Raw genomic sequence first — 57671 nt, forward strand, 5'->3', positions numbered from 1 at the left:
GTCTCAGCAATGGCTGAAACCTAAGCCTCACAATGGTTATAGCGTTTGCATTAATTCCTTAGCGTACAATTTTCCCGTTTTGGCACAGTCCTGCCCATTAGACATCTTTTTGGTTCGACATCATTACTGTATATTCATATACAGTTTAACTCTTCAAGAATAAAAGACCAAACAGAGAATTATGATTAATACCCTGTGATTAAAGTCACAGATCCCCGACAACTTTTATGAAGTCGGGGATCTTGTCTCTCACAAATGATTAATTAGGGTTATATTAAAGCTAATAATTTTGCGATCACTATTGACCAATTTTCAAAAAAGACCTTCAACGTTTATGTTTTCTGTTGAGACAAATCCATCAAATTTGCCAGCTTGTAAACTACCCGTGCCCCAACATTGCCATCCCATTCGCCATCACCGATTTCGCAGATATCAAAACCAATAATTTTTCTCCCACTATTAACCAATTCCCGGAACAGACAAAAACTTTGCTCTAATTCCAACCCACCTGGAACAGGAGTACCTGTACTCGGACAGAGTTTTGGATCTAGACCATCTGCGTCAAAGCTAATGTAAACATACTCAGGTAAATGACTGATAATTTCTCGGCATAAATCAATCCAAGTTGTTCCAGAGTAAAGCTTTTGCTTAATGGCAGGGTCATAATAAGCAATAATGCGACTATCAGATTGGTCAATCATCTCCACTTCATCATGACTAATATCACGCAAAGCCACTTGCACTAGCTTGGAAATTTGCGGTATTTTCATCGCATTAAACATAATAGACGCATGGGAAAACTCGAATCCCTCATAGGCATCGCGTAAATCTGCGTGGGCATCAATGTGCAAAATGCCATAGTTTGCGTAGTTAGCTGCTAATGCTTGGAAATAACCTAAAGGCGAACTGTGATCTCCACCAATGACTGCAACTCGCTTACCATTTTTAATTGCTTCTTGACAATTTTCAAACAGCCATTGATTAACCTGTTGACAAGCCTGATTAATTTCTGTCAGCACAGGAGTTAAATCTGGTGTATCTGAGAGTTGTTTACCTTGGACTAATCGCTCGATAATTTTTGCTGCCAAGGCGCGGTAGTATGTGTTCTTCTCTAAAATATCTTGGGGAATTTCCACCATGAAAATTCCCTGCTTCCAACCATTAGGGTTATCAAAATCGAACAAATCCAGTTGAGTCGAAGCATCTAGAATTCGCTGTGGGCCGTTAGCAGTGCCTGCGCCATAAGAAACAGTGACTTCCCACGGCACACCAAAGACAATCAAGTTTGCAGACTCATAATCGCAGGGCAAACCTAAGAGGTTGCCATTTATTTCACCTATGCCGCTAGGATTGTAGTCTTGTAGTTGATTACTCATCGATTATCTTCTGGATTTATGTGGATAGACAGCACGCCGCCTATTGGACATCTGCATTGTAATAAAAATTTTTCACAGACGGTAAACTACAGCGCCTCTATTACTTGAGCAAAATTGCGGCAATACACCTGTTGGGCGTATTCTTGCCACTTTTTGTTTGACAAGTAGAGTGAGCGTTTTAATGTTACGTGTTGGACGTACGCTATCAATGGGCGACGAAGACACTCATATTTCTCGAAGGCCTTGGCTATAGCTTGCGGATTATCCCAGTTATTCTCCTCGGCAATTTTAGCAATGAGTGTTGTAACTACTAGCGCATCTTCAAATCCTTGATTAGCTCCTTGACCCATGAAGGGAGGCATTCCATGTGCGGCATCGCCAACTAATACGATTCGCCCTACACTCCAGGCTGGTGGAATTTTGGTAGGATCAGGTTCAGTATTGAGGTTAGTTGGGTTAGAAACTTGTAGAGAATCCGAAATGGTAGCATGGTGAACATAGTATGGACGCTGCTGCATCTTGGCAGGAGGAGATATACGTACTAATTGCTTAAGTGGATCAGGAAAGCCTCCCTTCTCCAACTCCTGCAAAGCTAAGTCAATTAAAGAACTTTCAGACTTTCCTTGCAACGAGTCTAAAGGCAAAGCAAGATATATTACGTACCTTAGTTCACCAGTTAGTCTGCGAAATAAAATCATACTGATGTTATTTATACAAATAGAATTTCCAGATATTTCATCATTAGTGATTGTTACAATTGATGAGTTTTGAAAGAAATCTTCTTCTAATTTCGTCCACAGTTCCTTTGCTACCTCAGCTATTTCCCTACAGAGTATAGCTGTAAACCCAGAGTATTCAGGTCGGGCAAAATCATGGTATTGAGTATCTGTGTAAAGCAGCCTCCGAACTGTAGAATTAATCCCGTCTGCTGCAACAATTAGTTTAGCTCTAATCGATTTTGTTACTAATTCTTGGGGAGCAACATCTGAGTTTTGGGGCTGCGTGTCATTATGTTTCTGCCCATCTGTCCAATACGCATAGGGGTTGGCTTCTATTCCTGTGTCACCTACACAATCTATCCGGACACAACCTTTTTCCGGCTCATTCACAACATTAATACAACGGTGATTAGCTTTAACTCGGTCTTGTGGAAGTATCTGTCTAAGGGTTGTTTGCAAATTGTACCAAGAAATTGACACTCGACCCTCGCCATAATCTTTAAACCAGTCATCGAAACTAAGGGAGATTGACTGAATTATCTGCCCCTGTAAATCTTTATAAGTCCATTGAGGTAAAGTCTTTGTCGGTTGTTGCTCTTGAGTGGGTTCAATAGTTTTCTGGCCATTAGACTGCTTGGGATTTAATAAACCAAGTCCAGTTTTTTTGACTTCTTCGTAAGCGTTAGGATCTAAATGTTTGAGAGCTTGTAATCCATTGGGGAGAAGATCCAATACTTGTCCAACTTCACGAAAGGCACGAGTTTGATCGATGACAAGGACATTTTCAATACCACGTTCACGTAAGCCAATGGCAGTTGCTAACCCAATAGGGCCAGCGCCAACCACTACAACATCGTAGATTTCCTGAGAAGTAACAGATGCAGCTAAGGTATCAGCTTTGGTTGATGTATTTGTATGTGTATAAGGACTTGATTTAGTTTCAGGCATACTTATACATAGGAATATTGGATAGAAGCTGGGCAATGTGGAAAGCTATAGCCATCAAGTTACATAGGAACACAAAATAATATTAAAATCAAATACAACAAGTTAGATATTTTGCTGCAAGCAAACTTTTATCTAAAACACCAACTATGGTTAGCCGACAAAAATCCTGAGTACTTTTTTATGGTAATGGGTGGAAGCGATCGCAAACCAAATATAACAAACAAAGCGCAGATGCGTAGCCATTTGTCGTCAGTGATATCAAAGGCGGGCTCTGACGCTCGATGATATGATGTCCGGGCAATTAAGCATAATACCCGGAACCCCACCCCGCCAAAGCTGCGCTTTAGCTCCCCTCCCCGCCTGCGGGGAGAAGTTGGAGGTGGGGTTCTTTTTTTATGGGTAATTTGGCAGACATGATATGACTCGCTAACGCTTCTCTACGAGAGGCTGCGCGTAGCTTGCTCCCCCGTAGGGATACGCTATCGGTGACGCATGATTGGCTCAATCTTACGACTTAGGAGACAGTTCAAAAGCCATCTGTGAACGATAAAAACAGACATCAAATTCCAAGAAAAAATTCATGCGTCCTAAAAGTAACGGCACATCATCCGTGAGACTCCAAGCAAATACCAATCGCACTGGTGCAAAACTGGCTATTTGAGCAGATACAACTAACCCTTTTGCTTCAACTGGTGCTAGATTTCCAGCCAGTCGCACCGAGGTTGTTAGTTCTTGCCAAGCTGCCCCTAACTGAATACCTACACTGTAAGGTAAAACATTAATACTAGCTCCAGTATCTAATAAACCCAAAACGTTAACGACAGAATTTTTGTAGCTTAACGTCAGAGGATGTCTGAAAAGTTTTTTTGTATACACCTAACCCTTGGAGATCCCCCTAAATCCCCCTTTTTAAGGGGGACTTTGAGACTCTTATTCCCCCTTTTTTAAGGGGGGTTAGGGGGGATCAACAAATATTTGATACTTCTCAGACATCCTCTCAGAGGTAATATTGGTACTGTATCGATATCCCTGACACATCACGACTTTCAACGAAAGGGAATCTTTGTGAATTAAGCATTGTTTACCTGTCTGTCTTCTTCTAGCAGTGCAGCTAGTTTATTAGCAGCTTCATGGGAATTGTAGGGAGACCACACATGATAAGTGACTCCTGGCTGTAACGACAATGCTTCTTCTTCAGTCGCTAGTTCTTGAACTAAAAACTGCATGACCTTGAGTTTATCTGCACGAGATAGGTTGTGCAAGGTTGAGAATAAATCTGCTGCGCTCATATCAAGTTGAAGATAACGACTAAATACTTTTTATATTTTTATAACTAATATAAGGTGGTTGCAAAGTTTATGGCGATCGCTATTGGTCAATTCTCAAAAAAGACAAAGCGATGTCTCCGACGGGCTACGCCTACGCTCTTTTTGCTCGGCAGTTCGTGTTCAAAGGTGGAACGATCGCCCTTTTTGCTCGACAGTTGGTGTTCACAGGTAGAGCGATCGCCCTTTTTGCTCGACAGTTGATGTTTAAAGGTGGAACGATCGCCCTTTTTGCTCGGCAGTTCGTGTTCAAAGGTGGAGCGATCGCCCTTTTTGCTCGACAGTTGCTGTTCAAAGGTGGAATGGTGAGGTTTTGAGGTCGAGTCTAGAGGCGTAGGAGCCTGCGATCGCCACAATCTAATTCTTGATACAGGCTAGATTATTAATTAGCTCGATTTCTCTGCTGCGCGTCCAAGCAGCAAATCATTGTCAAGCATTGCCTCTGTAAAACCTGAAATGACTAACGAAAAACTGCTGCAAATTATTGAACAAGCTGCCAGAGAAAAGCTGACAAAATTAAACCTTTCTGGCAAAGGCTTAACAACCCTGCCACCGGAAATTGTCAAACTCACCAACCTGCAAACCCTCAACCTCAGCAGTAATCAACTGAGCAGTCTGCCACCGGAAATTGGCCAACTCACCAACCTGCAATCCCTCAACCTCAACAACAATCAACTGAGCAGTCTGCCACCGGAAATTGGCCAACTCACCAACCTGCAATCCCTCAACCTCAACAACAATCAACTGAGCAGTCTGCCACCGAAAATTGGCCAACTCACCAACCTGCAATCCCTCAACCTCAACAACAATCAACTGAGCAGTTTGCCACCGGAAATTGGCCAACTCACCAACCTGCAATTCCTCTACCTCAACAACAATCAACTGAGCAGTCTGCCACCGGAAATTGGCCAACTCACCAACCTGCAATCCCTCAACCTCTATAACAATCAACTGAGCAGTCTGCCACCGGAAATTGGCCAACTCACCAACCTGCAATCCCTCAACCTCAGCAGTAATCAACTGAGCAGTCTGCCACCGGAAATTGGCCAACTCACCAACCTGCAATCCCTCAACCTCTATAACAATCAACTGAGCAGTCTGCCACTGGAAATTGGTCAACTCACCAACCTGCAATCCCTCTACCTCAGCAGTAATCAACTGAGCAGTCTGCCACCGGAAATTGGCCAACTCACCAACCTGCAATCCCTCTACCTCGACAGTAATCAACTGAGCAGTCTGCCACCGGAAATTGGCCAACTCAGCAACCTGCAATCCCTCTACCTCGACAGTAATCCTTTAGAATCACCTCCACCAGAAATTATCACGAAAGGGTTTAAAGCAATTCTTGACTTTTGCAGACAACAACTAGAACAAGAAACTGACCGCCTCTACGAAGCCAAATTACTCATTGTAGGAGAAGGTGGTGCAGGTAAAACTACGCTAGCCAAAAAAATTCAAGATAATAAATATACGTTACAACAAGATGAAAATACTACCGAAGGCATTGATGTTATTCAATGGAAGTTCTTGCTTGACAATAACAGAGAATTCCAGGTCAATATTTGGGACTTTGGTGGTCAAGAAATTTACCATGCTACCCACCAATTTTTTCTTACAAAACGCTCTCTTTATGCCTTGGTTGCTGATACTCGCAAAGAAGATACAGATTTCTACTACTGGTTAAATGTAGTTGAATTACTGAGCGGTAATAGTCCTTTGTTAATTATCAAAAATGAAAAGCAGGAGCGCAAACGAGAAATAAACGAGCGGGAGTTACGGCGTGAATTCACTAATTTTAAGGAAACACTTACTACAAACTTGGCCACTGATCGCGGTCTGCTAGAAATCTTAAATAAAATTAAGCATTATATTACTAACCTACCTCATGTGGGAATAGAACTTCCTAAAACTTGGGTCAAAGTGCGAGAAGCTTTAGAAGGTAACTCTCACGAATATATTAGCTTGGAAGAATATCTAAACATCTGTCAGAAACATGGTTTTACTAAACAAAAGGATAAACTCCAACTCAGTGACTATCTGCATGATTTGGGTGTATGCCTTCACTTTCAAGATGATGATGTTTTAAGAAAAACCGTGATTCTCAAGCCTACTTGGGGTACAGATGCTGTTTACAAAGTGTTAGATAATCCTCAAGTTATTAAAAAACTGGGTCAATTTGATCGCAATGATTTAGCAAGCATTTGGCATGAAGACAAATATGCCAATATGCGACCAGAACTGTTGCGGCTAATGATGAAATTTAAACTGTGTTACGAAATACCTAGTCGTCCCGGCACTTATATCGCACCTCAATTACTCTCTGTCAACCAACCTGATTTCAATTGGAATGAATCTAATAACCTAATCCTGCGTTATAAATATGACTTCATGCCGAAAGGTATTCTCACCCGCTTTATAGTCGAAATGCACTCCGATATTGAACAACAAACCCTAGTTTGGAAAACAGGTGTTATTCTTGCTAAAGACCAAACCCGTGCTGAAGTGATTGAACACTACAATCAACGAGAAATTAAAGTCCGCGTAGCAGGAAAAAACAAGAAAGAACGGCTAGCAGTTATCATCCATGAACTAGAAAAAATTCATAACTCTTACGAACGTCTGCAATATCAAACACTTGTTCCCTGCAACTGTGAAAGCTGTAAGGATAGTCAAACGCCTCATTTTTACCGCCGAGACGTGTTGTACAATTTCCGGGAAAAGAATCTCTACCAAATCCAGTGCCAAGATAGCGGTAATATGGTAGATGTCCGCAGATTAATTGACGATGTTTTACCGACGTCACCAACTCTGCAAATACCTATGTCTGAACCCATAATCAGAAATCAAGTTTTCATCAGCTATAGTCATCAAGATCAGCAGTGGCTTACCAAACTCCAGAAACACCTCAAGCCAATGATTCGCAACCAAAATATAGTCGTGTGGGACGATACCAAAATTCAACCCGGTGCTGAGTGGCGCAAAGAAATTGAAAATGCTTTAGCAGCAGCAAAAGTGGCAGTATTGTTGGTTAGCCCCGATTTTTTAGCATCAGACTTTATTGCCGAGAATGAGTTACCGCCATTGTTAGATGCGGCTGGAGCCAAAGGACTGACGATTATTTGGATACCGTTGACTTATAGCAGCTATGACGAAACAGGAATTGAAAAGTATCAGTCAGCGTACCCTCCGAATCAACCTTTAGACAGTCTGAACTCAGCACAACAGAATCAAGCTTGGGTGGATATCTGTAAGAAGATTAAAACAGCAGTTACTCGCTAGAAGAACCTCTCCCTGCCTTGAACTAAAGTTCAAGTCTGTCCCTCTCCGAATCGGAGAGGGACGATTTTGCGTAGTAAAACCAGGGAGAGGTTTCTTTTGTAAAAGCGATCGCAGGTAATATAATGTCCGCGCAATTAAGCATAATACCCGGAACCCCACCCCGTTAAAGCTGCGCTTTAGCTCCCCTCCCCGCTTGCGGGGAGGGGTTGGGGGTGGGGTTCTTTTTTTATGGGTAATCAAGCGATCGCAGGTAAACTCTTAGCTATCGGTTAAAACTTCATCTAAGTCGAAGATAACCTCACTAATTTTTGAGTATGTATCTGCTAATGCGGGAACTTTGAGTTCTGTTTCAGCTTGTAAGTCGAAGTCATACCACTCGTTACGCCATTGCAGGCGAAACTTCAAACGCGTCCAGTTAGGTGGTAGGTTGGGACAGGCAACGGGGCCAAATTGAGTCATCCGAATCCCGCCAAACCCGAAAACTACCGCTTGCCATACTCCTCCAGCACTGGCGGCGTGAATTCCTTCGGCGGCGTTCAGCCTCACATCCTCCAAGTCTACCAAGGCTGATCGCAGAAAGTGCGTATAGGCTTCGGTTGGTTGATTGAGATCGCAAGCTAAGATGGCGTGAATGGCTGGGCCTAGTGAAGAACCATAACTGTGGTCAGTGCGCTGGTTGTAATAGTCCCAGTTGGTTACAAGGGTATTATAATCATAGCGATCGCGCATTAAGTACAGAAGCATCAATACATCTGGCTGCTTGAGAATCTGCTTTTGGCTTGTGGCTTCAATTCCCAACAAACCTTGCAGAGATTTACTGCGCGGTTCGTAATCAGCGAAGTTAATCTCTTCTAACTGGAAAAAGCCCTCAAACTGCTCAATTAAACCTGTTTGGGCATCTTCATTCACAAATAGACGCTGTTGAATTTCTACCCATCGGTGCAGACGCTCTGTGGTTAAGTTGAGTTTTTGCCCCAGTTGTGCTGAGGTTTCAGGATAGGCTTGTTTGAGCCAGTCCCACAGCGCCAAAGCTGACTGCAAATGCCACTGTACCATGAGATTGGTGAAGGCATTATTATCGACGCGATCGTGATTTTCATCAGGGCCAATCACATCTAGGATGTCGTAGCTGTGGCGCTCTTGATTCCACTGCACGCGACTCTCCCAGAAAACAGCCGTATCAAGGATAATTTCCGCGCCATAATCCCGCATCCAGTCATCATCGTTGGTAGTTTGCCAGTAGTGTAAAACTGCATAGGCGACATCAGCAGTGATATGCACTTCAATGTCACCGCACCAAATGCGGATTAATTCACCGTTGGGAGCTGGTACCCAGCGCGGAGTTACTTCATCACCAGTGGTAGCACTTTCCCAAGCAAACATCGCTCCTTGATAACCTGCTTCTTGAGCTTTGCGTCTAGCTCCTGGTAAGGTGTGGTAGCGATAGGTAAGCAAGTTACGCGCTAGGGCTGGTTGAGTTAAGGTGAGGAAGGGAAGGATGAATATTTCCGTATCCCAAAAGATGTGTCCGCTATAGGCAAAACCGGAGAGGGTTTTGGGAGCGATGCTGACTCGGCTGTCGTGACGCGGTGTCACAGCTAGTAATTGGAAGAGATTGTAACGGACGCTTAACTGAGCCAAGCGATCGCCTTCTATAATAATGTCACTGTCTTGCCACATTTGATCCCATGCAGCAATGTGAGCTGCCAATAGGGTAGTATATCTGGGTTCATGAGCAAGTCTTTGTAAGGCGGCTGCGATCGGGATTTCTGTCTCTCGTGAAGTAAACAGGGTAACAATCTTTTCGACAGTCGCCGTTTTTCCTGGATATAACTCAAAGGTGGTTGTCAAAGTGGGAGAACTAGAAGCATTTTCGATGCCCACAGGTCTAGTCTCGTCACCATCTACCACTAACTTAGCTGCCATCCCAAGTTGAATATCTGAGTGGAGAGTTTGACTATTTAGCCAGATAATCTGATCTATACCACCTTGGTTTAGGGTTCGCCAATGTTTAACGCCTTTGGTATCTGGTTCGCTGTCAAATCCTGCTTCAACGGTAATTTCACCCTCAAAGTCTACGGATGTAATTTGAGCGCGAATCGCTAAAACATGTTGATCTGCTAAACTGGTGAAACGCTCGAAGTGAAAATCTAGGGTATGACCACTAGGACTACGCCACCGTACATCACGGCTAATTAAGCCTAAGCGCAGGTCAAGCCGACGTTCATACTTGAGAATCTTACCACTGTCCATGCAAAAGCGTTCGCGTAGCGTCTTTGTAGGAGATTTGCCTGCTACTTTCACCACTAATGGCAGCCAGTTAGGACAGTTTACAAGTTCAGTATGAGTAATTGTCACATCATCATAAACACCGTGGATGAGTGTAGCTGGAAAATCCTGGGAATACCCTTCTTCAAACGTACCCCGCACTCCTAATAACCCATTACCAAGAGTGAAGACGGTTTCTTTATGATGTAACTGCGTCGGGTGAAACTCCGTTTCAATAACGTTCCAGTCAGTAGTGCCAATCAGTTGTTGATTTTGTTGAGAATTGTGAGTGGAGACGTTGAGCATGAGTAATAAAACCTATGTCTTGGATCTGGCTGTGAGCAGGATACAGTACAATTACGAGCAATCTTTAAGTAATTAATTTCTTTTCTCTAGTGCTTACACTTGAATGTAGCCTAAGCACCAAAAAAAGACATTCTTTTTAACAGTAACGTTTCCAATAACATCTGTCTATAGTTAGATTTATTTAAGAACGTCGGTTATAAGTCATAAATCTTAACTAGCTACGAATTGATTCAGTTTTTCATAAATTTCTTTCATATTTATCAGCCTCACAATCCAATTCATCGCGCTGATAACAGGCAATGTTCGCTAAAATTATTTTTGTTTTTTATTTTTAATTTAAATATTGATCAAAGGTAGGCAAACTTCCGGCAAGCTGTACTATAACGGTTCTCACTTCAGTGCAATACAGTCTGAACCTCACCCCTATTTGAAAGGGCTAGTGCGGTTAACTAACGTTTTGTTCTTTTACCAGAAGTGGTATATTGGCACTTGACCCGACCGAGTATAAACTATGCATGAGCCCACAGGAGTGCGAAGCCGAGGTATTGTACTCAGTACTACAGGAGAGTCAGGGACAGCGGGGGGGGTGGGCAAATGAACAAAAATACTGGGCAAGGTGGTGTTTTTTCCCTGTTTAAAGGCGTACTCCTAAATCGCATCCTGGTAGCATTGTTCCTGCTGCAAACCTTCCTAGCTGTGGGATTGACTGGATACTTATCAATCCGCAACGGGCAAAAAGCAGTCAATGAGATAGCTAGCGAATTGCGTCTTGAAGTTGCCAATCGAGTCGAGCAGAATTTACAAACTTATCTCTTTACCCCGCATCAGGTACTACGCAGTAACCAAAATATTATTGACATGGGGTTGCTGAAGATAGAGAATCTTGCAACCTGGGAGTCATACTTAATCGAGCAGTTAAAGATTTTTCCAGATACGTTGGGCTTAAGGGTAAGCAATGAACAGCAAGAATACTTAGCAGTCCAGAAGCTCAACGATCGCCAATTTTTGCTAAGATATGCCGGAAAATCAACTGGCTACGACCTCTACACCTACAAAATTGACTCTCAAGGTCAACGCACCCAACTACCAGAGGTGATCAAAAACTATGATGCGCGATCACGTCCTGATTATCAAACAGCAGTTACCGCCAAAAAATTCAGCTTTAGTCAGATTTTTACACCTCTGACTGAACCAACACTCCTGATTAGTGCTTCTCTTCCCATTTATAACTCCCAAGGTCAGTTACTCGGAGTTAACGGCACTCTAACTCACTTATCACAAATTGGAGATTTGCTGCAAAATATCAAAGTTGGCAAGTCTGGGCAAATTTTTATTATCGAGCGATCGGGGCTATTAGTAGCAAGTTCCACAACCGAAGAACCATTCCGCTTCCAAAATGGTAAACCGATTAGGTTAGCAGCTTCCCAGAGCGAGAATTTATTGACTCAAGCAAGCGCTAAATATTTAGCAACTAAATTTAGTAACTTTGACCAGATTCAAAGTTTACAGCAACTAGATTTCTCCTTAGAGGGCAAACGACAATTTTTAGAAGTTAGACCATTACAGAGCGAACCAAATGTCAACTGGTTAATTGTGGTGGCTGTCCCAGAAGCAGACTTTATGGGACAAATTGATCGCCACACTCAAACGATAATTTTTCTCTGTCTGGGAGCATTAGGACTAGCTACTTTATTAGGGATTCTCACCGCCCGTTGGATAACTCAACCAATTCTCTACCTCAACACGGCGACAAAAAATTTAGCCAATTTTAGCAATGGCGAAGATTCAATGCTGAAAGTACAGGGTATTAAAGAACTAGAAGTGTTAGGTGGATCTTTCAACGAGATGGCGCAGCAGTTACACAAAACCTTTACTGCACTGGCTAACAAAAATCAAGAGTTAGAATTGCAAGTTAAGCAGCGAACTCAAGAATTACAGCAACAGATTCAAGAACGCATCAACAGTGAACGAAAACTGCGCCAGCATAGTCAGGTAGTGGCAGAACTGGCAAATCACAAAGCGATTTTTGAAGGAAATCTGGAAAAAGCATTCAAAGTGATCACAGAAAAAGCAGCGAATGCTTTAGAAGTAGAGCGAGTGGGTGTGTGGTTATTCAATAGCGATGCCTACAGCGGGCTGCGCCAACGCACCAAACTACAATGTATAAATCTCTATGAACTTAGCAAACAGAGACATTCGGCAAGTCTAGAACGCAATCTTGCAGATTATCCGACCTACTTTAAAGCCTTGGCATCTGCCCGTACCATCGTCGTCAGCGACACTCGCACTGATCCACGGGTACAAGAATTATGGGATGAACTGCTAGAACCAAATAATATTGTATCCCTAATTGATACCTCCATTTGGGTTGGGGGCGAAGTGGTGGGAACAGTATTGTATGAGCAGGTTGATATTTCGCGAACATGGGAGCTGAGTGAGCAAAACTTTGTTAGCTCAATCGCGGAATTTGTCGCCCTGACTTTAGAAGTATGCGATCGCAAACGGACAGAATCCGCTCTGTGTGAGGCTAAAGAAGCTGCCGAAGTGGCAAATCGTGCCAAAAGCACCTTTTTAGGAAACATCAGCCATGACTTGAGGAATCCTTTAAACTCCATTCTTGGAATCACAGAAGCACTCCAAAATCAAGTGTACGGCCCTGTGAGCGAAGAACAGCGCCAGTCCCTAAATATCCTCGAATCCAGCGGTAAGAACCTACTAGAAATGATTAATCAGATCCTTGACCTTACCGACACCGAATCTAGCAAGATAGAACTGCAACTAGCTGCTACTTCAATTCGGGGATTATGTGACTCCAGCCTAAGTTTTGTCAAACATCTGGCGTTCCAGAAAAATATCCGCTTAAGGGCACAAATACCTGAAGAACTCGAACCGATCCAAGTCGATGAACACCGCATCCGTCAAGTATTTATCAACCTGTTGACTAACGCTATCAAGTTTACTAAAGAAGGAGGCGAAGTCTGGATTGAAGTCCAGCCAAATTCCACAAACGAATATATCTTCTTCAGCGTCGTAGATACCGGTATTGGTATGCTTTCCGATGACCTTTTCAAATTATTTCAACCTTTTGTGCAGGTTGAAAATTCCTCTACCCGTCGAACCACAGGCACTGGTTTAGGATTAGTGATGGTGCAAAAAATTGTAGAGTTGCACGGTGGGACTGTCCATGCCGAAAGTCAGTTAGGCAAAGGTAGTCGATTTACAGTCAAACTCCCGTGGAAAAAGGTTGGAGAGTGGGGAGTTATAATTAATTATTAATTCATCGTTCTGATATAGGGGTTCTCGTTTATGTGAGGTACACCCGTAGGGGGACGGCACCAATGAGCATTGCTGTGTCCCTACGACAGATGTGGTTTTTCAAATCATTCATATTTGGTTTTTCCTGTCAATGCGTAAGTTTTATAAATTAGCCCTTTCAAGGTGACTCATAAAATCTCTGCTTTTTTCTCTGCACTCTCTGCGCCTCTGCGGTTTAAAAGTAATTTATTTCACCGCTCCAGGCACAGAGAAGCCAGTGTACCCTTACGGTTAAGAGACTTGTACCCCTCCGGGGAAGCAAGCTACGCTCTTCGCGTTCCCGTAGGGTAGCAACTGGCGCAACACAGAGATAAAGAGGTTAAAGAAGAATTTATGGACTAAGATTTCCACCCACCTTGAAAGGGCTAGTGGGCTTGTACCCTTCGGCTACGCTCAAGGTAAACCTTTTTCTTTCTGGTCAAAATTCTTCTGCTTGAGGAAGCGGGAAGATTTCACCAGTCAAGTAAGCTTGAAAGTGCTTTTGGAAGTACAACCAGGAAGTCATATCTTCGCCATCTATCAATGCTTTTGGGGCTTGCTTATATAAAGGAATACGGTTATTAATTTCGTCTTGCAGCACTGGGGGAAGTTCTGTTAAACCATTGACTTTGCTGCCAACAGCACTATAGATCAGCTGACCGGGGCGATCGCCCATTTTCATCCAGGGAAGCCATTGACCAATCCTATCCCAACTCAGTTTTAGTTGAGAAACTGAGGAAAGGGTTGTGTTGAATAAATCTGCGGTTGGCACAGTTAATTTAAACAATTCTGCTGCCTGATAAATTGGATTTGGGCTGTATTCAGCAAATTTTGGATCATCTGCTAGGGGATTTGGGTAATAGGGAAATATATCAAAAACGAAAGTTGTGCTGTCACCATTTACTTGTGCAGGAAAATTTCCATCGAATTTACCCTGCACTGGATTATTGGCAACATGAATCACCGGAACTGTCTCGCCTGTCCAAGGATTTTCCCATTTGGGCAAAACCTCATCTGTTTTTGGGTTGAGGTAGTAAGTCAGTTCCCTAGAAGTAAAATCCCAGCTACCTTCTGCTGTAGGAATACATCGGCTAACGCTCAATCCCAGGATTTTAAACAGGAGTTGTCTTTTCTCACCAGGGATAAAGGCGTAAATTTTACCTTTCCAAATCAGGAAAGTGGATTCGCTAGGGTCGAGGGAAGAACGAGTTTTAACCCAGTGTTGGGCTTCAAGTTCTTGGATTTGGGCAACCATCTAAAGCATCCTTAGTATCTGGATAACAAAAGAATAAGCTAATCAGCATTCAAGTTGCATCTTTAAGAGTTGGGAGAGACGCGATTAATCGCGTCTATACAGGAGTTGGGAGTTTTATCTGCTTCCAGTCCAATACTTCTCTACCAGAGGCTGCGCCTTAAGCGTTGGCGCAGCCTCTGGTAGAAAAGCTATGCCGCAGGCTTTACGACATCGGCTCCATCGAGCGAACGCAAGAGCGTCTCGTAGAGAAGTCGAGATACTCAGTACAAGTGCCCAATGCACTATTTCAATTGTTGGAAGAATAGTTTGAGCTTTTCTTCATCTAATTTGCCATTGCTGCGAACGGCGCTACACAAATCAAGTCCGAAAGGAGTAACTTGCTGAACTGCGAGCGCAACATTCTCAGGTTTTAGTCCTCCAGCTAAAAAAACTGGCACGTTTACTTGCTCACGGATTTTGGCGCTCAAGTTCCAATCGTGTAAGCGTCCTGTGCCGCTTATGATCGTAATTAGCCGAAGTTGATATTACACCAACACTGGCGTATTCGCACGCTTAACTTGAGGTGTTGCAATCATCCGCATTCCTGCGGGTGCAGCTATAGTTAACCCACGGCGCACAGGACGCACAGAATGCTTGTTCACCAGCGATACTTGAAATTCCGACAAAACAGTTGCTAAGACGATTTTCATTTCATACTGGGCAAATGCCATCCCAATACAGCGACGATTACCGCCACCAAAAGGCAAATATTCATATAGTGAATATTGTCTTTCTAAAAAGCGTTCTGGTTTGAACTGCTTGGATTGTGGGTAAACTTCTTCCCGATGGTGCGCTAAATAAATACTGGGGACTATTGCCGTTCCCTCTCGCAGTTCGTAACCCATAATTTTAATTGGGATTTTCACAATCCGCACGAAAGCAGTCATGGCAATTGGGTAAATTCGCAAAGTTTCTTGGCACACTGCTGTCAAATAGGGCAATTTAGCTATATTACTCAAATCGGGGTTAACTCCAATGGTGTTGAGTTCTTGTAGCAACTTCTCACGCACCTCTGGTAAATAGTCAATCCAGTAAAAAGCCCATGTCAATGCGGAAGCGGTAGTTTCATGTCCTGCAACTAGCAGCGTCATTAACTCATCGTGTAATTCTTCATCTGACATCCCTTGACCATCGTCGTAACGAGCAGCCATCATCAAACTCAGGATATCTTGACGATTTTGATTAGATTCAGCCCGACGTTCCCGAAGCAAAGCATAAATAAGTTGATCAATTTTTTGCCGTTGTTGCAGAATCCAACCCCACGGACTCCATGCACCGAAATCTTTTTGGATGAAGCTGAAAAAGAAAGCGCTGGACATTACGGGCGAACTGATGAAGTCTAGTAAATCACTTAGCGATCGCCTCAGTTCCTCAAAAAGCTGTCCTTCACTTAAACCAAATACAACCCGCAAAATAACACGCAAGGTGATTTCTTGCATCGACTCACGGATATTAAAAGACTTGCCAATTTGCCATTCATGACTCACCTGTCGGGTTATTTTACAGATATCTTGACCATAAGCCCGCATCCTTTCGCCATGAAAAGCAGGAACTAATAATTGCCGTTGACGCTGGTGGCGATCGCCATCTGATAACATAAAGGAGCGATCGCCAAGTAAAAATTTTAGTCCTATGTTCCCCCGCCCAACTTCAAAATAGCTGGAATCAGCAGTAAAAATCTGCTCAAGTGCTTGGGGTTGACTAAAGTACACAAGATGGTTATCCCCGCGACTACTCCTGATCGTGAAAGTGTCACCATAGATTTTGGCAAAATCGTCCACATATTTCAGTGGCTGACTAATAAACTTGATCATCCTTAGCCAGCGCGGCATTTGAGGACCATCAGGCAAATTGTAAGTTGCTATCATAGAATTTTGTGGAGTTGATGGCTTCTGAATTTTATTGTTACGAGTTTTCATGTTATTTGGGGATACATAAAGCGGTATATTCTTGTAAGGCAGTCTCAATGAAAAAATTTCATCACCAGGGACTGAGAAGTAGGAACTAGGGACTAAAGACTAAGAACTAGGAACTAAGAACTAGGGACTAGAGACCAGGGGGACAATAAGGAGAATAGTAACTCCCAACTCCTGTACAGACGCGATTAATCGCGTTTCTACTCCTAACTACTGTACAGACGCGATTAATCGCGTTTCTACTCCTAACTCAGCACTCAGCACTCAAGAGGCAGAATCGGAAGCAAGCAGTGCCAAAAATCATCGCTATTCTCAACGGTAAAGGAGGAGTTGGTAAAACGACTACCGCAGTCAATCTGGCTGCAAACTTTGCGAAGAAAAAAAAGGTGTTGCTGATTGACGCAGATATTCAAGGTTCTGCCAGTTGGTGGTTTGGGCGCAGTCAGCAAGGAATGGGATTTGATTTATCTCAAGAAACCGATCCTACACTTTTAGGTGATTTAGGAAAGATAACAGGGTACGATTTAGTAGTGGTGGATACGCCTCCCGCGCTGCGCTCTGAAGCATTAGTAGCAGTAGTTGCGATCGCAGATTATCTAGTTTTGCCTACACCCCCAGCCGCAATGGATTTAGCCATCCTCGTGGAAACAGTCAAGGAAGCCGTCATCCCCTTGGGAACCCCCCATCGGGTATTGCTCACCAAAGTTGATACGCGCAGTATCGGGGAAGCACTAGAAGCGAAAAGCACTCTGACTCGGCTAGGTATTCCTGCTTTTAATACCTTCATCCGTGCCTATAAAGCTCATGAACGAGCGGCACTTGAAGGTGTAGCAATTACTCAATGGCGAGGAGGAAACGCACGGGAGGCGGAGTTAGACTATCGCCGCGCAGCTGATGAACTACAGCGTGATTGGAGAAAATAATGGTTAAGAAACAAAGTCTCTCTGACTTATTACAAGAAGAGGCACAAAAATTTACACCCCTAGAAGGTGAATCTGCGATCGAAGTTACAGCAGAAAAAATTGCTGAAGAACAGGCTTCGTCTGATGAGGAATCCTCAGCACAGACTGCTGAGTCAGCTTCTATTAAGCGCACAAGTCCCACTAAGGCTGATTTAGAATCAACTGTCAAAGAGTTGACAAGTAATTTGGAAAAAAGCCACGAAAATGAAGCATCTCTTGGGCAGGAAATTGCTGATTTGCAATCAAAATTATCTAAACAAAAAACATTAGCATCTGAACACAAATTATTAGTACAACAGGTAACAAAAGAACTTGACGAAACCAAAAAAACAGCACTGCAACTTGCAGAAGCAAATTCCCTTTTGATAGAAGAAATTAATGCTTTAAAACAAACAGCAGAAGATAATTCTAAACTTGTTGTCAAAGAAACTAGTGCGATAAAACCAGTAAAAGAACACTACAATCCATATAACTACAAAAAATCACATCGGCCATCGGAAAGACTAGCTCCAAATCAACCAGGTGAGTATGCTGATAGTGTTGTCAAAGAAACTAGTGCGATAAAACCAGTAAAAGACCACTACAATCCACTTACTTACAAAAAATCACATCGGTCATCGGAAACACTAGCTCAAAATCAACCTCAAAATCAACCAAATGAGTATCCTGATAGTTCTAATGAGATGTGGTTACTTGACTAGAGTCAGTTAATCTTTGCTCCCCCAACCCTACAAGGGTTGGGGAGTTAGGTTTTTGATTGCTGAATTGATGCTCTAGATAACAAACTGCTTTAAACGAGTTAACCTGAATAAATAAATTGATAAAACAGTAAAAAATACAACAAAAATCCTTCAATCATAAAGATTTTACTCAAAGAAATTCCAAAAATTCCTGTATTTATGGCTACTTGATAATGTTTAACTAGCTGGAAGAATAAGTATTGCCAGTATTTATGTTATGAAAATAAACCAAGAGAGTATTGAGATAATTCTTGTACTAAGAAATTTTCTTTCATTTTCTTTAAAGAATAAAAATAACAGAAAATAGTTATTGCTCCACAAATAATCGCAATTCTTCCATAGATACTTGAGTAATAGCCATATGTACGTAAATAAATGTCATGAAATGAAAAAAGTATAAATCCTATCAAGTAGTAAAATTTAAAATTTAATAATTTATTAGGAAAGTTAACTAAGTAAAAAGCTATGGGAATATAAATAACAAAATCTATTAGCCTAATGATCAGGAATACTGAAATTTAGTAAGCAACTGGCTTCAAAATAAAATAAACAAAATAATACTATAATACAAGATATAATTCTTCTGAAAGAATGTGATTTGATGATTTGATATAAAAAGGCCAAAATTGTCAAGCAAATTAGATTAAATAGAAAATAGAAAACTGAATCGCCAACAATTGGTAAGCTTGGTTCTAAGCCTGTAATGAGTTGCCATGAGAAATTAGGAATTTCTCTCGTAGCTATAATAAACGTAAAATCAATCGCCGTCGCCCCCCCCATCGAAGCGCCCACCAAAATTACAGGTTGGTTAATTAGGCTTTTCCAGAAATAATAAAGATGGGTTTTAATCGCAGTTGGGCTATAAGAAGCAATTCCTGAGAGTCTGTCTGTAAACCCAAAACCCAACAAATCCACTGCCCAAGTTTCATTATCTCCAGAGAGTAGTGGCAAAAGCCGGCGAAATTCTAATACGGAACTGTCAAAGCCGTGAATTAATAAAATAGGAGTTCCACCACTCCCTTGCTTGACATAGGTAGTGGCAACTGGTTGATTAGTTAAAGGAGTAGCGATGTCTGACGACAAGCCACTTCTCTACGAGAGGCTACGCCAACGCGTCTACGCAGTTGTTTGAATGCTCTGAGCTAGTGCGATCGAGGCAGATTCTGTCAGTTGCCCAACTGCTGTAGGAAGAAAATTCGGAAACATAAATTTCAGTTTATCGTACTAGCTTGCTTCCAGGCATCGCTGATTTTATTAAACAACAAAATTACACAAACTAACATGCTGAGGTATTACTTATAATATATAAAACATAGACCAGTGGCTATCAAAACATTCTAACTCCCAACTCCTAACCGGAGGCGGAGCGTCTTCGGCTTTGCTCCTAACTCCTCACTTCCCACTCCCGCAGAATTCTTGGTATCAAAGAAAGTTTTCTAAAATGTTAAAATTTGGACTAAAGCCACGTACAATTAAAATCGCCTATCCCTTAATCCAGGAGCTAATGCCATGCCAATGGCGGTTGGCGTAATTGAAACTTTAGGTTTTCCTAGTGTCTTAGCAGCGGCAGACGCAATGGTTAAAGCTGGCGAAGTCACAATTGTGTACTATGGTCAAGCTGAAAGCGCTCGTTTGTTAGTCGCCATCCGGGGACACGTTGCTGAGGTAAAAAGAGCTATAGAAGCCGGAATCGCAGCTGGAGAGCAAGTCAAGGTTGGTGCAGTAATTACCCACTACATCGTTCCTAATCCTCCGAAAAATGTCGAAACCATATTACCAATCCATTTTACTGAAGAATCAGAACCTTTCCGCATGTTCTAAGCAATTTTGCTATCAAAATCTGTAGCGAAGCTTCGGACAATTAACTTGTAGCCCCCATATCGTTTATTCATACAGGAGATTAATAATGTCATTACAGGCAGTTGGAGCACTTGAAACTAAAGGTTTTCCTGCGGTGCTAGCAGCAGCAGATGCTATGCTAAAAGCTGGTCGAGTCACCCTCGTTGGTTATATCAGAGTAGGTAGTGCTCGCTTTACAGTTAATATTCGTGGCGATGTTTCTGAAGTAAAGACAGCTATGGCTGCTGGTATTGAAGCTGCGGAAAATGTTTTTGGCGGTACACTGGAATCCTGGGTGATTATTGCTCGTCCCCATGAAAACGTTGAAGCTGTTCTACCAATTGCCTACACAGAACAAGTCCAACAGTATCGAGAATCTGTAGAAAGTCCCATTGGTAGATCATCGAACGGTCGATAGAGTCAACCCCCTGCGGGGGAACTCAAAACGAAGAATCCCCATAAATTAATTTAAAAAGAAGTCTTTTGTAAGGCTTCTGAACATTAAAGCTTTTGAGGGTTGCATTCTTTCTGTTTTTAGGTTTTGGATAAGTTAAATTTTGAAGCAGACGGAAAGTAACAGTCAAAGTCAATAGTCAAAATCAATATTGACTGTTGACTATTCATTTTTAGGAATGTAAAAGTTTTAGGAAGAACTTGCCAATGTTATAAGGCGTAGTTGTGGGTGAAGCTAGTTTAAAAAGGATAAATTTGCTTATCAATTCCTACTATCCAGAATAGCGTAGGCGTAGCCATGTGGCATACTAGGGCTGATTCCACGTTATAGCGATAGTATTTATCCAAGAATTTATTTAAGGTTTTATATAACAACTTACTAAACATCCTCTTAACCGTTAATTTAAGTATATATACTTAATATATAAAAAATATTACAAAATTTAATTTAATAGGATTTAGTTCAGGACTTACGCACTATACAAATACACAGTACTATGCCTGAGCGCTACTTGTAGGGTTAAAAAGTTTTCACTCGCTGCTATTTCCAAAGTTGGAAATGTAGTTTCCGCTCATGACGATGTTTCCTTAGCTGACTTGGATTTATTCTTCTAGTTGTAAGGCAAACAGGAAATATCGCACTCACAGAAGCATCTAAGAAACAAGGTCACACCTTATTTACAGAATTATCTTTCTGTCAATGCGTAAGTCCTATAGTTAAGGCTTGATCCTCCCTAACCTTCCTTAAAAAGGAGGGAGTTAAGCCCATTTTAAGAGGAGCCAGCGCGGTCTTGTCCCCATGAGCTACTGGCGTGGGTTGGGGGGATCATTCCGGGGCCAAATATCACCAACACTGAGCGTATTGAGATTTAACTAAGTATTTTACTACGTAGGGGATTGTAGAGGGTTGAAACTTATACGGGTGAAATAACGTCTGATATTAAGTTAAATTAGATTCGTTCCTCGGCTCGGTTACAAAATGTCAGATTTCCTCAACCCATCTCCTGTATAGGCAGATTTCTGTTCTCAGTTAGATAACATAACTTTACAAACAGTTTAATTTAACAAAATTGACCCAAACGCATAATAGACAAGGGTTTGGGGCATTTTTAAATTGAAAGCAAAACATCAATGTAGAAATTTCTGCATAATTTTAGTCAATTAAGACGTAATAAAAGTGGGATCACTAAGCTATTTTCATGAGACTCATGAAATCCGGGGCAGCTGCCAGTTAAACAATTAGGTGGGATGAATGGGGGTTGTGATGCAAGCTTCAAAATTGAGTTTCGAGGAACGCAATCTCGCTATGACAAAGGATGTGGAACAACTAGCTCAAGATTGGCGAAAGCGCTTGGTTGCAGAATGTCCAGACCAAAATGAAGCTGCTAGGCAAAGTATTATTCTCTGGTTATTTGGATCTGACTCAAAACGGTTTGATCTGTTTAACCCTAAGGAACTCGATATTGCCAAGCAAGCGATGGAATATCGCTGGAGAATTTTACGTCAACGCTACTTGGGGCTAGGGCGAGAACGTGCTTATCGCAACTTGATAACGCGATTGGGGAGTTTAGTAACATTACGGAATAAGATTCAGACTTGGGTTTCCCTCAGCCGCGATCGCCAGCGCAGCGTCATAGATGTGTTGCAAGAAGTACTCCAAGAACTATTGCAAAGCGATAGCTACATGCAGCAGCAAATGGCTGATATTGCCAAATATACAACCGATCGACGATTGGGGGATGCTCTGCTATTTGCCAGTGTAGAAGAATATTGTCTGCGGCCAGTACGCAATCAACCCCTATTAGCTTACCGATTTGTAAATTACTTGCGTCGCACTCAGCGCGGTGGCTTAACCCAAGTGCCAGGCCGTGACTTGATTAGACTGGTGTCAGAAGAAGTTCTCACAGACGACAGTGAGAATCGAGTTAACTTAGTGGATAGTCAGGCGATCGCAGAATATCAAGAAGCACAACAGCTAGAGGAACAACAAGTGCTGCGTCAGTCAGTACAAAAAGAATTTGAAAATTATTTACAAGAAAATCTGGGGGCAGATGCAGTGGAGTGGCTACGACTGTATTTGCAAGGTAAGTCCCAGGAAGAGATCGCCCATAGATTAAATAAGCACACTAAGGAAGTATACCGTCTGCGAGAAAAGATTAGTTACCACGCCGTGCGCGTCTTTGCCCTCAAAGGTAAACCAGAACTCGTAGACAGTTGGCTTTCAATTTCCTTAGAAGAACATAACTTGGGATTAACACAAAATCAATGGCAGCAACTTGATGAAAAATTGACTCCTCTGGGGCGGCAGATCCTAGATTTACGAAGAGCAGGTAACTCAATAGAAGCAATAGCCAAACACTTAAAACTCAAAACCCATCAAGTGCTAGGCGAATGGACAAAAGTCTATCTTGCAGCCCAAGCTTTAAGAACCCAGGAGTAGGCTGTGAGACATCTAGTTGATCAATTCAGGCGGTGGGAGACAAAGGAGAAAATTGCCTCCTTGTCCTCGTCAAAACTCAGTATTATCCCCTATGCACAATCTAAAATTCATCTTCTACTTACGTCTACTTATATATAGATAGTTGAATTTTTAACAATACAACAAAGTATCTTTATTAACTACCTACTAATTTAGAGGCAAAATACTATATAAGTAAATACCAACTAATCAAATCTATGTTGTCTTCAGAGGGTGAATTAAATGATACCGCAGCAAATGGACAGCAAATGCTAACTGTCACTCAAATGAAGTGGGTGGAAGGAGGAGATCGCGAGCAAATATTCCACCTGATTGATAGTCTTTTGTCCTTTGAAGCTTGCCTCTACCACCAAATTTTGCCTTTTGGATTAGAAGACAAAAACCTTTTGCTAGGTATGGTTCATCCACAAGAGGGTGAGGCACTAGATTACGTTGGTCGCATTTTGTCTTGTATCAATTGCACAATGGTGATTGAGGCGATCGCAGCCGATGCTCACCGCAGAATATTGTCAGCCTATCTCAACCATAAGAATACATCTCAGCTAGATGCAAAACTTGTGCATCAGCCAACAGCAGACTCTCCTGCAACAAATAGCCCAGCTACCATTGGTGACACACCTACTCCCTCCCTAGATGCCGACTCAGAATCAAATCAGCAACCAATATTGATGGTGTTTCAGACACAAAAGCGTCAACATTCTGGGCAGCGGGTAGACTTGCCTCCTATCCCAGAGCTAGACCAATCATCTCAAACTAAGACGTTCTTGACCCCTATTTCCAGAGGTCAAGAGGGCGAAACTTCCGAAGCAGCACCACCGAATAATTTACCTATTTTGTTTACGCAGGTTCCTGAACTATTTAGTCCAATTCAGGTGTTACCAACACTACCACCCAAGAAATTACTGGAAGAATTACTAGGGCGAATCCTAGCTGGGGGAATTGGTCGGCTGTATTTAGAAAGACAAGCTTACGAAGGTAGGATACTGTGGAGTGACAATGGAGTCTTGCAGTCTGTATTAGATCAACTGCCGCTCTCTGTTTTCCAAGGAGTACTGAATGAATTAAAGCGGTTTGCTTCCCTGCCTGTCACCACGGTTGCAGAACCAAAACAGGTAGAGAAGGAATACGTATATCAAAAAAATCGCTTATTATTACGCTTGCGAGTCATGCCGGGAATCTACGGCGAAGAGGCAACACTCCAAGTGTTGCGAGGAGCAGCATTAAAGTTCTATCAACAACAACAGTTGACGCGTCTGGGCCGTGATGCCTTAGGAATTTCTCAGCAACTAAGCTTCAAGTTACATGAACTACAAGAACGGCTTTTACTCAATCCCAGCCTTGATTCTCAGCAATCAGAGGCAATGGTAGCCCTGAATCAACTAGTGAAAAATTTAGACCAACAGATCAAAATACTGGCACTGAATAGCAATCCACAAACAAACAGCAAATCATCGGTCTGTCAGTGAAACCGCTGATTTCGATCGCATACATAATTGTTATGTTGTAATGGAACTCTAGACCGATCAACCTTAGAGGTTCATCTCAAATAAATACAAATTTTGCGATCGTATTCTGCGTAAGATTACGGTTTAAACAAACTTATAGTAGCAAAGATAGTTTTCTGTTCTTGAATCCATTTGTTGCAAATATTTCATGCTAACTGAGGTTTTTAGTGAACTTTTCCCCTTAATGAGTACAGCCAATCCACAGACTTTGGAATGGCTGCTCAACGTTGCAATTGAACATGAATACCCATCTGGGCGGGCTGTTGTGATGGAAGATGCCTGGGGTAACGCCGTTTACTTCGTGGTTTCTGGTTGGGTCAAAGTCCGGCGTACCGTCGGCGAAGATTCAGTAGCTCTGGCAATTTTTGGTCATGGCGATTTTTTTGGAGAAATGGCAATTTTGGATGAATCTCCACGCTCAACTGATGTCATTGCCCTTTCACCCGTGAAGTTGCTTAGTATCTCCAGAGAGCGTTTTATTCAAATATTGTTTAAAGACCCGCAGTTACATCACCGGATGTTGCAACTGATGGTGCGACGATTGAGACAAATTAACCAGCGCTTACAAATGCGGTCTTCACCACCAGCAGTCAAACTCGCCCATACCCTAGTGACTTTAGGCGAAAGTTATGGTCAGGAATCAGACTTAGGAAGAGAAATTTTTAACGTTCCCTTTAAAGATTTAGCAGAGGTAACAGAAATCGGCGTTGAAGAAACCACCAAAATCATGGAAAAGCTCCATGAAAAAGGGTGGATTAAGATTGATAGCGCCAACAACATCACTTATCTTGTGAACTTTAAACAGTTGATGAACTTGGCTGGCAAAGTGTGATTGCTAGCAGTTCTTAATTGAATGCACTACATTTTTTTTGTGGAATGGAGAAAAGTCTGTAGCAAGATCCTATAGGGTGGCCAGCATCAAGCTAGGGTCAATCAATTTTGGATAATGGAATTGACAATTTTGGATTGACACTTCGGCAACTTTTAGAGACGCTCTTGGGTTCGCTCAATGCTGACTGCAACCACAAGGGTATGGGGCAAGCCGAATAATAAAACTGAGAATTTTCGGATTTGTTCCGCCCACGAAAGCGTTGCAGGACACAATACGCTTGGGTTAAGGTTAAAACTCTTTATCAAAGTAAATTTTTTTAACGTAGACGCATTCGCGGAGCGTCTGTCTGCGACACGCTGCGCGAACGTAGAGAAGCGGCTTCCCGCAGGGTACCGCAGAGGCGCCGAGAACACAGAGAGAATGAAAAAATGCTTAACTGAACTGTATTGTTGCGGGACGTACTCCTACGGGGAAGCAAGCTACGTGTTAGCGTCTCCAAGAGTTGTCCGGGGCGGGGCATGAACCAAAAAATCTTTTATCTAAAATCTTTTATCTAAAATTCGTAGTCAAGTACAACCCTCACCCCTGCACGATTATCATTTTCAACGAGCCTTGAATAAGACGATTTTGGGTATTTTAACTGATTGACAAAATGCGCTTTATTTTAACCTCTCATAGATGACCTTGAAAGGGCTAGTTCTGTTTAAAACACTCCCAAGCGCAAGCAACATCTGGACTGAAATGGAGCTTGCGCTAATCAAAATCTAGTCAAGTACTTCTGCTACAGAACCTGCAACAGTTGTTTAATTTTGGTATCTTGGCGTTCTTTGAATTTTTCTGGAAAAATTAACTCGATCGCAATCTTGCCATTTACCTCTTCTTCTACTACATAAATTTCGGCAACGAATCGGTTAGATGAGACATTATCCCCATCCTCATTCAACAGTAAACCAACTAATGGTTTAACAGTTCGCATCGTGTGCAAATCCTGTTGCCCTAGCATTTTGTGAGAAGACACGGCTTTTTTATCTTCTATTTCCAAGCGCAAACCTGTTGTTCCTAGTTCTGTAGCTACTCCAAAAAAGAAGTTACCATCCCAGTAGAGTTGGCTATTGCTATTTACCTGCTTGCGTACCTTTTTACGGCTAGTTTGTTTGATGTCACGCAAGGCCCGAGTCAAACTCGTAGCGAGGAATCCAAGGGAAGCTATGGGTCGGTCAACATATTGCCCCTTTTGAGAATACCACTCCTGCACATCAGAATACAAAACTAGAGTTAAAGCATCGCGTTGGGCTTTGTTGAGCTTCACAAAATCAACTGCTAAAAGCGTTTCTGTATCATTAATAGGGGAGACTCGAACAATTTGTGCCGTTAGGGAAGCGCTAGCAGTATAATCTCCCATCACCTCAACTTCCACTTCATCCAGTAAATTGGGCCAGGTTTCCAAGGAAATTAATGCCCCAGTTTCCGAGATATTCACCGTTTTGCCCATGATTGTTTGACTGTTACTGGTAATTAAGATGGGGAGACGACGCTGTAAACGGTGGGCAGAACGTACTTGCGGTTGTTCAAAGCCAACCAACAAAGCAGCTATCAGTAAAACCAGGTTAAAAATAGACCACATGGTGTTAACTAAGACTGCTTGCCAATCTTCAGGACGTAGCAGCAGCCAATAGGGAACAGCCAGCAAGGAAGAGACTACAAGTCCTGTTACCACTAAAAGACCACGCATCGATTCCCAATCAAAGGTGCGTTTGGTTATAGACGTTCCTTTGTCGGTAACGTTAAATGAACCCAGCTTGGGATTAAACAGTGCTAACATGGTCACCCATCCAGCCTGGAAAGCCATCGCAAATTCAAAAATTTCGTTCCAGAAGGAGAACCGGACGTTTTTGTAAATGATGTAGTTAGTAAAAAGCGAAAGAAGAATATGGGGTAGGGCATAGGCTAGAGTTTCTAAACCCAAACCTTGGACAGAGTTAATGCCAAATAATAAAAATAGCGGGGGAGCGATCGCATATATTAGACGGGGATAGCCATACAAAAAGTGTGAAGTTGCACTGAAATAACAAATCCTCTGGGCAACTGTCAGGTTCAGCTTCGGATTAAAAACGGGGTTTTCCAATCGCAGAATCTGCGCCATCCCCCTTGCCCAGCGCACTTGTTGCCCTACATAAGAAGAAAACGTTTCTGGTGCTAAACCAGCCACCATAATTTTGTCGTAGTAGACAGATTTGTAACCCAGCGAATGCAATCGCAAGGCAGTGTGGCAATCTTCCGTCACTGTTTCCACCGCAATTCCCCCAACTTCTAAAGCGTGGGATTTGCGGATTAATGCTGCAGAACCGCAGAAAAAGGCGGCATTCCAAAAATCGTTACCTTTTTGCAGTACCTTATAAAACAGTTCATTACCTGCGGGTATTCTACCTTTGGTGATCAAATTACGCTCGAAGGGGTCGGGGTTATAGAACCAGTGGGGAGTTTGGACAAACGATACTTTGGGATCGAAGAAAAAACCCATTGTATGTAGGAGAATTTGCCGTGATGGGATGTGGTCGCAGTCCAAAATCAACACTAAATCGCCGCCAGTTTTGTAAAAGGCAGCATTAATGTTACCCGCCTTAGCGTGGTCGTTATTGTCCCGTGTCATGTGTATACAGCCGAGTTCTTGGCATATTTGCCGTAGCTGTTCCCGTCTGGCGCTAAACTGTTCTCGACGTGGGTCGTTCTCTTTATACTTTTCAGGACGACCATCATCAAGGACATAAACCTGTTTTTTATTAGGAGCATAATCACAGGCCAAGGCTGCCACGGCAGTCTTACGAACAATCTCCACGTCTTCGTTGTAAGTGGGAATATAAATATCAATTTTATACCATTCTTCAACAGGAATGGTTGTGAGATTAACTGGTTGGCGTTCTTGAATTTTCAGGGTTTGAAAGTACGCCAGTACTAAGGTGAGGATGGCATAAAGTTCAGCCGCGAACAATAATAGGCAAGCGATGCTGTTGAGCCAACCATCAAAGTTAAGGGTATAGCTAGTGCGGTAATATAAATAACGCAGTGTTGTTACCATACTCAGCCATAGCAGAAACAGGTGATAATACTGGCTGATTTCTGAAGAGTCCTCTTGAAACTCTGCGTGTATGACCAGTTGACCAAGTAGCACAAGAAACACTGCTACCAATCCCTGTTGCCAAACTTCTATTGGGGTAATAATCAGTGGCACTGAGAGCAACAATAGCAGCAGGATAAACCATTTAAAGTGTTTCACACCCACCCTTTGGAGAGTGCGGTCAAAAAATCGGGGGGTAATATCAATCAGCCAACTGCTCAATTTGAAGCGCTGGCGATCGCGTGATTTCTGAGGCGATGTATCTGGGGAAGACATTTTGGATCTAAATTTTGAAATTTTAAATTGGCGATACGTAACCGAAAGTGTCTATTTTTTGTCAGCAGTTAGCCGCTTGAGATACAACTGAACAATGCCGTAAAGAATTAGAGAGACACTCAAAATGCCTACAGGTAGCAATAGCCAATTTTCTTGTAAAAAGCGTGATGCCTTACTGAGGAGACTGGTATTTTCCCAACGACGAGTGTTCGGGGCGCTTTGGAAAAACTGTAGTTGATAGGCATCAGCATCGTAGGAAACTGGGTCTTTTTGATCGCTACTAATTAGCACCGTATCTTTTTTGAGTTGGAAGAACCACGGATCTTGATTGAGGACTTGTCGTACTCGCTCTAAACCAGTTTCAGTTTGAGATGTTAAAGCCAGAACGACGCGATCGCTGTTCCAAGGAGAGATAATTTGCTTAATCATGCCTTGTGTGTCCTGTGGAGTCTGAACCACAGCATAGGCAGAAGAGCGGGAAAATGCCTGACTCAAGTTAAAACCACTGGAATTAAACACTTCCGGAAAAGGAAACTCTTCTCGCGTTCCAATTCCTACCAAATGGTCATTTTTACGGACTTTTGTCGGCAAGGCATCCGACGTGTAAACTTCTAGTTTGACGGCATCTGCCTGACTGAGCCTTCCTAAGCGTTCGCTAAAAGCTAACAAGGTTAAAACATCTGTCTTCGAGGGTATTTGTGGCACTACAATCGCCGTCTGGGACAAATCCTGTGGTGCCGCAAAGGGAAAACCGAATTTCAGCAGGTTCAAGTCTGGTAGTTGTGTAGAGATTTCCCGCTTCAGGTCGAAGCTAGTATCAGAATGCACCGTCCCTGTAAGTTGTTGATCTGGTGCCTGAAGACAGTTCTGTTTGTCAAACGGTTCTCTAGGATTCATCCGGAAAAAAACTTGCAGTTTCGAGTTAGGTTTGACCAAGTTTTCCGGCAAATTGACTTTGAGGTTTTTGTGAGTTTCTCCCGACTCAGAATCAAGACGGGCCCCACCAATGAAAACTCCATCCAGTAAAACTTCGAGCGCAGAAGTTCTAGGATTAACCTGCGGCCCATAGCTGTAAACCAGATTCATCGAACTACCCCGAACAAACCGATCATCTGGTAAAGCGCGAAAATCAACTTCAACTGGTGGTGCTCCCATTCCCCGTACAGTCACATCACTAAACGGCTCACCATTTACCTGGGTTTTGATGTCACCCAGTTTAAAAGAATTTTGCTCTGGCAAATAACGAGGCCACTGGCGGAGTCCTGGTGTCAAACTTTCTTTGAGGGTATTGACAAAAACTACCTGACCAGTCCCCATTTTCCGCAAGTCTGGCTGTGATAAAAATTGGGTTGCTTTTTCCACAGCTTTTGTGCTGTTGCCAGTGGCAATTAAAACTGGAACCCCGCTCTTTTCAGTTTTAGTGATCATTAACACCCCTGTTTCATCTGGTACAGGGTTGTTATCACGATCAATAATTTGATTACTGATGATTTTCAGGGGCAAATTCTTCCAAGTATTTAGAGATGGTTGCTCATTTGGAGTCCCAATGATTACCAAGCGATCGTTTGGCTTCACACTTGCAACATCAGACATCAAGCTCGTCTGAATCGGGCGAAAATCTGCGATTCTCCCCAATGCCGCTTGTAAGCGAGCTGCTGCTGTTAACCAGGATTGATTAACTTGACTCGGTTGCAAGTAAGCAATTTGGTTAGTTTCTAAGCCGAGTTCGTCAAAGAAAGGATAAGGATAGCGGCTGAAATTCAGGGGAGTCGGCTGCCGTTCATAGTTCAAGATTAATTTGGAATCTGGCAGAATCTCTGTCCACAAGTCGGGGCTACTAGGGTCGCTACATTCGAGGGTGTTATTCTGCTGTGCCACCAATATGAGTTCGTTATAGTCTTGAATCAGCTTTGGTGGGATATTGAACAGTACTTGACCTACTTGGGACTCTTTGCGGTTGAGTGGTACGCTCCCGACACTGGTGCCATTGACTAGCACAGTCAGGTTAGAGCGATTGGCATACAGTGCTGGTGAGTGTTGAAAACGGATTAAAGCTTGTACCTTACCCCGATTTAGTTTCCAGCCACGAGGACGAGTAAAGGCAAGACGACCTTCTGAGTAAACCCCGCGCAAGCGCATCCGGTTGCCCACAATCGGACTACGATTAAATTCTAAAATGTAAATTGCCAGGTTCTTGGCAGTAGGAGCTTTTAAGTCTGCTTTACTACTATTTTCTGATGTCGTTGCTTGAGCTAATAAAGTTACTTGCTGTTGCAGATCGCCTTTAGTTTGAGCTTGAGCGCTGAATAATGAACTAGGAAACAAAAAAAAGCACGAACTAACAATAATTGCTTTTTTACTAATTTGGGAAAGATGAAACAACTGCTTCATGGGAGATCGTGATTCTAGTGTTAATTTACTCAAAGGTTTCACGTAAAAACCACAACTAATTAGTTGCTTTTAAAACTTAAAAATCATCCCATCAGATTTTTTAAACGAAATCAACCAGAGTCAGTCTGCTGGGAATAAAGGGTATTTAGGAAGCCCATGCTCTAACTCAGTGTCAGGGAATGTCATTTAAGCAGTCGCTGGGGAATTGTCTTTGGAGGTAGCAATCCTAACCAAGCCAAATTCTGGGTATAATAAGCAGATTGGTCTCCCCAAATTCCCTGCTTGTATTCAGGCAGTATTTTTTTCACAAGCAGTTCTTGAGCTATTCCTGGTTCCACCAACTGCATGGCGGCATACAACATAGCGTATTGGGATGTAGCTTCGTAATCCACTAATGCTTTCCCTTGGAGATCAATGCGTGCTGGTAGACTCGATTGTTTACTCCACAGTTTTTGCAGGTGCTGAGTGGATGTCGCTAGATAGCGTTGCGCTTGGGGTGAGTTGAACCAGGCAGCATCCAACGACAAACGCCACCAGACTCGATAGGCATCAAAGCCATACAAACTATTCAGAGTACTAGATGCTGGGAGGATTTGGCATTGTCCTGTTTTGGTATTTAGAGCTACCCAGTCACTGGGTAAACCCACGCTAGAAAGCTTTGCGGAATTTTCTAGCACTTGATAGCTGCTGTCTACCAAACTCAACCAATCATGTTGGGGGTCAACTTGTGCAAAGATCCGAAAAGCATAAGGAGCAAAATAAGAGGGATTCAGGTAAAAGGTAGATGCATTCGGGACAAATGCAGCCACAGGCCCTGGTAACAGGTAGCGCTTACCTTGTGGTTCTGAGATCGTGGACAGGTTCCATAAATCTTGCAGTTTAAGTTTTGCCAGTTCCAAGTATTCGGGTCGATGCCAACGCCGTGATGCCAAAATTAGGGCAGTAATCGCATCTATATCTCCATCACTGGCAAAGTTAGTGTCGATGATACCCCAGTTACCATCTTTCTTTCGTCCCCATTTCCAAGCCCACAAACTATCTGTGCCTTTACCACCCGCTTGGCGCTGGAGGTTATTTTCCGACCAGTTTAAAGTCCGGGCAAAAGTTGCCGGATCATTAATAAGTACTGCTCGTAGCAAAGCATAGGCTTGACCTTCACTAGTTGAGCGATCGCTTGCTTGGTAATCAATCACCCGTCCGTCTGACTGAATAAATCTTTGGCGGTAGTTATCCCAGCTTTGAGCTAGTAATTCCCGGTTGGGGGTGGATTCAGGAAGATCAGCTAACAATCCAGTCAGATTTTGACTACTACCTTCAGTGGGGACGTTTGCTACCGGAGTTCGATCATCCGGTGTTTTGGGTTTTGCTGCCCAGTAACTAGAGACACAGGCAGATAAACCAATCAGGCTGGCAATAGTTGCCACTCTTGGGAAGTGCCACATCCTAAGAACAGTTTGATTTGTAAAATATTAGCCGATGGGGAGAGTGTGAGAGTACCATTTTCCTGCCCTTATTGTTCCCTTGTAGTTGTTCAAAATTAACTTTCATGAAGAAATTTAAGCGATCGCTAATTCCTGTTTCGACGTTGATAGTCTTGCCAAGGGGGTTGAAATCCTCGTCGGAGCAAAAAGTCTGTTTGGATTTGCTGTATTTGCCGAGATGCATCACTATCGGTTCCTCCTTCGGCGGCTGTTTCTAGTTGCAATCGTTCTAGCTGTGCTAATGCTGTCAAAGGCTGATCTAAAATCGCATTCAATCCAGCCAGGGCGCGGCGTGCGTCTTTGTCTTCCGGTTTTTGTGCCAACACTTGAGCATAAATCTCCTGTGCCGATTCAAAGCGGCGCTGTTCAAAGCGAATTCCGCCCAAAGCCGCTAGGGCATCGATGTTATCTGGTTGCTGCGCCAAAATATTCTGATAGGTACTGCTAGCCAAATTCAAATCACCTACAGATCGAGCCAACTCTGCCTGCAACTGGGATGAGTTTGGAGTGTTGGGAAGGCGAGCAATCAACTGCTTCATCCGTGCTTGTGCTTGGGCTGGATTACGTTTTGCTATGACTTGTAACAAGCGCAGTTGTAGTGGTATGGAAGTAGGGTCAGTTTCTAGTAGGTAACTATATAAAGCTTCTCTTTGTGGATCAGCAGGCAGCGCTTCTAACAAACTGTATAGTTCTGGAGGAGTATTGGTTGCAGGTTGTGTAGCTAACCAATTGTTGAGAACTGCCTCTGCTTCTGGTTGGGAGATTCGCTTGGCTTGATAGGCGATACTAGCACGCCCTAGTTGAATTGACAAATTTTGAGGATTGCCAGCTATCAATTGGTCATAAACTGTCACAGCCTCATCAAAACGCTTTTGTTGCAGTCGCACTCCAGCCAGTCCGCCCAAAGCAGCATTAATAATATCGCTACTATTTGGCTTGCTAGCAAGCACAGCTTGGTAACGCTGGGCACTAGCTTCCAGACTACCCTCACGACGCTCAATTTCTGCTGCTAGCAACTGGGGTGCGAGGTCTTTAGCACCTGCGGGGGTAGCTGTGTAAGCTGCCAAGGCAAGCCTTGCGCCATTCAAATCTTGGCGCTGCACATACATTTGTGCCACCCGGAAATTCAAAAACGGTACGTTAACCCCCATTTGTAAAAGATTTTGATACACAGGTAAAAATTCCGGATCGGGAAGATCAATGTTCACTAAGGCATTAGCTAGCTGTTGCAACTGCACACGATCGCTCGGCAGTGATTGCATTACAGTCGCTAAACGCTGTCTCAAGTCATTTTTACCGAGTAAACCTAACTGATTTTCCAAAGCTAATTGCTGCACTAACAAACTTTGATCATTGGGAAATTCTAATGCCACCCGTTGATACAATTGCAGCGCTGTTTGTCGTCCTTCTGGAAATCCACTAAAGACATCAGCGACTTCGCGCAGTAGTTTGGGCGAAGGGTTGGGATCGGTTTGGAGGGCTTGACTGTAGAGATTAAAAACTTGCTGGGTAAGGGTGGGATTATTGGTGTACTTGCGAATTTCATTGAGCGATCGCGCTAAGGGCAAAATCGCATCTGGCCTTCCCTGTAATACATCTAAGACCGCCAACGCTTGGGCTTGTTGTTGATTGACAAGGTATGCTACAGCCAGTTCTTTACGAGTTTCAATCCCTATTGAGTCAAGTTTATTGGAGCGCTGCAACTGCGCTTCTAACACCTGTACTGCCCCTCCAAGATTGCCTGTTTCTCGTAAGCTGCGACCGTAGGCTACTGCTGCATACCCTGTAATGGCTTTGCCAGTGGAGCGATAGCGGTTAAACAACTCCAGTGCTTTCGGAAAATCCCCACTGTAACTATAAGTTTGAGCCGCACCAACGACTGCCTCTGGTGTGGGGTTGTTGTTCAGCGCGATTTCGTAGTCTGCCAAGGACTCGGTTAATCGTCCTTGATAGGAGTAGAGTAAAGCACGGTAACCACGACCTTCTGAGTCATTAGGATTTAACTCTAATAAAGTTGTTAGAGCCTCAATTCCTTTTAAGTTCCACTCAGAACGATAAGTAGCCAGTAGACCAACTGTCTTTAAAGCTAGTTGGTTGTTGGGGTCTACCGCCAGTACTTGTTGATAAGCACTCCAAGCTTCAGGAATACGTCCGGCCTTGCGATAAGCGATCGCTAGTCCTAACCTAACTGGTGAAGATTGTGGTTGACTTTTGAGGGCTTGCTGGAAGGCTGCGATCGCATCATTAATCCAGCCTTTTTTTAATAATGCAAAACCTTTTTGTGCCGATGCTGATAAGTTCTGTGCTTGAGCAAGGGCAATGCTGCCCAAAGGCGGCACAGTTAATAAGTAAGTAAAAAGGAAAAATGAACAAGTAAAAAGAGAACAATATTTAATTTTTTTAGCTTTTGCCTTTTGCCCTTTATTTATATTGTTTTGACTCATTGAGCAATTCTCCCTCTGGGAGTGACATCAAAATCTGATTTCACCCTGATCCCGAAGACTGTTTCGGAGAAATCATCACGTGCCTGAACCGAAAAGCCTATCCGGAGATTGGAAATAAATTTAAAATCATAGAACATTTCCAATACATCCGGACGGTCTCCACGACGGAGGCGATCATTAGAGAGAGGAAGTCCATAAGCTATTCCTAGTTTGTCATCTGGGGTAAACAGATCCAAAAAACTAGCTCCTAAAACGTAAGTATTTGCACCCTCTCCTAAAGTGCGATTTTCGTAACGACCATAGCGCCCAAACAAACCTAATTTCAGATTGGGAATAAAGACTTCGGCGTTGACACCATATGCTTCTTCGCGATCATTTGCTTCTGGGCCAAATTGATTGTCACCTCTGGGAATGCTAAAGCTTTCGAGGAAACTATCACGAACACCAGCGTCGCGATCGCTAGCATAAGTACCACGAATAATCGCATTGCCATAACGGATGCCGATTTCTCCAGCAAATCCATCTAAAGAAAATTCACCGATTTTGTTTGCTGATGAAAAGACTGCTGCTTTGGCTTCAATATTGTCGGTGACACTCCAATCGGCTAACAAACCAGTGCGTGAACTAATCCCTGTCGCCGCCAGTGCTGGGTTGGTTTGAAACACCGGATTAAAGAATTGACTGGCCCCATCTTTAGCAAAACTGTTGTTATCAAAATAAGACGTTAAATCTATTTGACCAATCACTAATCGCAGATTAGGTACTCCTGCTAGTGAAGTCGCCAAATAAAGCTCGTTGATGTTCAAACCCTCGTTTCGGGAGTCATCCAAGCTGCTGCCTTGGCTTGTTAAGTCCAGGGTTGCCCCAACCAAAGCTTGGGGAGAAAGTGGGTAAACTCCCGTGACTCTCGCCCGGGCTGTGGTGTCGCTGCCTTGGGTGATATAAACTCCTTGGAATTGTAAAGAGGGTTCCCTTAAACTACTGCTAGTGAGCTGGCGGCGTTGTTGAGTAGTTACTGGTACTGGTGTATTTGGTGTGGGAGTTGGACTAGGGACTGATGGTGTTGTCTGTGGATTGAGTAATTGTTGATTAAAAGTTGGTGCTGTTGGTGCTGTTGGTGCTGTTGGTGCAGTGAATTCTTGCGTTGCAGGCAAGTTGGGAAGTGGCGGCAGGGGGGCTGTTTGGGAACTGAGTAGTTGATTAAAAGTTGGTGCTGCTGGTGCAGTGAATTCTTGTGTTGCAGACGAGTTGACGAGTGGTGGCAGTGGAGCTACAACTGAGCTAATTGCTGGCTCCGAGTTGTTCATCTGTCCCTGCAATCCTAAATTAAGGTCAGAAGTGTCCCCATCTGCTGCCACTCGTGGTGCAACAGAACTATGTGCTGCTGCCGGGGCTTTTCCAGTTACCTGCTGCTGGATGAAGACACTCTCCAGTTGTTGGAGATCGTTGACTGGTTTGGGTTCCACAACTTTGGTCACTGGATTGGCGATCGGTGCAACTGCGACACCAGTCGTTACGGATGGAGGAGTCAATGTTTGTGATCCTGACTGCGATTGACTCTTCTTGACAGGTAATTTAGGCACTGGTAGGGGTTCTGTTAAGCCCAATTGGTAGTCGCTACTCCGTAGCTGAGATGGGTTGATTTGAGCTGAAGACTTTTCGCTCACTGCCAGTACCCAGCAAATCGAGATGGCGACAGTGCAAAGCAGTGGATAAACCTTGTGGTACTGAATTGAAAAAGTAAATTTATAACAATCGAATACTGGTTGCCTCATCAGCTTAGTTGGGTAACAACTACATATTTAGGTTATAGAATGTCGCCACTTTAGCAAAATAAATGAGTAGTAACCACTACATACAATAAATTTTGTAATTTTCAATTAATTCGATTGGGAGTCGATAAAACTTGTTATTTATGAAAATAAATTGGGCATAATAGGTAAAAACCTAATTTTATTGGGAAATGAGCTAAAAAACTGCCTATTATCATGACAAATCTTGATTTAAAGACTATTTTTCCCAGATTTAAAGCTTTATCTCCTGCTAATCTCCAGGCAGCTATTTGCCTTATGCTTTTAACTGCCAGTTCTGGCTGTGTTCAAAAAGCACAAGAAAAGGTGGGGATGGAAATTAGAAATGTACAACCTATATCAAGTAAAGGTGTATACAATGTCGTTGGTAGTACCAATCTGCCTGAGTCTAGCAAGATTACAGTGGTTGCTGTGCGTTATTTGCGTCCGGTATCAGGACAAGCAGAAGCTTTGCTGAACTCAGATACAAATACTAACCGTTCAATTTTGGCTCGTCAAATTGTGGAAGTGAAACAGGGACAATGGGAGGCTGCGCTAAATCTGTGGCAAGTTTCACCCGATGGTAGTTTCCAAGAAGTCTGGCAAGCAAATCCAGCACAAATACAACTGTTTCCAGAAGGTGGCGTTACATTTGTAGCTATTTTCGATCCTGCTAGTCAGTGGGAACAGCCAGATAATCAAAACTCTCAAAAGTTAAAGTCAGAAAATCAACAGCTTGAAAAGCTTGAAAAGATTGAAAGCAAGTTGATTCGTTTTACTAACGAAGGTGAAAAATATTTACAAGTTAGCCAAACCTTAACAATACCCCTACCTATGGGGAAAACAATACCACCTCGTTCGCAACCGGAAGACTTGAATGGTGGTTGGGGAAACCGATATCAAATCCCACCGCAATCCATAGCTTCTAAAACTACCCTACTTCCATCAGTTAAAAATAGGCAAACGAATGCCTATGTGACTCCTTCAGAGTTTCTCAGGTGAGAATTAAGATGGGCATCAAACCTATAAAATAATCCTGTATATATTTATGTACCCCTACCCTACTTCCTACTTGATTGAGGACGGGGTACTGTAGCCCTCCATCGCTCTCTTTTTAATAGATAAAAACTAAAATACCAGCCTCAATATGAGCGCTGGTATCCAGATATTAATTACCCAATAACCACTAATTGAGTGGGCATTGTCTGTAGAGAAAAGTGCTTGTCCTCATTAAGAGAGTTGTGGCAATTTTAGAAGCTTCGCAAAAGAAACAGAGAGGAAATTCATACCTAAAAGCACTTGTTCTATACTCCTATGCTCTTGAGTGATTTAAACTTTCTCCTCTGCTTCTCTAATCCCTTGTTTGTTTTATTTGTCTATGACGCAAAGATGTAGGTAATGAACATTAAACCTGTTTATCTTCAGCTTTTGCTCTTTGATAAACAGATTTGAGCAGATTTTAAAGAACAGTATTATAGAATATCTGAAATTTAGCTGTGGATTCTACTTCAGTATTTGTTGCTTGAGGTGTTGGTTGCAAATTGTCCTGCATTACCTGCATCTGTAACATCATCTCTTTAATTTGTTTTTGCAACTCTTCAAATTCTGATGGCATGATTACTGTTTGATTTACTTCACGAGCAGCAGCAACTTCTTTGCTGCTATTCGGATTTTCTTGAGCATAGCCAAGGAAAGTTTGGGCAGATGCAAACGCAGAAGTAGCAGCAATATTTGTAATGGTGGTAGTGTTTTGTTTAGTTGCAACCTCTGGTACAGGATTTATCGGCTGTGTGTGCATCGGCATTTGCGCTTCAACAGGTTGAGCTCCAGTTTTTGCACTTTTTGAATTGAAAGCTCGATCAAAAGGCATCTCGTCATCTAAAAAAGCGCTCAATCCAGAAACTTGCAACCGAGGCTCGGAAACTTGCCATTCTTTTAGTAATGCTTCCTTTTGCTGTAAGTGCAGATCTAGATTAGATAATTCCTGCTGGATTTTTGCTGATTTGTCAGAAGAATTTCGCCAACCACAAAAAGCAAGTGCTGAAATTCCAGACCCTATACTAAGTATAGTTGCAAAAACTACGTAAGGAATAGCAATATCTCTAAGTTTCCCGTCAAAAATAGGTTCTTCCTGAAATTTGATGTCTATTTGCTTATCACCTAGTGTAGCAAGGGGAAATGACATTAAAGAAAATACACTTAGAGAAGCGATCGCAGGTAGTACTAAAAATTTTTGCAGTGCAGAAAGTGTCATATTCAGAAAACTTTTGTTAAATAAAAGGCTATGGACAGATTGCAGAAGATTTAATTACCGCTTGTAACATCTAACTTGTATAGAGTTTTTCCGGTCAGTCAATATCTGTACTGCCTTAATATCTAAGTTATTCTCGATACGAGATGTTTTCAATAGACAACTCATGAAGAAGTCAGTAAATTCCGTAAACTTTCTGTAAATTAAGTAACTTTTGCAGATTGGATAAAGGAAAATGCAAAATATAGATAGAAATTTATCTGTATTACCAGTCAAAGATTTTAGCGTTTTTGATTTCCACTATCCAATTTTTGCGGATACAGAAACAATAGTAGCTAAATATTGCTCTAATACTATTAGGATGGTTAAACGTATGGAAGGTTAATTAAGTAATATAAAAAGCTGGAAAATAAATGCATTGTAATCAGACTACGAACATTTATCGTCAGCTAAAAATCAGTTTTACAAAAATACTTTTTACGTAAAGATACTGTAAAAATTATTCTGTTGTAGAAACCATTAGATATTTTTCTGTTAATTTGACTTAGATATTGTCCTCCAATAAAAGTAATAGTATGCAAGTTATCCATAAAAATAAACCAAGAAGATTGAGGTTACATAAGCAATTACTGATATTCTCTCTAAGCATAGTAGTATTTTTAGTAATTATTTTGACTAAGGCACCTGTTAATATTCAGCTAGATGCTTCTATGGCTGCAACGCCAATAGAGCTACCACTTTCAACAATTGGTAGAACAATTGTGGATGCGAAAGGCAAGGTTGTATTGCCCAGAGGTGTTAACTGGTTTGGCATGGAGACTGATACGCACGCCCCTAACGGTTTATGGAAAAGAGATTATAAAGAAATGCTGGCGCAGATTAAAAACTTGGGATATAACCTCATCCGGTTACCTTATTCTGTGGCAGGATTGCGATCGCTTAATGTAAGTGGCATTGACTTTGGAATTGGCAGCAACAAAGAACTTCAAGGTAAAACCCCCTTGGAGGTAATGGACTTACTTATTCAGGAAGCGGAACGTCAAGGATTGCTAATTTTGCTCGACAGCCACCGTCTTAACGACCAGCAAATTCCAGAGTTGTGGTATGGAGACGGCTTTACGGAAGCAGACTGGATCGATACTTGGAAAATGTTAGCCATCAGATACAAAAATCAAGCTAACGTTATTGGCGCAGACTTAAAAAATGAACCTCACGGCCAAGCTAGCTGGGGTGATAATAACATCAATACTGACTGGCGATTAGCAGCAGAACGTGCAGGCAATGCGATTCTCAGTGTTAATCCTAATTGGCTGATTGTCGTTGAAGGAGTAGAAAAGAATGTCCCTGGTCAAAAACTGCCACAGCATTGGCATGGTGGAAACTTAGAAGGTGTAAAACGCTACCCAGTACGTTTATCTCGTTCTCATAAGCTAGTCTATTCTCCTCATGAGTACGGCGCTGGGGTATACAATCAGCCTTACTTTTCTGCCTCTAACTTCCCTCAAAATCTAATTGAACGCTGGCAAATAGGATTTAACTATATCGCTAGTGAGAATATTGCTCCCATATTGATTGGGGAGTTTGGGGGACGGAAAGTAGACTTAAATTCCCAAGAAGGAATTTGGCAAAATGAGTTGGTGAAATACATTCAAAAAAATAACTTGAGCTTTACTTACTGGAGTTGGAATCCTAATAGTAGTGATACAGGCGGAATTTTACTAGATGATTGGCAAAGTGTTGATCTACCCAAGCAGCAATTACTGTCCCAACTGCTTCCATCTGTACAACTTCAACAGCCAGACCAACCGAGTCATCCTCCTGTTTCCCCAACTCCTACTCCTTCTGTCTCTCCATCTCCTACTGGTGCTGCCCTAAAAGTTACTACTGACATCTATTCCAACTGGGAAACCGGATTTTGTGTCAGGTTCAAAATTATAAATCAGGGCAATATCAAGGTTAACAACTGGCAACTGGCGTTTCAGATGAATCAAGCTAAGATTAATAACTCTTGGAACGCAGATTTTAAACAGCAAGGAGCGATACAGTATCTAGTGGCTCCTTTGGAGTGGGGAAAAACAATTGAACCAAATCAAGTACGGGATACTGGCTTTTGTGCCAATAAACTTGGTTCTGACTACCAGCCGCAGCAAATAACCGCCGTCTTAATTTGAACTCAAAAATTAAAAGCCGAATTTGTCATGATAGGAGAAATCACCAATCCCATTAATCATTGCTATTAACTCAGCACACAAGATGACTCAAGTAACAGCACCTCATCTCAAAACTAACGTTCAGGAAACCAGGCCAACGATTCATTACCTGGTGGCAATGTCTCAACCAGAAACCCATCTGTTTGAGGTGACTTTACGCCTTGTGGATTACCACTCGCCGATTCTCGATTTAAAGCTACCAGTGTGGACACCTGGTTCCTACTTAGTCCGCGAATACGCCAAGAATTTACAGGATTTTGTGGCTCTTGCAGAGGGTAAACCTTTACCTTGGCGGAAGATCAGTAAAAATCACTGGCAGGTAGATAAAAAGGCTGTTTCAGAATTAACTGTACGTTACCGCATTTTTGCGAATGAGCTATCGGTACGGACAAATCACTTAGATGCTACCCACGGTTATTTCAACGGTGCAGCACTATTTTTTAGAATAACGGGCTGGGAGAACCAACCCATTCGCGTCACTATCGTACCGCCACGCCTGGAATGGCAGGTAACTACTGCCTTGCCACCCATTGGTGAAGAAACAAATACTTTCTTGGCTGGCGATTTTGATACTCTTGTTGATACTCCCTTTGAGATTGGTCGCCACCAATTGTATAAATTTGAGGTTTTGGGAAAACCTCATGAACTGGCAATCTGGGGACAGGGAAATTTCCAAGCCCAGCAGATGATTGCTGATATCCAAAAAATTGTCCAGGTAGAAGCGCAGATGTTCGGTGGTTTGCCCTATGAACGATACGTGTTTCTACTACATTTATTTAGCCAAGCTTTTGGCGGTTTGGAGCATAAAAACTCTTGCTCCTTAATTTACCAGCGTTTTGGGTTTCGCGCTCAGGATAAGTACGATCGCTTTATCCAATTGGTAGCACACGAGTTCTTTCACTTGTGGAATGTCAAGCGAATTCGCCCCAAAGCATTAGAGGTTTTTGATTACGACCAGGAAAACTACACACCATCATTGTGGTTTTGTGAGGGTACTACTAGTTACTACGACTTGTTAATTCCTTTGCGGGCAGGAATTTTTGATGTTCAGTCGTATTTGAATAACTTGGGCAAGGAAATTACCAGATATAAAACGACACCGGGGCGCAAGGTACAACCCGTTTCTGAGTCGAGTTTTGATGCCTGGATAAAACTCTATCGCCCGGATGCCAATAGCGGTAATTCCCAAATTTCCTACTATTTAAAAGGAGAAATGGTATCGTTGTTGCTGGATTTACTGATTCGCTCTACTCACCACAATCAGCGCTCACTCGATGATGTAATGCTGAAAATGTGGCAGCAATTTGGGCAAGCTGAAATTGGCTATACCCCAGAACAGTTACAGAAAGTTATAGAATCTGTCGCCGGAATCGATTTGACAGATTTCTTTAAACGCTACATTGATAGTACTGAGGATTTGCCTTTTAATCAGTATTTACAACCCTTTGGCTTGCAGTTGGTAGCTGATCAGCAGGAAGAACCTTACCTGGGTATGAGAATAAATACAGAGAATGGGCGGGAGATGATTAAGTTTGTGGAGGCGGGTTCACCTGCACAAATAGGGGGAATTGATGCAGGTGATGAGTTACTAGCGATTGATGGGATTAAGGTAGTGGCAGGTTGCTTAGGCGATCGCCTCAAAGATTACCAACCAAACGATAAAATTGAAGTCACAGTTTTCCACCAAGACGAACTGCGTACCTATTCCATCACCCTCGTGTCACCACGTCCCACTCGGTATCAGGTAAAACCTGTTGAGCATCCTGACTCCACACAGCAGCAAAACTTTGCTGGATGGCTTGGGGTAGTGCTCGCAACTGTTTGATCAAGGCATTCAGCATTGGGGAGCCACTGCGTTGGGCGGCTCTGCCAACTTAAAGCAAGTGGCGTCATGGGGCATTAGAAAAACTCTTCTCCTTGTCCCCCTTGTCCCCAGTCCCTAATCCTAAGGCGTTCTCACTGCCCCAGAGTAAATCAAACCCCGTTGTAGATCCAGCGTTATAATCGCCCCATCCCGAATCACCTGCGTTGCCTGCTTTACGCCGACAATCACTGGCACACCGAGACGCAAGCCAATCACTGCTCCGTGACTTGTGAGACTTTCGTCTTCGGTAATAATCCCGGCAGCTTTCCGAATTGCCTCTACAAAATCAGCACTAGTGCGGGGTGCAACTAATATGTCTCCCGGATTAAAGTTACTAACATCCATGCCAGTATTAGCCACCCGAGCGCGACCACTTACTGAACCTTGTCCGAGCCCAATTCCGTGACCTAGTACCGCCGTCACCACCTCTACCTTAATCAAATCTGTGGAGCCAGAAATTCCCTGGAGTGTGCCAGCGGTCATCACTACTAAATCTCCCTGAGACAGTAACTTAAGTTCCTGAGCGACGTTGATCGCAGCTTGAAATGTCTGACCAGTGGAAGGTAATCCTAGCACCAACAGCGGTTTTACTCCCCACACCATTTGTAGCTGTCGCGCCACATTTACATGGGGTGTCACTGCCAAAATCGGTGTCTGGGGACGGAACTTAGAGACATTGCGAGCTGTTGCCCCGGTTTGCGTTAGAGTCATGATTGCCGCTGCGCCTAGTTGTTCGGCAATTTGACCTACAGCTTGACTAATTGCATTGGGAATGGAGCGTCGGGCATCTCTCAAAGAACGTAAGTTTAAGTGTTGGGCTTCTTCCTGCTCCATACGTTCGGCAATCCGCGCCATCGTCGCCACTGCTTCTACAGGGTAGCTACCCACAGCGGTTTCATTGGAGAGCATCACCGCGTCCGTACCATCTAAAATCGCATTTGCTACATCCGACACTTCAGCGCGAGTGGGACGGGGATTGCTCACCATGCTGTCTAACATCTGAGTAGCAGTGATGATGGGAATCCCCAAGCGATTTGCTGTGGCAATTAGCCGCTTTTGGAGTACGGGGACATCCTCTGCTGGCAATTCCACGCCTAAATCGCCTCTGGCAACCATCACACCATCACATAAAGCTAGAACCGCCTCCATTTGTTCAATGGCCTCATGCTTTTCAATTTTGGCAATCACTGGCACTTGCTTGCCTATGCTAGAAATTAGCTCTTTAATTTCGATCATGTCCTGCGGATTGCGGACAAAGGAAAGTGCCACCCAATCTACACCCTGATCCAGACCAAACATCAGATCCTCTCGGTCTTTGTCGGTCATTGCTTTAATTGACAGGTAAACGCCGGGAAAGTTTACGCCTTTATTGTTAGAAAGTTTACCAGGCACAGTGATGCGACAATGCAAATCACCTTTGTCCCGGTTAATCTCCTCCACCAGCATTTCTACTCGTCCATCATCAAGGAGGATTTTTGCGCCAACCGGGACTTCTTCGGCTAAATAATCATAGGTGACGCAGCTAATATCCTGCATACCTACCACTGGACGATTTGTCAAGGTGAAGCGATCGCCTTTTGCCAGAACTATAGACCCGTTGTCAAACTTCCCCAAGCGAATTTTTGGGCCCTGCAAGTCTTGGAGAATAGCCACTGGCTGATTTAATTCAAAGGCGGTTTGCCGAATTAAGCGAATACTACGCTGATGATCGGCATGAGTTCCGTGGGAGAAGTTTAGCCGCAGCGTCGTGGCTCCCGCTTCAATAATCGCCTTGAGCATTTCAGGACTGCTAGTGGCGGGGCCAATAGTAGCGACAATTTTTGTCCGGCGCAGAGAATCTCTTAATTGCATAGGGGCTGAAGTTAGGGAGCTATCTGGGAAGTCATCGTACCTTAAGTGGCATCTCCTTTTCAGTCACTGCTATATCAATAGATATAAGCAGTTAGAGAGGGTTTATGGGAGAGTGGGAACTGTGGGATAAACTACATATAGTACATCAATCTTGTATCCATCCTCCCCACGAAGGAGTTATCCGATCAACTTCTTGCCAATTGTCATACCCCACTTCTCAGTAAAGACTAGGCCTCGTCTGGAATCATAGCGTTATTCATCTAGTGATATGCAAAGCTGTAGATAAATCTTGCTTTACAAAAATTTACAAAAATTTATTATTCCATAATCTTTATCGTATATTTGTAATGTTTGATAAAGAAGGAGTCAATGTTAGAAATGATCGCATCGGAGGCACAAAAGCCACTGACAATCCCACCCAAGGAATTTTTAGCGCCTCCTGGTGATTTCAATCCTACGCTAGTGCTGTTTTTTGTAGCTGTGGCAATGCTGGTTTTATCTAGCTTTGGTTACTGGCTTTGGGAATGGCCGCACTGGCTGTGCTTTAGCGTTAACACTATTGCCTTGCATTGTGCTGGAACGGTAATTCATGACGCCTGTCACCAATCTGCCCATCGAAACCGGGTGATTAATGGGATGTTAGGGCATGGCAGTGCGTTGATGCTAGCTTTTGCTTTTCCAGTATTTACGCGGGTACATTTACAGCATCATGGTCATGTCAATCATCCTAAAGACGACCCAGATCATTATGTCTCTACAGGTGGCCCACTGTGGCTGATTGCAGTGCGGTTTCTGTACCACGAGGTGTTTTTCTTTCAACGGCGACTATGGCGTAAATATGAGCTATTAGAATGGTTCATCAGCCGTTTGATTGTCGGTGTAATTGTTTATATTTCAGTGCAATACAACTTTTTGGGTTACATTCTGAATTTTTGGTTTATACCGGCTTTTGTGGTGGGGATAGCACTGGGATTATTTTTTGACTATTTGCCCCATCGTCCTTTTGCGGAGCGCGATCGCTGGAAAAATGCTCGCGTCTATCCCAACCCAGTTCTGAATATCTTGATTATGGGACAGAATTACCACTTAATTCATCATTTGTGGCCTTCTATCCCTTGGTATAATTATCAGCCTGCATACTATGTAATGAAGCCCCTGTTAGATAAAAAAGGCTGTTATCAAACTTCAGGATTGTTACAAAAAAAGGACTTTTTTGAGTTTGTTTATGACATTTTTTTAGGAATTCGGTTTCATCACCACAAAGAATAGAGTGCGGAACACACTCATCAAGCAGAATTCGCATAGGCGGTTAGCATTTCCTTCGCTAATTCGAGAGCGGCGATCGCTTGCTCACGGCTGACACTAGGAAAATGATCTAAAAACTCATCCAGTGAGTCACCCGCTTCTAAATAATCGAGCAAGGTTTTTATTGGCACACGAGTACCAACAAAAACAGGGGTTCCTCCCAATATATTGGGGTTGCTATGAACAACACGCGATGTGGATGTCATATAGTTAGCTTGTCAACCACAGACTACTTTTTGATCGTAGCTCTCGCTGTTTGGAAAATCTACCATGAACGCCTCTGACAAAACGTTTCCATTAATGGATGACATAAAGCGATCGCCATTGAAATTGATGAACAAGAACTCATCTTTGACAACATTCACACCGAAGGAATTTCCAGAGTAGATTGGATTAATAACCTATACTGCCCTGCCCAAGATTTAGGCGGCAATTTCCAAATCATCGAAACCGAATTTTAAGCTAGAGGGACAGATGGTTGATTTATATGACTTAATCTACAATATTCGGAAACGTCCTGCTATATATTTGGGACGAACTTCCATATCCAATCTTCGCACTTTTTTGGCAGGTTACTGCTTTGCCCGTCGCCAGATAGTAATCGTAATCGCTCAAAGACGATAATAAAAGCAATTTTCAGAATTTCAAATCTGGATTCATACCATTTCACGAAATGCATGATACAAATGATTGGTCTTTAATTCTTTCCCCTTGCTCCCTGCGCCCTGCCCCCCTGCTGCCTATTTGTATCAATCTTAAAGTGAAACGGTATCAGCAGAAATTTAATTTAACTTCCAAGCAGATTTGGGATCAGATTATTCTATTTTTCTCCCAAGATGAACACACTGCACTAGATCAGTTTTTCAAACTGTTTGACGAATTCACTCAAACAGAAAATTCCAGTGAATTTCAAGCGAATGCGACGAATAATTTGATAGTAGTTTCAGGAACTTAAGAGTAAAAGAAACTGAAATGGATGTTTTAGTCCAAGAACTCTATATAAAACTACGCCAATAGAAACCTGATATTGCTCAACAAGTGCGGCAATGCCTTGCAGAGATTATTGAAATGGCAGACCAAAATGCTTTAGATATTCTTCGTTCGAGAGTAGTTGAACAAGAAGTATTGGATTTGATTGATGAACCTAAAACCTGGTGAAGTGTTGTTATAACTTAAACTGGACGAATTGCCATATGAAACACTACTCAAAATCAAATAAGCTTTGATGTTTGCTCTGGATTTGGAAATTGAGGAACAGCAGGACGATTCAAGAGATGTGGATACAACTTTATAATAGACGCGATCACTTACAGATAGCCTCAAAGTACATCAGGCTCTCAGTCTTAATCAACCATCTCAATCCCATCGGCATCTAACGAGATTGTTACATTGTCACATTGGGTTTAACTGCAATTGTCCAATACTGAAATGTTTCACCTCCAATCTGATCACTATTTTCACGGTAGATTTGCCGCAAGCATTCATAAAACGCTTGGGCTTCATTCTCCAATCCAAATGTGATTAAGCACTTTAAGATCCGGGTGATGCGAAGATAATTGTGGTCAAATATACAGACCCATTCGCGTTTCCGATTTGGATAGTCTTCTGACTGGCTGACAACTATTTTTCCGTCATTACTCTGGTGACGTTGCAATCCATAAAACTGAAGCATGACTGTGAAGGAGCGCAGCAAATTTTGACGTAGGTGTGGGTTGCTTTGAAATGCTTGAATTACTTCCTCATCAACGATGGGTGTATCACAGTTGAATGCACTTCGCTCAGGCAAAGGGAACAACCACTGAATGTAATCATGGGCGCACTCCAATTTTTCAAAATCCCAAGTCCACATCTCTTGAATTGTCCGACCTGCGGAATCTTGTTGCTCCCCTAAGTAGAATGGAACAAGTATTGCAGTGAGTTGTTTTTGATAATTCATTTCAAACTACCTCACAAATCAACATCAATAGTTTATTTCGTGCTTTTTTGACATGATTTTTTTTAAGTAATTTACACTTTTGACTTAACAGCTTGCTGTGATGCTTGTAATGATTGAGGCAAACTCCAGTCGGGACGCAAGCTAGCGGCGTTGCGTAAATAGATATGATGTATTGAGGCGGAGGCTGGCAGATAGGCGTGGATTAAAAACCGAATGCAGCGCTGTAAGCTACCTTCGACATGCATTTGCTGCACATCCAACATGGCCACATTATCCCAACCAGTCCGCGCTCTAGCGATCGCAGCTGGAAAAACTGCATCCAAATCGCGTGTCACAGAGAAAGTCACACTAATCATGTCCCTCGGCTGGAATTGATTCCGGTTTTCCAGCTCATCTAATATTTCTGTCACCACCTCTCGGATTGCCTCAACAGTATTTTCTGAAGCAGTTGTTGCTCCGCGAATAGCCCGCATTTGCCACTCCACGCCAAAATCCTCCTTAAAACACAAAAGTGAGGAATTAGGAGTTGAGAATGAGAAGTTAGATTTTTAACTCATAACTCCTGTAGAGACGCGATTAATCGCGTCTCTCCTAACTCCTAACTCATACTAGGGTCGATATAACCACAAGGGTAAACCACTAGTAGACATTTCAAATTCGAGCCAATCAATACCAGCCCCAATTCCTGATGAAAACTGACGACTCCCTGGTAGAAGGCGACTCAATAAGGGTTTACGTTCTTCTAGGGTATAGCAGAGAGTTTTTTCCGGATCAAGATCGACCAGTTCTGCTGTCCAGCGGCGGGCATCTTCTTCTGTGCCCAGGCGGTCTACAACACCCAACTCTAGGGCTTGCTGTCCAGTAAAAATCCGACCATCGGCGAAACTTTTCACAGTTTCTACTGCTAAAGAACGGCCATCAGCTACCGTTTGGACAAACTGCTGATAACTTGTGTCAATCAAATCTTGCAAGATGTTTGCTTCTGGTTGAGTCAGTTCCCGGTCAAAAGCCAAAATGTCTTTGTAAGGGCCAGACTTTATTACCATGAAGGAAACACCGATTTTTTCTAGCAAGCGTTCCAAGTTATTCCCACGCAAAATCACACCAATACTACCCGTAATCGTACCTGGGTTGGCTACGATGTGTTCAGCTCCCATACCGATGTAGACTCCTCCAGAAGCCGAAATATTGCCAAAGCTAGCGACGATTTTGATTTTTTCGCGCAAACGCTTTAGGGCGCTGTAGATTTCTTGAGAATCTCCGACTGTACCGCCAGGGCTATCGATACGTAGCAATAATGCCGGAAACTTTTTTTCTTCTACAGTTTTCAGGGCTTCTAGGACGCGTTTGCGAGTAGCACCGGCGATCGCACCAGTAATTTCAATCCGCGCAATTTGTTTTCTAAACTTGGGCTTAAACGGCCAAACCATGAGCTGTAAACATACCTCGTAATAAACTCAATATAAGATGCCCAGCAGTCAGACGACCTGCTTTGCTCGTTAAGAAACATGAGCAGGCGTTGTGTTCATGAGGATTTTAAGGAAATTTTTATATTTTGCAGTGAGTTTTATTTGATATTCTCAATGAATACTAATCAAGTCCTTAAAGATTGCAGCTAACACAAAATGCCAAACTCTAGTCTAGCGTTCAACGTGATGATTTAGTACAGATAATTTTAGCTATTTTGCGAAATTCAAAATTCCAAAACTCTTGGTATTTTACCTTTATGACTTTTTTATCAGGGGTTTGCTATCAGGTCGCGCATCGGCACTAGTCGTCAGTAATTAATAACTAATAACTAATGAATAATAAATATTTAATTAATAATGGGACTCAATTTAATTAATAAAAATCCATTCAGCAACACTAATCCCTATTTAGGTTAAGACCAGTAGTACTTTCACTTGTGAAAATATCACTTTTTCCTCTCTTGTACGGCTGATGAGCATCTGACAAAGCTATTTTCACTACTTATGAATCTATTCGTAAAATTTGACACCGATAATAAACGTACATGTCAAACAGTGCCCCGACGAAAGTACAGGTCAAGCTAATTACAAATAATCCGCGTAGAGGAGTTCCACTGCCAAAGGTGGCGAGAAAATGCATAATTTGAGTAGCGATCGCCTGAGTGAACTCTTGTAAGCCAGGGAAGTGACCGATGAGGGATAGAAGGAGCAATCCGCCGCCAACTAGGAACATGGGAGCGACAAAACTAAAAATGATCGTCAGTAGTAGAGAGCGGAGAAAGTTAGTGAAAATAGTCATTTAGGACAAACTCCGTGAGTAGAGATGACAATAGCCCGATAGCGGTTTGTCATTTTCTACAATACGTGCGATCGCTTGGGAGCAGACAATCTGTCAAAAATCTTAAGTTTTCATTAAAAGAAACGGCTACCAGTTACAGCACATGCTGGGGATATTAAAAATGACTTAAATCTACAAAACCCTTGCAAATTCTAGGTTATAGCCAAGGTTAGCACCTATTTATTGGTTTGCAGCACGTTTAATAACAGCTTCATTTTCTGAGAGCATCTTTAATCTAAGTTAATGTTCAGCCCCATTGGTGGTATAGGGGAAATGAGGGAGATCAGAGAGATCAGAGAGATCAGGGGAGCAGAGGAGCAAGGTTGCAGAAGTCTTTCCCCCATGCCCCATGCCCCATGCCCAATTCCCATTTCCTATTCTCAATGACTTCCGCTATTCTTAAGGCAGTTACCGAGTTAGCTACAGAACATTGAACCAGACTACATCCAAATCCAGTTTAGGAGAATGGAGTCAGCGGCTGCTGGCAGCGATTTTTCTGGGTGGGCAAGTACTAGTTCACCTATTAAAGGGCAAAATCCATCGGCGCAACACCTTGGAACAAATGGCAGCAGTTGGGCCAGATTCCCTATTTATTGCACTATTGACGGCTATTTCCGTTGGCGCAGTGTTTACCATTCAGGTGTCGCGGGAATTTATCAACTTTGGCGCAGGAAACGTTATTGGCGGAGTGCTTTCCATAGCGTTGACACGAGAACTAGCTCCCGTGTTGACAGGAGTGGTTTTGGCAGGGCGAGTCGGTTCTGCCTTTGCAGCAGAAATCGGTACCATGCGGGTTACAGAACAAATCGATGCCATGTTGATGTTAAGAACAGATCCAATCGATTACCTAGTTATCCCCCGCGTCCTTGCTTGCTGTTTAATGCTACCAATTTTAACCCTCCTGTCTTTGGTAACAGGGATGTTTGGGGGATTAATAGTTGCGACAAATATCTACAACCTGTCTGATACGGTATTTTTAGATTCAGCCCGTAGCTTTCTTGGTGTTTGGGATATTTTTAGCGCCATGATTAAGGCGTTTTGCTTTGGCATTTTTATCGCCGTAATTGGTTGCAGTTGGGGATTGACGACAACAGGAGGAGCCAAAGGTGTAGGACAGTCAACCACAACAGCTGTTGTGACTGCCTTGCTAATTATATTTATTAGCAATTTCTTTCTTTCTTGGTTAATGTTTCAGGGGACTGGCAGTGCATTCCTAGGCTTATAAAAGTGATGAGTTAGGAGTTAAGAGTTAAGAGTTATAAATTAAAACTCCTAACTCCTGACTCCTAACTCCTGACTCCTGACTCCTAAAATAAGAAAGATGCCTACTAAATAAAGCAGGATTTAAGACTGTGACCAGTTCATTTGCTCCTAACTCCACATCAACTGTGGAACTCAAGCCTAGTTACAATATACCTATAGTGTTGGTGATTGCGGCTATTCCACTACTGTTGGTACAACCGTGGGTAGGCTTTGTTTTCACACTGTTTGGTTTGTTTCTCATGTTTCAGGCGTTAACGCTGCGTTTGCAATTTACCGCCACCGACTTAGATATTTACAGAGGCGAAAAATTGATTCGGCGCTTTCCCTACCAGGAATGGCAAAACTGGCGGATATTTTGGAATGGAGTCCCCATTCTGTTTTACTTTAAAGAAATTAAAAGTATTCACTTTTTGCCGATTTTATTTGACCCCAACACCTTGAAAACTTGCTTAGAACAACGTTGTCCGCGTATTTAGTGCTGAGTGCCATCAGTGCTGAGTCTTTTTGATCTAGACTCATAACGAGCGCCAGAAGTCGAGCCAGTGCAAACAATCGCGCTTGCGTCGGAAAGCAACTGGCGTAGAGCGGCGGCTTTTGCCGTAAACACTTGGTGGTGAAACAGTCCTGTCAGCGGGTTTCCTGCCTTAGGAAACTGTTTAACCAGGAGGACTTGCCGCAGGCATCTGAACTTCAATAACTCATGACTCAGGACTTTTATGGCAGGTCAATTGTAATATTTCTGAAAGCTATTTATTCGCGTCATAGGAATTACACTATTGTTTATGAACCCAGAGGCATCTCAAACCCCAGAACCAATTGATGAGCGGTTGGCAGAAAAACAAGAACAGAATAATCCAGTTGAAAGTCCAGTAAATTCATCTGTTGAGTCAGTGGTAGAAACAGAAGCCATTAGCTCATCAGAAGATTACACAACTTTTGAGCCACTCATTTCCAATGCAGAAGTGGTAGATTCTACAGTAGAGCTAACAGAAAATTCAAATGGCGAGTTTGTAGCGCAGTTAGAAGCGGAAAATGTCTCACTGGGGTCAGAAATAGGAGCAGGAAATTATTCATTATATGCACAAGCAGAGCAGCGAGTGGCAGAGTTGCAGAGCGCTCAAGCAGCTCTCAAGGAAGAAATAGCCAAGCTGCAAGCTTCTTACAAAAACCTTCAGGCACAAGTGAGTGAAACTCAAACCTCACTAGGACGACTTGTGCAAGAGTCGTTAGTGCAGTTAGAACAACGTAAACAAACCCTGCAAATTTCTGTAGAACAACTAGAACGCCGTCAAGAACGTATCCGCAACGAGATGCGAACCACTTTTGCTGGTGCATCTCAAGACTTGGCAATTCGGGTGCAGGGTTTTAAAGACTATCTCACAGGTAGCTTACAGGATTTGGCCGCTACTGCTGAACAGTTGCAACTGACACCAAGTGTGGTGGAACGAGAAAAACCATCTGTAAAAGAAAAAGAGGCTAAATCAGTTGAACCCCAAGCTGGAATACCGCAATTTGCCCAACAGCAGTTTCAAGATACTACAAAGCAAATTCGCCGCCTAGTTGACCAATACCGCAATAAACCAGATTACTACGGACCGGCGTGGCAACTGCGTCGCACTTTTGAACCAGTCCACGCTGAACGAGTCTCCAACTGGTTTTTTACCCAAGGGGGACGGGGTGGTTTGCGGACAATGGGTAGCCGCTTACAGAATATCCTAATTGCCTCAGCTGCAATTTCGATATTACACAAGCTGTATGGCGATCGCACCCGGACTTTAGTCTTAGCTAATACACCGGAGCGATTAGGTGAATGGCGACGCGGCTTGCAAGACTGTCTGGGAATCGGTCGCCCAGATTTTGGGCCAGACCGAGGTGTGGTATTATTTGAGGCATCTGATGCTGTCGCTCAGAAAGCAGACCGATTGACGAAAGCCAATCAACTGCCCTTAATTATTATTGATGATTCCGAAGAGCAAATCAGTTTGTCACTGCTGCAATTTCCTCTGTGGTTAGCCTTTGCTCCTGACCCTAAAACAGTGAGAAACTATGATGACGACTTTTAATTAGTCAATATAGCGCTTCTGTGTTGAGTTTAATAGAGACCTAACCCCCAACCCTTCCCTTATCGGGAAGGGGAGTAAAATTCAAAGCCTCTTTCTTTTTAGAAGAGAGGAATGGAAGTGAGGTTAGAGTGTATTGCATACAAAAGAAAAACGCTATAGTCCAGAGTCAAAAAGTATTTTTCTGGACTTTTTGAATTTTGAATGCGTAAATTTTGAATTATATTATGGCTATTTGGTTAACTGGATGTGGGGCAATTGTGGTCATAGCTTACCTGCTGGGTTCTTTTCCCACTGGCTACATTGCTGTGAAGCAGTTAAAAGGTATTGATATTCGGGAAGTTGGTTCAGGTTCTACTGGCGCAACTAATGTACTAAGAACCTTGGGGAAAGGGCCAGGAGCATTGGTTTTAGTACTTGATTCCTTAAAAGGAGTATTAGCAATCACTCTAGTTTACTGGTTGTTCCATTTTGCACCCAGTCAAAATTTTATCCCCCCACCGGTAGATGCACAAGTGTGGCAACCTTGGTTAGTAACTTTAGTTGGGTTAGCTGCCATCCTGGGACATAGTAAATCAATTTTTTTAGGCTTTACTGGTGGTAAATCTGTTGCTATCAGCTTGGGGATTTTGTTGGCAATGAGTTGGCAGGTAGGTTTAGCAACAGCGGGTGTGTTTGCCGTTGTTGTGGCGATATCACAGATTGTCTCTTTGAGTTCAATTGTAGGTGCGATCGCTGTTTCCATTTTCATGGTAGTTTTGCATCAACCGTTACCCTACATTCTGTTTGGGATTGCCGGTGGATTATATGTGATTTTGCGCCATCGCACTAATATTGAACGACTGCTTGCCGGAACTGAGCCAAAAATTGGGCAAAATGTGGCGACACCAGAACAAACTGCATAATTGACCAACTGCAAATAGATATATTTTTATTTTTTGCCTCCGTGCCTTTAGCCGGGGCTAGGCTTACGAACTAACGTTGCCTTTAATTAAACGGTGGAAAAGGCGGCAAGGCCACAAAAAAGCTCCACAGATACTTACTGAGGCGATGGCGGCCACAACTCGCCAACTCGAACTAGGCCCAGTGGCAGGATCTGAATGATCAGCTTGTGTACTTTTAGCTAGTTCTGGCACTGAATGAGATAACTGACTGGCTGTACTCACCCCTTCAATCGCTGCTCCAATTAGATAAGCTACCAGGGCAATTACTAGCCAGTGATTCATAATATTCCACTGTTTGAAATCTGAGCGTATGCTTGGCAGTGAGCAATCATTTGATTTTTCGTACTAATCATTGCCGCCTTGCCCGAAGGATAATCGACCTTCAGCCGTATCGCGAATCAGGGGCAGTTTAGATTTTATATAAGTATTTAGGGTGCTATCTGCTTGAGCATCAATCCCCTGCTTAACTTTTAACTGCTGGAGAAGCAATTGTACTAAAGCAGCATCGTCAAACTGGAGCAGGGTGCTGACCTGGGTAGATTCGATTACAGCCCAGAGCTGTTGCATCATTTTAGCAGTCACCATGAGTCTGTAACCTCTTAAGCTTTTCTTTATATTTACATGTATTTAGAATTTGTAGTTAGTTTTTATCTAAAGATTTATAAAGATGTAGGCTGAAAATACCTGAGTCAGTTAAGAGGGTTAAGTTATAGCATTATTTAATTGATTGAACTACATTACTCTCTATCTTAAACCGTACTCTATAAAGAAAAAAACTGCTAAAAGACTTAGATCCTCCCTAACCCTCCTTAGAAAGGAGGGAATTAGAGCAAGGCTTTTGAAAAGCCACAATGCAGATATACGTAAGCATCAGCGCTTTTTGTGGGGGAAAACTTCAGTAGTTGTCGTCAGGTACTTTTGCTAGAAGTTTATTGTGAAACTCTCGCACAAGCTCCTTCTTCACCAGAAGGATCGGGAAAAATTGCTAAAGTATGATATTCAGGGTTATCTTCTCCATATATCACTCGGAAAGTATACAACTTATTTTTACCTTGCGCTTCGGTAACAACTGTTAAAAGTGTATTGCTAGTAGGAGGAAGTCCAGGAATGTCCAGCTTTTTAATTCGTCTGAGTTGAATGACATTCGCAGCTGAATTTTTACAATCTCCTCCACTACTATTAGGTTCTTGACCAAACTGCATACATACCGGGCCATCAAAATCCATAGTTACCTGTGATGGATCATTTAACCAAACTTTTTTAATTACTTCTCCAGCCGGAATAAAACTTAAATTTGTTCCTTGTTGATACCAAACGTTGATAGTAGGTATTAGTCCCCCTAAACCCTGTGCTTGGCAAGAAAATACGGAACGCAGAACAGCATTATTAGCACCAGCACGACCTACTAACAAGAACATAGCAACCGAGAAAATTAAGGAAGCTATAGGTAGGAAATAATAATTATTTGAGGTATTTCCTGACAAGTTAGTATTATTTTTCATGGTTGCAAATCGGGAGATTGGTAGAGAGAACAAAGGGAGATTGAAAAAATGGAAATAAAACTAATTACCAATTACCATTACCCAATCAAAAATATAAAATTGGTATAAATTCTATCTCCTAAAACTAGATTGGTTGATTAACGTATAATTCAACAGTTGTGCCGGCTTTCATAAACCAAACATTAGTTTGTTGGGACATTTGGGCGATCGCTTGTTGATTACGTTGGGCAATTTGGGGTACTACAGAGTTCAAACCACCTTCCACAACTCCAGCGGCAAGGTTGCGTCTGGGCTCAGTGATAGTAGTAATGTAGCCGCTGTTAGTGGTGGAGGTGGAGGTGTTGGTGGTGGTACCGGTGGCATCGGCAACGCCAGAAATTGCTTGGAGATGAGTATCAGGGAGATTTACTAACTCTGCTGCTTTAGCAAGACCTCCCAAAACGAATAGTCCTGCATCCATCGATGCTATGGAGGAACTTTGACTGGGAAATTTATTTGCGACTAAAGGTTTACCTTGGGCACCGCGAAGAGTAATTGCATTGCTGGGTAAGCTTTGTTCGGTAGAGTTGCCATTATTTTGCGAGATAAGTTTAGTTACGTTCATCTGCATAAGACCTTGTTCGTTAATGGAACTAATTTCAGCTAGGAACTCGGTGTTTGCAGGTATAACGGTAGTACCATCCTTAGATTTTAGTGCTTCTTGTGATTTGATCACAAATACGTTTTTTCCTTCGCCTGTTTCATCACCACCGCCTGACTTAGTAGTAGTTTCCCCAAATATCGCTGTTGCTACCACAGCTTTCGCACTAGTCCCTACTGCTAAGGATTTTTGTCCCAGAGGTTGCGCTTGGCTCACCGCAGGAGTAGGAGTTTCCGGTTGTGGTGTCTGTTGCTGCGGCTGCGTATTGTTTGCAGGTTCAGGAGCAGATGCGATGTTATTAGGTTGATCAGTGAAACTTACTTGACCGTAGCTACCTAACTTTGCTAACCTTGCCCACTCTTGAAATGGGCTTGGTGGAGGTGTTGGAGTTATACTGACTACGGGTTGAGTGTTTGGCTTTACAACTGGTATCTGGGGCGATGGCAAAGGTTGAGCAGCAGGTACTTTAACGATGCGCTCAACTGTCACTGTCCGAGGTACGTAAA

Annotated in this window: 45 protein-coding genes and 3 pseudogenes (1 of these 48 running past the window's edge); 22 read left to right on the forward strand and 26 right to left on the reverse strand. The window is 42.8% G+C overall.

Features of this window, described 5'->3' with window-relative positions:
- Positions 1 to 332 precede the first annotated feature (332 nt).
- The 4 genes from speB to V7K48_RS10125 all read right to left on the reverse strand — a co-directional run bounded on the left by speB (position 333) and on the right by V7K48_RS10125 (position 4332).
- Positions 333 to 1376 (reverse strand): agmatinase SpeB, encoded by a 1044-nt coding sequence (gene speB / locus V7K48_RS10110; RefSeq protein WP_335071986.1) that lies wholly within the window; start codon positions 1374 to 1376, stop codon positions 333 to 335.
- 86 nt (positions 1377 to 1462) lie between these two features.
- Complete coding sequence (locus tag V7K48_RS10115; protein ID WP_335071988.1) at positions 1463 to 3043, reverse strand: FAD-dependent oxidoreductase; 1581 nt, start codon at positions 3041 to 3043, stop codon at positions 1463 to 1465.
- 507 nt (positions 3044 to 3550) lie between these two features.
- Complete coding sequence (locus tag V7K48_RS10120; RefSeq protein ID WP_335071990.1) at positions 3551 to 3919, reverse strand: retroviral-like aspartic protease; 369 nt, start codon at positions 3917 to 3919, stop codon at positions 3551 to 3553.
- 194 nt (positions 3920 to 4113) lie between these two features.
- Positions 4114 to 4332 carry a hypothetical protein gene (locus tag V7K48_RS10125; RefSeq protein WP_335071992.1) on the reverse strand — a complete coding sequence of 73 codons (219 nt, stop codon included), beginning with the start codon at positions 4330 to 4332 and terminating at the stop codon, positions 4114 to 4116.
- A 110-nt stretch (positions 4333 to 4442) separates the two neighbouring features.
- On the opposite strand from V7K48_RS10125, the gene V7K48_RS10130 reads away from it, so the two are divergent.
- Positions 4443 to 4685, forward strand: a complete 243-nt coding sequence (locus V7K48_RS10130) for a hypothetical protein (RefSeq protein ID WP_335071994.1) — start codon at positions 4443 to 4445, stop codon at positions 4683 to 4685.
- Between the two features lie 139 nt (positions 4686 to 4824).
- Positions 4825 to 7647, forward strand: a complete 2823-nt coding sequence (locus V7K48_RS10135) for a leucine-rich repeat domain-containing protein (protein ID WP_335071996.1) — start codon at positions 4825 to 4827, stop codon at positions 7645 to 7647.
- Between the two features lie 258 nt (positions 7648 to 7905).
- Here the strand turns inward: V7K48_RS10135 and V7K48_RS10140 are convergent, their stop codons facing one another.
- Positions 7906 to 10221 (reverse strand): glycoside hydrolase family 65 protein, encoded by a 2316-nt coding sequence (locus V7K48_RS10140; RefSeq protein ID WP_335071998.1) that lies wholly within the window; start codon positions 10219 to 10221, stop codon positions 7906 to 7908.
- 594 nt (positions 10222 to 10815) lie between these two features.
- Between V7K48_RS10140 and V7K48_RS10145 the strand changes: the two genes are divergently transcribed.
- A complete protein-coding gene (locus V7K48_RS10145; RefSeq protein ID WP_335072000.1) occupies positions 10816 to 13497 on the forward strand; it encodes an ATP-binding protein in 2682 nt (893 codons plus the stop codon).
- A gap of 457 nt (positions 13498 to 13954) precedes the next feature.
- On the opposite strand, the gene V7K48_RS10150 is transcribed toward V7K48_RS10145, so the two are convergent.
- The 3 genes from V7K48_RS10150 to V7K48_RS10160 all read right to left on the reverse strand — a co-directional run bounded on the left by V7K48_RS10150 (position 13955) and on the right by V7K48_RS10160 (position 16677).
- On the reverse strand, positions 13955 to 14770 hold the full coding sequence (locus V7K48_RS10150; protein ID WP_335072001.1) for a DUF1838 domain-containing protein: 816 nt from the start codon (positions 14768 to 14770) through the stop codon (positions 13955 to 13957).
- Between the two features lie 281 nt (positions 14771 to 15051).
- Positions 15052 to 15279 carry a hypothetical protein gene (locus tag V7K48_RS10155; RefSeq protein ID WP_335072081.1) on the reverse strand — a complete coding sequence of 76 codons (228 nt, stop codon included), beginning with the start codon at positions 15277 to 15279 and terminating at the stop codon, positions 15052 to 15054.
- 15 nt (positions 15280 to 15294) lie between these two features.
- The gene (locus V7K48_RS10160) at positions 15295 to 16677 is read right to left on the reverse strand and encodes a cytochrome P450 (RefSeq protein WP_335072003.1); all 1383 of its coding nucleotides are present in this window, start codon (positions 16675 to 16677) and stop codon (positions 15295 to 15297) included.
- A gap of 338 nt (positions 16678 to 17015) precedes the next feature.
- On the opposite strand from V7K48_RS10160, the gene V7K48_RS10165 reads away from it, so the two are divergent.
- Complete coding sequence (locus V7K48_RS10165) at positions 17016 to 17648, forward strand: ParA family protein (RefSeq protein ID WP_335072005.1); 633 nt, start codon at positions 17016 to 17018, stop codon at positions 17646 to 17648.
- A complete protein-coding gene (locus tag V7K48_RS10170) occupies positions 17648 to 18388 on the forward strand; it encodes a hypothetical protein (protein ID WP_335072007.1) in 741 nt (246 codons plus the stop codon). Before V7K48_RS10165 ends, V7K48_RS10170 begins: the two co-directional genes overlap by 1 nt.
- A gap of 789 nt (positions 18389 to 19177) precedes the next feature.
- Here V7K48_RS10170 and V7K48_RS10175 read toward each other — a convergent pair.
- Positions 19178 to 19633, reverse strand: a pseudogene (locus tag V7K48_RS10175) (alpha/beta fold hydrolase); the annotation flags it as partial.
- A gap of 303 nt (positions 19634 to 19936) precedes the next feature.
- Here V7K48_RS10175 and V7K48_RS10180 point away from each other — a divergent pair.
- The 5 genes and pseudogenes from V7K48_RS10180 (at position 19937) to V7K48_RS10200 (ending at position 25535) form a co-directional block, all read left to right on the forward strand.
- Positions 19937 to 20248, forward strand: a complete 312-nt coding sequence (locus tag V7K48_RS10180) for a carbon dioxide-concentrating mechanism protein CcmK (protein ID WP_335072009.1) — start codon at positions 19937 to 19939, stop codon at positions 20246 to 20248.
- 85 nt (positions 20249 to 20333) lie between these two features.
- On the forward strand, positions 20334 to 20684 hold the full coding sequence (locus tag V7K48_RS10185; RefSeq protein WP_335072011.1) for a carbon dioxide-concentrating mechanism protein CcmK: 351 nt from the start codon (positions 20334 to 20336) through the stop codon (positions 20682 to 20684).
- Positions 20685 to 21971: 1287 nt separating this feature from the next.
- Entirely contained in the window at positions 21972 to 23159 is a 1188-nt protein-coding gene (locus V7K48_RS10190) for a HetZ-related protein 2 (protein ID WP_335072013.1), read from the forward strand.
- A gap of 944 nt (positions 23160 to 24103) precedes the next feature.
- Positions 24104 to 24664: pseudogene (locus V7K48_RS34985) on the forward strand (pilus assembly protein PilB); the annotation flags it as partial.
- A 187-nt stretch (positions 24665 to 24851) separates the two neighbouring features.
- Entirely contained in the window at positions 24852 to 25535 is a 684-nt protein-coding gene (locus tag V7K48_RS10200) for a Crp/Fnr family transcriptional regulator (RefSeq protein ID WP_335072017.1), read from the forward strand.
- A gap of 781 nt (positions 25536 to 26316) precedes the next feature.
- On the opposite strand, the gene bcsA is transcribed toward V7K48_RS10200, so the two are convergent.
- The 5 genes from bcsA to V7K48_RS10225 all read right to left on the reverse strand — a co-directional run bounded on the left by bcsA (position 26317) and on the right by V7K48_RS10225 (position 37017).
- Complete coding sequence (bcsA, locus tag V7K48_RS10205) at positions 26317 to 28926, reverse strand: UDP-forming cellulose synthase catalytic subunit (RefSeq protein WP_335072019.1); 2610 nt, start codon at positions 28924 to 28926, stop codon at positions 26317 to 26319.
- Positions 28927 to 28977: 51 nt separating this feature from the next.
- Positions 28978 to 31317 (reverse strand): cellulose biosynthesis cyclic di-GMP-binding regulatory protein BcsB, encoded by a 2340-nt coding sequence (locus V7K48_RS10210; RefSeq protein ID WP_335072021.1) that lies wholly within the window; start codon positions 31315 to 31317, stop codon positions 28978 to 28980.
- 182 nt (positions 31318 to 31499) lie between these two features.
- The gene (locus tag V7K48_RS10215) at positions 31500 to 32759 is read right to left on the reverse strand and encodes a glycosyl hydrolase family 8 (RefSeq protein WP_335072023.1); all 1260 of its coding nucleotides are present in this window, start codon (positions 32757 to 32759) and stop codon (positions 31500 to 31502) included.
- Between the two features lie 125 nt (positions 32760 to 32884).
- Positions 32885 to 35242, reverse strand: a complete 2358-nt coding sequence (locus V7K48_RS10220) for a tetratricopeptide repeat protein (RefSeq protein ID WP_335072025.1) — start codon at positions 35240 to 35242, stop codon at positions 32885 to 32887.
- Entirely contained in the window at positions 35239 to 37017 is a 1779-nt protein-coding gene (locus V7K48_RS10225; RefSeq protein WP_442949426.1) for a carbohydrate porin, read from the reverse strand. The genes V7K48_RS10220 and V7K48_RS10225 overlap by 4 nt, the downstream gene beginning before the upstream one ends.
- A gap of 213 nt (positions 37018 to 37230) precedes the next feature.
- On the opposite strand from V7K48_RS10225, the gene V7K48_RS10230 reads away from it, so the two are divergent.
- The gene (locus V7K48_RS10230; RefSeq protein ID WP_335072029.1) at positions 37231 to 38034 is read left to right on the forward strand and encodes a hypothetical protein; all 804 of its coding nucleotides are present in this window, start codon (positions 37231 to 37233) and stop codon (positions 38032 to 38034) included.
- A gap of 457 nt (positions 38035 to 38491) precedes the next feature.
- On the opposite strand, the gene V7K48_RS10235 is transcribed toward V7K48_RS10230, so the two are convergent.
- A complete protein-coding gene (locus V7K48_RS10235) occupies positions 38492 to 39286 on the reverse strand; it encodes a hypothetical protein (protein WP_335072031.1) in 795 nt (264 codons plus the stop codon).
- 572 nt (positions 39287 to 39858) lie between these two features.
- Between V7K48_RS10235 and V7K48_RS10240 the strand changes: the two genes are divergently transcribed.
- Together V7K48_RS10240 and V7K48_RS10245 are read left to right on the forward strand one after the other, a co-directional pair.
- A complete protein-coding gene (locus tag V7K48_RS10240; RefSeq protein ID WP_335072033.1) occupies positions 39859 to 41454 on the forward strand; it encodes a cellulase family glycosylhydrolase in 1596 nt (531 codons plus the stop codon).
- A gap of 82 nt (positions 41455 to 41536) precedes the next feature.
- The gene (locus tag V7K48_RS10245; protein WP_335072035.1) at positions 41537 to 43318 is read left to right on the forward strand and encodes a M61 family metallopeptidase; all 1782 of its coding nucleotides are present in this window, start codon (positions 41537 to 41539) and stop codon (positions 43316 to 43318) included.
- 120 nt (positions 43319 to 43438) lie between these two features.
- On the opposite strand, the gene pyk is transcribed toward V7K48_RS10245, so the two are convergent.
- Positions 43439 to 45208, reverse strand: a complete 1770-nt coding sequence (gene pyk, locus V7K48_RS10250) for a pyruvate kinase (protein WP_335072037.1) — start codon at positions 45206 to 45208, stop codon at positions 43439 to 43441.
- 378 nt (positions 45209 to 45586) lie between these two features.
- Between pyk and crtR the strand changes: the two genes are divergently transcribed.
- The gene (gene crtR / locus V7K48_RS10255) at positions 45587 to 46477 is read left to right on the forward strand and encodes a beta-carotene hydroxylase (RefSeq protein WP_335072083.1); all 891 of its coding nucleotides are present in this window, start codon (positions 45587 to 45589) and stop codon (positions 46475 to 46477) included.
- A 17-nt stretch (positions 46478 to 46494) separates the two neighbouring features.
- Here crtR and V7K48_RS10260 read toward each other — a convergent pair whose 3' ends face one another.
- Positions 46495 to 46719, reverse strand: coding sequence for a DUF433 domain-containing protein (locus tag V7K48_RS10260; RefSeq protein ID WP_335072039.1), 225 nt, complete (start codon positions 46717 to 46719; stop codon positions 46495 to 46497).
- Between the two features lie 141 nt (positions 46720 to 46860).
- Here V7K48_RS10260 and V7K48_RS10265 point away from each other — a divergent pair, with 141 nt between their 5' ends.
- The 4 genes and pseudogenes from V7K48_RS10265 (at position 46861) to V7K48_RS10280 (ending at position 47671) form a co-directional block, all read left to right on the forward strand.
- Entirely contained in the window at positions 46861 to 46974 is a 114-nt protein-coding gene (locus V7K48_RS10265; RefSeq protein WP_335072085.1) for a hypothetical protein, read from the forward strand.
- A 13-nt stretch (positions 46975 to 46987) separates the two neighbouring features.
- Positions 46988 to 47137, forward strand: coding sequence for a hypothetical protein (locus V7K48_RS10270; RefSeq protein ID WP_335072041.1), 150 nt, complete (start codon positions 46988 to 46990; stop codon positions 47135 to 47137).
- Positions 47138 to 47273: 136 nt separating this feature from the next.
- Complete coding sequence (locus tag V7K48_RS10275) at positions 47274 to 47468, forward strand: hypothetical protein (RefSeq protein ID WP_335072043.1); 195 nt, start codon at positions 47274 to 47276, stop codon at positions 47466 to 47468.
- 17 nt (positions 47469 to 47485) lie between these two features.
- Positions 47486 to 47671 (forward strand): annotated as a pseudogene (locus V7K48_RS10280) (hypothetical protein).
- Between the two features lie 226 nt (positions 47672 to 47897).
- On the opposite strand, the gene V7K48_RS10285 reads toward V7K48_RS10280, so the two are convergent.
- The 4 genes from V7K48_RS10285 to V7K48_RS10300 form a co-directional block, all read right to left on the reverse strand.
- A complete protein-coding gene (locus tag V7K48_RS10285; RefSeq protein ID WP_335072045.1) occupies positions 47898 to 48449 on the reverse strand; it encodes an opioid growth factor receptor-related protein in 552 nt (183 codons plus the stop codon).
- A 71-nt stretch (positions 48450 to 48520) separates the two neighbouring features.
- Positions 48521 to 48934, reverse strand: coding sequence for a chorismate mutase (gene aroH, locus V7K48_RS10290; RefSeq protein WP_335072047.1), 414 nt, complete (start codon positions 48932 to 48934; stop codon positions 48521 to 48523).
- 123 nt (positions 48935 to 49057) lie between these two features.
- Positions 49058 to 49879, reverse strand: coding sequence for a signal peptide peptidase SppA (sppA, locus tag V7K48_RS10295; protein ID WP_335072049.1), 822 nt, complete (start codon positions 49877 to 49879; stop codon positions 49058 to 49060).
- Between the two features lie 541 nt (positions 49880 to 50420).
- A complete protein-coding gene (locus V7K48_RS10300) occupies positions 50421 to 50717 on the reverse strand; it encodes a hypothetical protein (protein WP_334975399.1) in 297 nt (98 codons plus the stop codon).
- Positions 50718 to 51186: 469 nt separating this feature from the next.
- Between V7K48_RS10300 and V7K48_RS10305 the strand changes: the two genes are divergently transcribed.
- Positions 51187 to 51981 (forward strand): MlaE family lipid ABC transporter permease subunit, encoded by a 795-nt coding sequence (locus V7K48_RS10305; RefSeq protein ID WP_334975397.1) that lies wholly within the window; start codon positions 51187 to 51189, stop codon positions 51979 to 51981.
- A 127-nt stretch (positions 51982 to 52108) separates the two neighbouring features.
- Positions 52109 to 52495 (forward strand): DUF3119 family protein, encoded by a 387-nt coding sequence (locus tag V7K48_RS10310; RefSeq protein ID WP_229454297.1) that lies wholly within the window; start codon positions 52109 to 52111, stop codon positions 52493 to 52495.
- Here the strand turns inward: V7K48_RS10310 and V7K48_RS10315 are convergent.
- Positions 52492 to 52713, reverse strand: coding sequence for a hypothetical protein (locus V7K48_RS10315; protein ID WP_335072051.1), 222 nt, complete (start codon positions 52711 to 52713; stop codon positions 52492 to 52494). The genes V7K48_RS10310 and V7K48_RS10315 overlap by 4 nt on opposite strands.
- A gap of 88 nt (positions 52714 to 52801) precedes the next feature.
- Here V7K48_RS10315 and V7K48_RS10320 point away from each other — a divergent pair, with 88 nt between their 5' ends.
- Together V7K48_RS10320 and plsY are read left to right on the forward strand one after the other, a co-directional pair.
- Entirely contained in the window at positions 52802 to 54082 is a 1281-nt protein-coding gene (locus tag V7K48_RS10320; RefSeq protein ID WP_335072053.1) for a DUF3086 domain-containing protein, read from the forward strand.
- A 224-nt stretch (positions 54083 to 54306) separates the two neighbouring features.
- Entirely contained in the window at positions 54307 to 54984 is a 678-nt protein-coding gene (plsY, locus tag V7K48_RS10325) for a glycerol-3-phosphate 1-O-acyltransferase PlsY (protein WP_335072055.1), read from the forward strand.
- A gap of 63 nt (positions 54985 to 55047) precedes the next feature.
- Here the strand turns inward: plsY and V7K48_RS10330 are convergent, their stop codons facing one another.
- From V7K48_RS10330 to V7K48_RS10345, 4 genes are all read right to left on the reverse strand, one after another.
- Positions 55048 to 55305, reverse strand: a complete 258-nt coding sequence (locus tag V7K48_RS10330) for a hypothetical protein (protein WP_335072057.1) — start codon at positions 55303 to 55305, stop codon at positions 55048 to 55050.
- Between the two features lie 63 nt (positions 55306 to 55368).
- Entirely contained in the window at positions 55369 to 55608 is a 240-nt protein-coding gene (locus V7K48_RS10335) for a hypothetical protein (protein ID WP_334725213.1), read from the reverse strand.
- Positions 55609 to 55952: 344 nt separating this feature from the next.
- The gene (locus V7K48_RS10340; RefSeq protein WP_335072059.1) at positions 55953 to 56525 is read right to left on the reverse strand and encodes a hypothetical protein; all 573 of its coding nucleotides are present in this window, start codon (positions 56523 to 56525) and stop codon (positions 55953 to 55955) included.
- Between the two features lie 124 nt (positions 56526 to 56649).
- Positions 56650 to 57671, reverse strand: partial view of a hypothetical protein gene (locus V7K48_RS10345; RefSeq protein WP_335072061.1) — the 3' portion only. It continues 577 nt past the right edge of the window; only the last 1022 of its 1599 coding nucleotides appear in the window; the start codon falls outside the window, past its right edge; its stop codon occupies positions 56650 to 56652.

Origin of the sequence: Nostoc sp. (assembly GCF_036919615.1) — a bacterium.
GTDB lineage: Bacteria > Cyanobacteriota > Cyanobacteriia > Cyanobacteriales > Nostocaceae > Nostoc.

What these genes read in the sequence shown, in the direction of transcription:
- speB (WP_335071986.1), bottom strand. Translation starts at nt 1,376, where the DNA reads ATGAGTAATCAACTACAAGACTACAATCCTAGCGGCATAGGTGAAATA.
- V7K48_RS10115 (WP_335071988.1), bottom strand. Translation starts at nt 3,043, where the DNA reads ATGCCTGAAACTAAATCAAGTCCTTATACACATACAAATACATCAACC.
- V7K48_RS10125 (WP_335071992.1), bottom strand. Translation starts at nt 4,332, where the DNA reads ATGAGCGCAGCAGATTTATTCTCAACCTTGCACAACCTATCTCGTGCA.
- V7K48_RS10130 (WP_335071994.1), top strand. Translation starts at nt 4,443, where the DNA reads ATGTCTCCGACGGGCTACGCCTACGCTCTTTTTGCTCGGCAGTTCGTG.
- V7K48_RS10135 (WP_335071996.1), top strand. Translation starts at nt 4,825, where the DNA reads ATGACTAACGAAAAACTGCTGCAAATTATTGAACAAGCTGCCAGAGAA.
- V7K48_RS10140 (WP_335071998.1), bottom strand. Translation starts at nt 10,221, where the DNA reads ATGCTCAACGTCTCCACTCACAATTCTCAACAAAATCAACAACTGATT.
- V7K48_RS10145 (WP_335072000.1), top strand. Translation starts at nt 10,816, where the DNA reads ATGAACAAAAATACTGGGCAAGGTGGTGTTTTTTCCCTGTTTAAAGGC.
- V7K48_RS10150 (WP_335072001.1), bottom strand. Translation starts at nt 14,770, where the DNA reads ATGGTTGCCCAAATCCAAGAACTTGAAGCCCAACACTGGGTTAAAACT.
- V7K48_RS10160 (WP_335072003.1), bottom strand. Translation starts at nt 16,677, where the DNA reads ATGATAGCAACTTACAATTTGCCTGATGGTCCTCAAATGCCGCGCTGG.
- V7K48_RS10170 (WP_335072007.1), top strand. Translation starts at nt 17,648, where the DNA reads ATGGTTAAGAAACAAAGTCTCTCTGACTTATTACAAGAAGAGGCACAA.
- V7K48_RS10180 (WP_335072009.1), top strand. Translation starts at nt 19,937, where the DNA reads ATGCCAATGGCGGTTGGCGTAATTGAAACTTTAGGTTTTCCTAGTGTC.
- V7K48_RS10185 (WP_335072011.1), top strand. Translation starts at nt 20,334, where the DNA reads ATGTCATTACAGGCAGTTGGAGCACTTGAAACTAAAGGTTTTCCTGCG.
- V7K48_RS10190 (WP_335072013.1), top strand. Translation starts at nt 21,972, where the DNA reads ATGGGGGTTGTGATGCAAGCTTCAAAATTGAGTTTCGAGGAACGCAAT.
- V7K48_RS10200 (WP_335072017.1), top strand. Translation starts at nt 24,852, where the DNA reads ATGCTAACTGAGGTTTTTAGTGAACTTTTCCCCTTAATGAGTACAGCC.
- bcsA (WP_335072019.1), bottom strand. Translation starts at nt 28,926, where the DNA reads ATGTCTTCCCCAGATACATCGCCTCAGAAATCACGCGATCGCCAGCGC.
- V7K48_RS10210 (WP_335072021.1), bottom strand. Translation starts at nt 31,317, where the DNA reads ATGAAGCAGTTGTTTCATCTTTCCCAAATTAGTAAAAAAGCAATTATT.
- V7K48_RS10215 (WP_335072023.1), bottom strand. Translation starts at nt 32,759, where the DNA reads ATGTGGCACTTCCCAAGAGTGGCAACTATTGCCAGCCTGATTGGTTTA.
- V7K48_RS10220 (WP_335072025.1), bottom strand. Translation starts at nt 35,242, where the DNA reads ATGAGTCAAAACAATATAAATAAAGGGCAAAAGGCAAAAGCTAAAAAA.
- V7K48_RS10225 (WP_442949426.1), bottom strand. Translation starts at nt 37,017, where the DNA reads ATGAGGCAACCAGTATTCGATTGTTATAAATTTACTTTTTCAATTCAG.
- V7K48_RS10230 (WP_335072029.1), top strand. Translation starts at nt 37,231, where the DNA reads ATGACAAATCTTGATTTAAAGACTATTTTTCCCAGATTTAAAGCTTTA.
- V7K48_RS10235 (WP_335072031.1), bottom strand. Translation starts at nt 39,286, where the DNA reads ATGACACTTTCTGCACTGCAAAAATTTTTAGTACTACCTGCGATCGCT.
- V7K48_RS10240 (WP_335072033.1), top strand. Translation starts at nt 39,859, where the DNA reads ATGCAAGTTATCCATAAAAATAAACCAAGAAGATTGAGGTTACATAAG.
- V7K48_RS10245 (WP_335072035.1), top strand. Translation starts at nt 41,537, where the DNA reads ATGACTCAAGTAACAGCACCTCATCTCAAAACTAACGTTCAGGAAACC.
- pyk (WP_335072037.1), bottom strand. Translation starts at nt 45,208, where the DNA reads ATGCAATTAAGAGATTCTCTGCGCCGGACAAAAATTGTCGCTACTATT.
- crtR (WP_335072083.1), top strand. Translation starts at nt 45,587, where the DNA reads ATGATCGCATCGGAGGCACAAAAGCCACTGACAATCCCACCCAAGGAA.
- V7K48_RS10260 (WP_335072039.1), bottom strand. Translation starts at nt 46,719, where the DNA reads ATGACATCCACATCGCGTGTTGTTCATAGCAACCCCAATATATTGGGA.
- V7K48_RS10270 (WP_335072041.1), top strand. Translation starts at nt 46,988, where the DNA reads ATGGTTGATTTATATGACTTAATCTACAATATTCGGAAACGTCCTGCT.
- V7K48_RS10285 (WP_335072045.1), bottom strand. Translation starts at nt 48,449, where the DNA reads ATGAATTATCAAAAACAACTCACTGCAATACTTGTTCCATTCTACTTA.
- sppA (WP_335072049.1), bottom strand. Translation starts at nt 49,879, where the DNA reads ATGGTTTGGCCGTTTAAGCCCAAGTTTAGAAAACAAATTGCGCGGATT.
- V7K48_RS10300 (WP_334975399.1), bottom strand. Translation starts at nt 50,717, where the DNA reads ATGACTATTTTCACTAACTTTCTCCGCTCTCTACTACTGACGATCATT.
- V7K48_RS10320 (WP_335072053.1), top strand. Translation starts at nt 52,802, where the DNA reads ATGAACCCAGAGGCATCTCAAACCCCAGAACCAATTGATGAGCGGTTG.
- plsY (WP_335072055.1), top strand. Translation starts at nt 54,307, where the DNA reads ATGGCTATTTGGTTAACTGGATGTGGGGCAATTGTGGTCATAGCTTAC.
- V7K48_RS10330 (WP_335072057.1), bottom strand. Translation starts at nt 55,305, where the DNA reads ATGAATCACTGGCTAGTAATTGCCCTGGTAGCTTATCTAATTGGAGCA.
- V7K48_RS10335 (WP_334725213.1), bottom strand. Translation starts at nt 55,608, where the DNA reads ATGGTGACTGCTAAAATGATGCAACAGCTCTGGGCTGTAATCGAATCT.
- V7K48_RS10340 (WP_335072059.1), bottom strand. Translation starts at nt 56,525, where the DNA reads ATGAAAAATAATACTAACTTGTCAGGAAATACCTCAAATAATTATTAT.